Origin of the sequence: Pseudomonas sp. 37 R 15 (assembly GCF_900004865.1) — a bacterium.
GTDB lineage: Bacteria > Pseudomonadota > Gammaproteobacteria > Pseudomonadales > Pseudomonadaceae > Aquipseudomonas > Aquipseudomonas fluorescens_AM.
In genome coordinates, this window is the sequence record NZ_CVTV01000060.1 from 172,000 (window position 1) to 229,670 (window position 57,671).

Consider the following 57,671-nt stretch of genomic DNA (forward strand, 5'->3'; position numbering starts at 1 on the left):
TCGCCTGGTCATTGTTATAGGTAACAATGGTCAACCGCGCACTCATCCCCAGCCGCACCTGCTGCACCTGCTGCGGCGTGAGGCTGGGGATCGACAACGTTACCGGAAACTGCGCGCTGCCCTGGCTGTCATTGGCGATCGCCAGGCCGCTGACCACGCTCACCGAACCCGTCAGCCGCTCACCGTCGAAACCATCGCCCATCACCTCCACCGCCTGGCCCTGATGCAGTTGATTGATGTCCAGTTCGGAGACCTTGGCGACGATTTTCAAATGTTCGATATTGGCCAGGCCAAACAACACCTGACCTTGACTGACCTTGCTGCCGGCTTGTACCGGTGCGTTGTTGCTGACGCCGCTTTGGGACGCAGTGCTGTTGCCGGGTGCGGGCACGACGATGCCGGAGAAGGGCGCCTTGACCTCCTTGCCTTCGAGCAGCTTGCGCAGGGCGTCGTATTTGACCGTGGCATTGGTCAGCTCTATATCGGCGATCTGTCGGTATTCGCCCTTGCCTTGTTCCAGCGCCTGTTGCAGTTCACTGCGTGCCGCTGCCAGGTCCAGTTGCTGCTGCTGGGTCTGTTGCTGGAGGTCGTCGAGTTCGTTACGCGGGATGATGCCGCGCTTGAACAGGTTTTCGCTTTCGGTGAGCTTGCGCCGGGTATTGCCGGCGTTCATTTCTGCGGTGCGCAGGCTGCGCCGGGCGCGGCTGACGGCGGCGCTGCTGTCCCAGTCCTGCATTTCCTGCACGGTGCGCCGCGCCTTGAGCTGAGCCGAGAGGGCGTCGCGCAGTTGCACTTCGACGGTGGCCGGGTCCATGCGTAACAGTACCTGGCCGGCCTCGACGCGCTGGCCTTGCTCAACCAGGTTGGCCAGTACATTGCCGTCGAACGGTGCGGTGAGGGTGACGGTGGTGTCGGGCTCGATCTTGCCCACCAGGCCGATCTGATGCACCAACGGGTCGGGCTTCACCGCCAGCCATTGTTCGTCACCGGCGCTGGCCGGGCTCTCGGCCGGGGTGCGCAGGACCAGCCCGACGCCTGCCACCAGCAGGATCAACACAGCGCCCAGCAGGCGTTTGCGATTAGTAGTCATTGAGGGCGATTTCCCAACTTTCCAGGGTCATGCCCAGCGTCAAGTCAAGCTGGGTCTGAGCGTTCAAATAGGCGATCAGCGCATTGAGCCGCGCGTTCTCGGCGTTGCGCAGGTCAGTTTCGAAGCTCAGCACCTGGAAGTTGGTGGAGCGCCCGGCGCTGAGTTTTTCCCGTTCAATCTCGATCTTGCGCCGCGACAGGTCCACGGCGCGCTGGGCGATCTCGTACTGGCGCCAGCGGGTGCCGAGGTCGCGCACCACATCGTTGACGCTGCGCTCGAGTTCCTGGCGGGCGTCGGTGATACGGATTTCCTGGTCCTCGACATCCACCCGGGCCCTGACTTCGGCCTGGCGCGTGCTGATATCGCCGATGGGGATCTGCACCTGTACGCCGGCGTAGCTGTCCCAGCTGCGGTTATGGGTGCGGCCATTATCGCTGTCGTTTGCGTCGCGCACCTGGTTCGCGCCTGCCACCAGGTCCACTTGCCAGCGCCCCGAATCCTTGGCGATCACCAGATTGAGGTCGGCCCGCTGGCTGCCGAGCAGGGCGGCAAGGTATTCCGGTTGCTGGCTTTGCGCGAGGTTGAACGCCTGGCGCTTGTCGATTTCCATGGGCCGGGCCTCCAACGCTTCGGTGGCGCGAATCGGTGTGGACAGGTCCAGGGCCAAGAGGCGCAACAGGGCCAGGCGACTGGTATCGAGCTGGTTCTGCGCTTCCTCCACGCCCAATTGCTGGGTGGCGATGTCGGCTTCGGTCTGCACGATCTCGAATTCGGCCATTCGCCCGGCGCTGATCAACGCCTTGTTCACCTCCAGCAAGGTGTTGGAGCGCTTGAGCGCGTCCTGCACGATCACCTGCTGTTCCTGGGCCCGCAGCAACTCGCGGTACGTGGCGATAATCTGGCTGATGGTTTGTGCCACGGTGGCCTTGAGGTTGAGACGGTTGGCCTGTTCCGCCAGGCGTGACAGGCGCAGCGGCGCGGTGGTGGCGTCCCAGCCGGCGCCACGCATCAGTGGCTGGATGATGGCCAGGTCGAGGCCGTCGCTGCGGTAACGGCCGGCACGGTCGGCGTTGTTCAGCTGCTGGGTCCAGGCCATGCTCAGGCGCGTACCGTATTCGCCGAGCAGGCTGGTGGACGGCGCCAGGTTGGCGTTGCGCGCGCTGTCCTGGGAACCGCGTGTGCCACGGTAATAACTGTTGAGGGTGAGCTTGGGGTTGAACACATCTTCGGCGACCCGCAGGTCGAACTTCTGCGCGACTCGCTGCAGGTAGGCGCTGCGGATCGCCGGGTTGTTGCGCAGGCCCAGGTACACCGCGTCGCCCAGGGTCAAGGTGGTCACCTGGGCATTGAGCGATACGCCCCGGTCGTAGCCGCTGCGGGTAGTGCTGGGCGCCGAGGGCTTGATCACCACCTCGGCGGCCATGGCGGGCAGGCTGATCAGTGCCAGCAGCAGTAACCATCTACTCATCGCGCAAGGCCTCCACCGGCTGCAGGCGTGAGGCCGAGACCGCCGGGTAGATGCCAAAGAACAAGCCCACCAGCAATGTACTGCCAACGCCCAGGGGCAGGGCGGACACCGCCAGGGAAAACGCCCAGCCCGACAGCCAGGCGTAGAGCCAGGCGGCGGTCATGCCCAGTACTGCGCCGCACACTGCGCCGACGGCAGTCAAGGTGATGGCTTCGAGCAGGAACAGGTTGCGGATATCCCGTTGCCGAGCGCCCAGGGCCATGCGAATGCCGATCTCGCGACGGCGCTCGGACACGTTCATCAGCATCACATTCATCACCCCGACACCGCCGCCCACCAGGGAAATCGCGCCGAGGGCCAGCAGCAGGTAGGCGAAGGTGCGGCTTTGGCGGGTCATGCCATCGATCATTTGCTGGGGCACTGTGATGTCGACGTTGTGCTCGGTCAGTTGTGGTTGCAACGCGGCGGCGGCGTCCCGTGCCACACGTTCCATGTCTTGCCCTGGCTGAGCTCGGATGATGACGTTGTTGATCTGCGGGTTGGCAAAGATGCGCCGCATGCCCTCGGCGGGAATGAACAGCGATTCATTGGCTTGCACCGGCATCAGCATCGCGCGTGGCTGGTTGCGCAGGATGCCGATGATCAGGAACAGGTAGTCGTTGATGCGCACGCGGTCACCCGGTTTGAGTGGTTCACCGGGGGCGCCGAGGGCCTGGGCGACCTGGTCACCGATCACGGCATAGGTCTGGTTGGCATCGAAGGCCGATAGAAAACGCCCCTCACGCACCACCAGGCGCATGGCCGCCTGCACATCCGGTGTGGTGCCGACGAAGTTGGCATTGGCGGTGCGGCCATGGAACACGATGGGCCCGCTGAACAAGCTGAGCGCGCCGATGTGCGCAATGCCCGGTACGGCCTGGCGCACCGCGCCCAGGTCGAGCCGGGTGCGCATCGGCACGTTGCCGCTGCCTTTGGGCGGGAACTGGACGATCAGGGTGTCGGTGCCCATGTCCTTGAAAATCATGGCGGCATCCACTGCGGCGTTATGGCCGATATTGATCAACGCGACCACCGACGAACTGCCGATCACGATACCCAGCAGCGCCAGCACCGAGCGTTTGCCCAGGATGCGCAGGCTGATAAACGCTTCATGCAGCAGTTGGCTCAGACTCTGTTCGACCCGCAGGCTCATAGGCGCTCGGCCTCGTGCACCACGCCGTTGCACACCAGGATCTTGCGCTCCAGCCGCTCGGCGATGTGCGCATCATGGGTGACGATGATCAGCGTCACCTGTTGTTCGCGATTGAGCGCCAGAAGCAGGTCCATGATGTCCTGGGCGGTGCTGCTGTCGAGGTTGCCGGTGGGCTCGTCGGCGAGGATTACCGAGGGTTTGCCGACCAGCGCCCGCGCGATGGCGACGCGCTGGCGTTGACCACCGGAAAGGTCGGCCGGGCGGTGGTGGGCACGCTCGGCCAGGCCGACTTGCTCAAGCATGCGCAAGGCCTGTTCCACCGATTCATGGCGGGATACGCCGCGGTAACTGAGGGGCAGCGCGACGTTGTCCAGAGCGCTGAGGCGCGGCAGCAGGTTGAAGCTCTGGAACACGAAACCGATCTGCTGGTTGCGGATCGCCGCCAGTTCATCGGGGCTGCTGTTGAAAATATCGTGACCGGCGAAGCGATACTGGCCGCAGTTGGGCAGATCCAACAGGCCGAGGATATTGAGCAGGGTGCTTTTGCCGGAGCCGGACGCGCCGAGGATGCCGCAGCTGTCACCGCTGGCGATGGACAGGCACACGTCATTCAGAATCGACAGGTGTTGCCCGGCAAGCTGATAGCTTTTGCCGATGCCCTGCAAGGAAATCAGGTTGGGGTGCGCGGAGGGCTCTGTGATCATGACTACGCCTGCCGTCTCAATGGTGCGGTGCTACCCCGTAAAACGTTGTAACAAGTTGGGGAGCTGACAGTGCCCGTCAGAGACTCATTATTTTCTTGTTTTTAAAAAATTCTTTGAATAGTAACCGCGTTCATTGCGCTTCGCCAGCGGTGGATTTAGAGCGGTTTAAGGCGTCGCAGTGACCTTTTCAAACGCATTACTCGGTGCGCGAAAAGCCGTTGGCCACCTTCGACATCGCGGTATGCAGAGGCTTTCGATCACATGGCACCGTGTCATTACTTGCATTCGAACGAAGGCCCCGGTATAAAAAAATCAAAATATTTTTTAAAACAATATTTCCCCCGTGGAACCCTTATGGCCGCGAAGAAACTCAGCGCTCCAAACATTACCAAGACTCGACTGCTGGATGCGACAGAGGCTCTCTTTATTAAGTACGGATATGACGCTGTTTTATTACGGCAGATTACCGAGCGTGCCCAGGTGAACCTGGCCGCGGTGAACTATCACTTCGGGGACAAGGATTCCCTGATGAAAACCCTGCTGATGCAGCGCCTCGAGCCGCTCAATGAGCAACGCCTGGAATTGCTGGCGCGTTGTGAAGCCGAAGCCGACGGCCCGCTCGACTGCGACACGCTGCTGGGTGTGCTGTTCGCCCCCGCCATGGGGATGGAGCGCAGCGATCCCGCCAGCGGGGAAGGGCGTTCATTCATTCGCTTCCTGGGCCGGGTCTATAGCGACACCTCGCCCTTCATCCAGGAATACCTCAAGGTCCATTACCAGCCGGTGTTCCAACGTTTCTTCGAAGCGTTTGCCCTGGCGCTGCCGGATCTGCCGCGCAACGAATTGGGTGTGCGCCTGCAATTTGCCCTCAAGGCGATTTCCGGGGTGATGGCCGGCACCGAATTGCGCCTGCTGATGAACTCCATGAGCCTGGGCCGCCCGGCCACGGACGCCGAGGTGATGGCCAAGCTGATTACCCTGGTGTCGGCGGCGATTCGGGTACCGCAACAAAGCGCCGAGGCCGAGGTAGCATTGGCTAAAGTGCTGCAGACCCAGCGGGCGATTCGCGAGCAGGCGAATGCCCCCGCCGCCACGGTTGCGCGCTAGGCCAAATCCAGGGCAAAAAAAAGCCCGCTGGGGCGGCGGGCTTGATATGCAACGTTTGTAACGGATGAGGCTTCACACTACGTCTCGGCTTGTGAATAAAACGTGAAAAATATGTAAGAGAAAGTGTGAAAGTGCGTTGGCACCCTTTAAAAAATGGCAGCCGGCATGGCGATGCCATTGGTCGCTACTGTCAACTCTCACAGCTAGACGTTCGATATGGGCAAGTGTCTCCTGTTTCCAGGCGCGTGTGCTGGCTGCACGCTGATCAATCTGGAGGCTTCTCATGTCTGCCACCCCCCTTGTTCCACGCCCCTTGCCTGTATTGGTAGCGCCGGCCCAGCCGAAAGAGTCTCCCACTCAGCCGGGGGTCATGATCCTCGAAAACCTGGAGCCACCCTTCACCTCGCCCCGACAGGTCGTGCCGGTGCAAAACGCTGCTTACGGGCTGGGCATACGCCATATCGAAGATGGCTTGCACTATATTTTCAGTCGCTGGGATGATCCCGTACTGGGTGAGGTCTCGGTCGCGGATGTTTACTCGATAAGAATGAACGGCATCATATTGGCCGAAGATACTGTTGACGTCACGACCGTCAACAACGACCAGTTTTACCTGACCATTCCCCGGCAGTTCTTGCAGTTGGGCTTTATCCCAAACGTATATGGCGAGGTCCGCAAGCGCGGGTCATCCACGCCTCGGACGTCTGTCCCGCAAGTCGTGTTCATCAAGGACACACGTCCAGGCGCAGAAGACGAAATGCCCGGTGATGGTTGGCATTCCGAGCTGGTGTTGACGCTTTCGCACACCGCCATTGATAGCACGGTGGTGGACAATGTGACGGCCACCATCAAGGCCTGGAAGAACATGCGCGTCAACGACAGTGTGCGGCTGTTCTTCGGGGAGCATCTTTATCCCCTCGCGCCAGTGACCGAGAGCCAGGTGGGAAGTGACGTGCAGTTTCGGATCGACCCGCAGTTTTTGAACGCGCTCGACAATGGCCAGTACGTCGTGCAGTTCTACGTGCTGGACGAAGTGCAGAATATTTCCGGTTCGCTGGAACACAAGTCCAGGCCGCTGCTGGTGCAAGTCGACCTGGAGGATATTGAGCCGCTTGCGCCACCTGAAATTGTCGAGGCCGACGCCGCCAGCCTGACACTGGATGCCGATGCGCTGGGCCGAAGCCCGGCGACGGCCTCGGTATTCGTTGCCCGCAATGACCCGAACTTCCAGACCGGTGATGTCATTCGCTTGACGGTGCGAGGCACCACCCCCGGCGGCGAATTCATGACTGAATCGCTTCAACAGGACATGATCCGTGGGTACAACGACTTTCCCATTAGAAACGAACGGGTGCGGTCCCTCATTCAAAGCTCGTTGACCGTCTATTACGAGCGCGTAAGAGCTGGCGTGGCGCCGTTGCGGTCAAAGAAATTGACCGTCAACGTAATCGGCCGTCGCTACGAATTGCCCAAACCCATCGTCAGAGAGGCCTTTGGCCCCTTCATCGCGCCAGACCATGCGCGTATTACCGCGCAGATGCCGGATTACCAGCCACCCGGCGATCCGGGCGACGGCCTTAAAGTCCAAATTGAGGGGCAACGCATGGACGGTACGGTGGAACGCGTGTCGTCTACGCGGCTTGCCGGCACCCATGTACGCACTCGCGATTTCGCCAACGCCGAATACAGTAAGTTCGAGGGTCTGGGCAATACGAATGTGCACTATGAGGTTTCCGGCGCCAACGACGTACGCGAGTCGGAGCGCCTGTACGTGCAGATCGGGCGAGCCGCGCTTGATTTGCCTGCGCCGATCATCCACGAGGCAGTCAACGGCAATGTCGACCCCGCTACGGTGGGCAGTGTCGGCACTCTCGAGTTACGCACCGAGTTCAAACAGGGCGATATCATCATCGTCAAATACACGGGCTCCTCGAGTGGCGTAGTACAGTTCCAATACACCTTGGGCGCGCCACCGCCCAATCCGTTGTTGCTGGATATTCCCCTGCAGTTGTTTCTGGGTAACCTGGACGGCACGCTGACGGTCAGTTACCTGCGTGATCGTTTTGGCGCCGTTCAGTATTCCGAGGACCTGCTGGTGACGATTGGCACGGCCCTGGGTGAGCTGTTTGCGCCCCAGGTTCTGGAGGCGACCACCGACCCTGACGAGCTTGATCCCGCGCGGTGCTGGCCAAACGGTGCGACGGTGCGGGTGCGGTACGACCAGATCAAGCGCATGGACAAGGTTGTGATGCATTGTGAGGGCTTGCCCGAAGAAGGCACTCACTCGCAGTCCAAAGACAACCAGGCCGGCGACTTTATCGATTTCACCGTCCCAACCCAGGTGATCGGTTTCAACCTCCACCCTTTGGGACGCACCATCAAGGTGTTCTTTGAGGTGGTCCGCAACGGTTTTGCAACCGACTCGCCGGTCCTGGAGGTGCGCCTGTTGCCGCCGCGTCATCTGGCTGGGCCGGTAATCGACAGCATTGGTGACAGTGCGGTGCTGGAGGTTCCGTTGCTTCAGGACTTCGATGAAACACGCGTGCCTGCCTGGCCGTATGCCTTCCTGGGGCAGCGTATGTGGTTTAACTATGAAGGTGTGCGCAGCAACGGCGCGCCCTATCTCAACGAAGTCTATCGAGGGCGCGACGTTAATGCCGACGAGGTTCTCAACGGCATTGCCAGTGACACACCGGTCCTGGCCTTGCGCAATTTGCAGGAGGGGTCTGATCTGACGATCAGCTTCTGGGTGACCTTCAATCGCACCGGCAAATTTGAAGACGCTGTGCTGTTTGATGTCCGCCACCACAGGATTCAACGGCAACAGCACATCTTCCCGCACCCTGGCATCAAGGATTCCATACCAGCCACCGGGCCGGTTGTATCGATCGATCCGCTGACGGTTGAGAACAAATGCCAAGTCAACGTCAGTTATCCCGGTATGAATAAGGGCGGTACCGACAGTGTGATCCTGCGTTGGATCCATGCGGACGGAACGCAGTTCTACCTCGGCCCTCAAGACGGGCTGGACGGCGGTACGGTCACGTTCAATATCAATAATCTGATCCTGGGCAGCAGCGTCAACAGTATCGTGAGCCTGCAATATTCCGTCGTACTGGCAAGCGGTGGCGAGGGTTCTTCCGAAGTGCAGAGGGTCATGGTTGGCAGCCTTGCGCCGGACGATTTGCCGCGCGTACTGATCAATTACATCCCTCACGGCGCCAGCATCAATCCACCCGCATTGACCGGCGATGCGCTGGCCGGCTCGCCCAAATGGCGCCTGAGTGTGGAAAACCAGCACGTCTGGTCGACAATCACCACCGACAGCCCAGGGGTCGTGCCGTTGGTGTTGCTGCAAAACCATCCCATCAATGCGATAGAGCAAGCCAACGGGTTGGCGAACGTGCCGGTATCCCGTGATTGGCTGCAGAGCCTGCCGGACGGCGCTCGAATCACAGTCAGCACCAAGGTCAACTATCAGCCCGGCATCAAAGATGAGTTTGCGGCGGTGAGCTTTCCAGACACGGAGTACACCATCAGTCTCACCTCGCCATTGGTGATCGACCAAACGTACGTTTATCTCGATGCAACCACCTACATACTGCCGGACTATCCCACCATCCTGCCGAACTTCGATGCGGGCAATTCGGTTCGAATCAATGCCTCAGGAGGGACCCCGCCGTATCGGTACTCAAGCAGCAATAGTGCGGTGGCGGTCGTTGACTCGAGCGGCTTTGTTTCATTGCGAGGCAACGGTGAATGCGTGATAACGGTTTCTGACAGTGCTTCGCCGCCCCAGACGAGGAATTGCACGGTCAGTGGCTACGAGGTCTGGCACGTCTATGGCCTGGGAGGAGGGACATTGAGTGACATCCGCTCAAGCGCCGTGAGTCGAGGCCTGACCTCGGTCTATATCGACGAGCTGTATGCAATCAGGGCTGCCTGTGGCAACCGTTGGCCGATGGGGAATGCCGATTATTGGTCGATTTCACTCTCCCACAAAGACATCTACGGCTTCAGTTGGTATTACGGGATGAACCTGGCCACTGGCGCGCAGACTGTGCTGCAGGATAATGTGTTTACCAAACCACTCGGCATCGGCGTTATCCGCAGGTAAACCCAAGGCTGTGCCGTCAAGGGAAGGCCGTCATGCGTCTGCGCAGACGGTCCTTCCTCACCTAGATGTTCCAGCGTCTGGATGACTGGGCCAACCGCTGGCGCAGCGCATCCACGTTGGTTGCCAATTGCAATGTCAGCAGCCGATACCCGTCCAATGCGTTGTACACCGGCGCCTGCATTTCGGTTTCACCTGTCATGGGTGGCGCCTCTCGCTCCAATCGCTCCGTCACTCCCGATTTCAACGCCCGCGCCATCCCCACCAACTGCACGCGAATTTGCCGGTGCTCGGCCTTCAGCATCAGTTGCATTCGCGCTGTCGCCTGCTCATCCCGAGGGTCCGGCCGGGTATTGCCGAGAATCTCCAGGGTGCTCATACACAGGCGCAAATGCCGCTGAAGGGTGTCCAGTTCAGTCATGGAAATGCGCACTTCCTTGGACACCGACGGCATCAGCGAGCGCAGTTGCAGCATCGCCGCGTTCAAGCGGTTGAGCAGCTTGAAGTGCTCATCGTCGGTGACTGATTGGCCATTGATGATGCGGCTGTAGATCGCCGCACAATCGCGCAGGGCGCTGGCCAGGTTGTAGCGCCACGAGTACACCGCGTACAGCGGCAGGGCGAAGGAAAACGCCAGCGCCAGTGCGATGCCGATCAGGATATCGACGGTGCGCCACAGGCCGTCCGAGATCGGGTTGTCGCCGTGCCCGGCGACGATAAACACCGTGATCGCCGACAGCAGCGCGATATAGCCGCCCTTGCCGATGGCATGGTAGGAAAAGAACCCGCACACCGCTGACATCAGCAGGTAAGTCAGGAATGGCTGGCCGAAGTAGGCTTGTTGCACCACCAGCAGCAAACCGACGCTGGCGCCGATCAGCGTACCGTACGCGCGCTCCACGGCCTTCTTGCCGATATTGCCGTGGTGCTGCAGGCCGCCGATCACGATCAGCATGGTCACCGACGCCCACTCGCCATGCGGCAGGTTGAGGCCGCTGGTCAGCAGGATCGTCGCCAATAGGCCGATGGACACGCGCACGGCGTGGATCAGCTTGGCGTGGCGATAGCGCCGGTACGGGTCGAGCAGGGGGCGTAACAGGCGCCGGGCGAAAAGGGGCAGGTTCATCGGTATTGAAGGGGCCTCATTAGTCAGGGCAAACCGATCCAATGTGAGAGGGGGCTTGCCCTAATGTCAGTCAGTCAAGCGTACACCGCTGTCTGTAGGAGCGAGCTTGCTCGCGAGAAACTCACAGGCACCGCGTTCATTCAGAAAGCACGCGTTATCGTTGAGGTTTTTCGCGAGCAAGAGCTAGGCGCCCCCCTCGCTCCTACAATAAGCCTTAACTGACTGGCATCAGGGCAAGCCTCTCCCACCTATTTTGACCGAGGTGATCTTAGAAGATGTAGTCGGTGCTGATGAAGCTCGAGTCACGGTTGCGCAGGATCTCGCTGAGCAACGCCTTGTTGCTCTCCTGGAACTTGGTCGCCACCAGGGTGCGGATCGAGAACACGCGCAGCGCGTCATGTACCGACAACGTACCCTCGGCCGAGTTCTTGCGCCCGTTGAAGGGGAAGGTGTCCGGCCCGCGCTGGCACTGGGCGTTGATGTTGATCCGGCCGACCTGGTTGGCGAAGGTATCCACCAGTCGCCCGACCTCAACCGCGTTGGTGCCGAACAGGCTCAATTGCTGGCCGAAGTCCGAGTCCAGTACGTAGTCGATCACCGTCTCCAGGTCACGGTAGGGCACGATCGGCACCACGGGGCCGAATTGTTCTTCGTGGTACACGCGCATCTGCGGGTTCACCGGGTACAGCACTGCCGGATAGAAGAATGACCCACGGCTTGCACCGCCGTTGGCATTCACCACTCGGGCGCCGTACTGTGCGGCATCGGCCACCAGGTCATTGAGGTAATCCACCTTGCCCACTTCCGGCAGCGGGGTCAGCGCCACGCTGTCATCCCAGGGCATGCCGGGCTTGAGCGTCGCCAGCCTGGCGTTGAATTTTTCGATAAAGCTGTCGACCACGTCCTCATGCACAAACAGGATCTTCAGGGCAGTGCAGCGCTGGCCGTTGAACGACAGCGAGCCGGTGAGCGCTTCGCTGACCGCATTGTCGAGATCAACCTCGGGCAGCACGATGCCCGGGTTTTTCGCATCCAGGCCCAGTGCGGCGCGCAGACGGTGGGGTTTTGGATGCAGTTTTTTCAGGTCGCTGGCGGCCTTGTTGGTGCCGATGAACGCAAAGATGTCGATCTTGCCGCTGGCCATCAGCGCGCTCACGGTTTCGCGGCCGCTGCCATAGATCACGTTGATCACCCCGGCCGGGAAGCTGTCGCGGAACGCCTCCAGCAACGGGCGGATCAACAGCACGCCGAGCTTGGCCGGCTTGAATACCACGGTATTGCCCATGATCAGCGCCGGGATCAGCGTGGTGAACGTTTCGTTCAGCGGGTAGTTGTAAGGTCCCATGCACAGCGCCACGCCCAGGGGCACGCGGCGGATTTGCCCAAGGGTGTCCTGCTCCAGCTCGAAGCGACTGCTGCGGCGGTCGAGCTCCTTGAGGGCATTGATGGTGTCGGTGATGTAGTCGCAGGTGCGGTCGAACTCTTTCTGTGAGTCCTTGAGGTTCTTGCCGATCTCCCACATCAACAGCTTGACCACCGCGTCGCGCTGTTCGCGCATGCGCCGCAGGAAGGCTTCCACGTGTTGGATGCGCTCGGCCACGCGCAGGGTCGGCCACTCTCCCTGGCCCCGGTCATAGGCGCGCACGGCGGCGTCGAGGGCGCTGAGGGCGGTCTCGGCGTCCAGCAGCGGCGTGCTGCCGATGTGCACGCGTTCGTCGCCCAGTTGCACAGGGCTTTGCACGCGCGCCAGCGGGCCATTCCACACCCGCAACTGGCCATCGACCAGGTAATCACGCTGTTCAATCGGCGCCGCCAAGCGAAATTGTTCGGGAATCTCTGCGGTGGAGGCGGGAAACAGCTGGGTGAGCAGGTTGCTGGTGGTCATGTCGCTACCCCTGGAATAGTTGCAAATCATGACTAGAGAGTCACCCATACAAGGGCTCTGTGGCAAGGCTTGCGCGCTTTCTCCTGCGCATTCAGGGTGCTTCGGGATAAACTGCGCGGCTTTCTTGAAGGAGTTCACATGAGTCAGTACCAGCCGGGCATTCTTGCCGCACCAGTGCCGTTGCAGGCACGCCATCTGTTTTTTGCCCTCGAGTCCCAGGATGCCTTGCCTGCTGCGCTGGACGCGCTGGTGCAGTTGACGGATTCGGCGGCGGTGGTCGGTTTCGGTAAGCCTCTGGTAAGCGCGCTGGGCGCAGGCATCGAAGGGCTGCGCAGCTTCCCGGCCATCAGCGGCCCGGGTGCGCACAACCCGTCCACTCAGCAGGCTCTGTGGGTATGGTTGCATGGCGTGGACCGTGGTGAATTGCTGTTGCGCAGCCGCGCGTTCGAAAAAGCCCTGGCGCCGGCGTTGCGTCTGGTACAGATGACCGAAGGCTTTCGCTACAAGACCGGTTTCGACTTGACCGACTATGAAGACGGCACCGAGAACCCTCACGACGATGCGGCCGTGGAAGCGGCCTTCACAGACAGCGGCGCCAGCTTCGCCGCCATCCAGCAGTGGCAGCACGACCTCGACGGTTTCGCTGCGCTACCGGCCCAGGAGCGCGACCACATCATCGGCCGCCGCCATGGCGACAACGAAGAGCTCGACGACGCCCCCGACTCGGCCCATACCAAGCGCACCGCGCAGGAAAGCTTCACCCCGCAGGCGTTCGTGGTACGTCGTTCGATGCCATGGGCCGAGAACGGCCAGGCGGGGCTGATGTTTCTCGCCTTCGGCCATTCCTTCGACGCATTCGAAGCGCAACTGCGCCGTATGAGTGGACTGGAAGACGGGATTGTCGATGGTTTATATCGCATCAGCACACCGTTGACCGGTGGCTATTATTGGTGTCCGCCTTTGAAAGAAGGGTATCTGGACCTCAGCGCGATCACACCGGCAATGCCGCTCTGACGGTGCCTGCCCGCCCCACGGGCACCCTGGAACTGAGCTGAGACCGCTGGCCACTTAACAGCGACCTCAGCAAACTTCCAGGAGAACCCAATCATGATGATCTCACGCATTTCCGTGAATGTTTCACCGCCACAGCCGGCCCCCAACGATTACTCGAAAATGTCGGACTCGGGTCTGGCCAAGGCATTTGGCGACAACTTCCAGGCGTTCAAGCACCCGACGACCCCGAATGCAACCACGGATAAAATCCGTGAAGTGGCGGGACGTTCGCTGACCGGCGACGCGCACAAAGATAATGAAACCCAACTGGCCCGCGAAGTGCTCAAGCGTGACAACGTCTTGAAAGCGCTGGATTCAGTGGATGACAACGGCAAGCGCGACGGCGTGATCGGCCCCTGGAATCCGAAGATGGCGGCTGATCAGTTAGCCTGTAATTGCCGCACGAACCCGCCCAGTACCACGCTTCAAATCACCTATTGAGCCGGGCCTGGCCAGCCCTTGGCAACATGAAAACAATGACAGCCAGGCGAACGAACGCTGAAAAAAATCCGCACTGGCCGTAATCTAGGCTCCCTTGCTACCTGTGCGGATTGTTCATGTCTCCTGTTGCCGATGGGCTGCCCCTCGATAAACGCTTACCGGCCGTGATTGCCCTGTCCTTGGGGATCGGCATGGCGACGCTGGACACTGCTATCGTCAATACCGCCTTGCCGACGCTGGCAGAGGGCATCGGTACTGACTCGGCTTCGGTGATCTGGGTGGTCAACGCCTACCAGCTGGCGATAATCGCAACAGTGCTGCCGTTTGCATCGCTGAGCGATGTGCTGGGGCATCGCCGCGTGTACCTCGGCGGGTTGCTGCTGTTCATTGTCTCGTCGTTATTGTGCGGGCTCGCCGATTCGCTGTTGACCCTCACCGCCGCGCGGGTGGCGCAGGGCCTGGGGGCGGCCGCGCTGATGAGCGTCAACACCGCCTTGCTGCGGCATATCTACCCGGCGAAAATGCTCGGGCGTGGCCTGGGTTATAACTCGCTGGTGGTGGGGCTGGCGTTCACCCTGGGGCCCACCGCCGCATCGGCGATTCTCTCAGTGGCCAGTTGGCATTGGCTGTACCTTATCAATGTGCCACTCGGGCTGCTGGCCTTGAGCCTGGGCCTGCGCTCGTTACCGACGCTGCCGATCACCGGGCACGCTTTTGATCGGTTGGCGGCGCTGTTATGTGCCGGGTTGTTCGCCTTGCTGGTCCTGGGCTTGGGCGCCGCCGTGCATGGCGCACAGGGCGCACTGACCCTGGGACTGATCGCGCTGGCGCTGGTGTTCGGCGCTTTACTGCTGCGCCGCGAGGCCGGGCATCCGGCGCCAATGCTGGCGGTGGACTTGTTCAAGCGCCCGGTGTTTGCGTTGTCTTCGCTGACGGCGATCTGTGCCTTCAGTGCCCAGGGCCTGGCATTTGTCGCATTGCCGTTCCTGTTGCAGTCGGCGCTGGGCCACACCCAGGTGGAGACCGGCTTTCTGATGACGCCGTGGCCGGCCGTGGTGGCGATTATGGCCCTGGTGGCGGGACGCCTGGCTGACCGCATGTCACTGGGCCTGCTGTGCGGCATTGGCTTGTTGATGCTCAGTGTCGGCATGGCAGCGCTGGCGACCTTGAGCACTGATGCCTCGGCCTTCGATATCGGCTGGCGCATGGCCTTGTGTGGCGCCGGTTTCGGCTTTTTCCAGTCGCCCAATCTCAAGGCGCTGATGACCAGCGCACCTTTGGCGCGCAGCGGCGGGGCAAGTGGCATCGTGGCGATCTCGCGGCTGCTGGGCCAGACACTGGGCGCCTCGTTGGTCGCCTTGTGTTTTCATCTGTTCGTGGACAGTGGCCCAGCCTGCGCATTGTGGCTGGGTTGTGGGTTCGCGCTGATCGGCGCTGTCGCCAGTGGCCTGCGTTTATTGCCCTATAAACGAACGGCTTAGCGCTTGTGGCTGGCGCACATGCAGTGCTCAGCGGTTTTTAAGGCTCTCCAGCCAAGCCGGATCGAGACGGGTTTGTTCGGTATCGATCCCCAACGCTTGCATCCTGGCCTTGTGTGCCTGGACCTCACCCACCAGTTGCGCCTGGGCGCTGGAGTTGGCATCCAGGGCATGCATCTGCGTCAGCGCCAAGTGGTAGAAACGCAACACTTTGATAGCGTTCGGGTCATCGGCCTGTACCCGTTCGCTGACCTTGTGCATCACATTGGTCACGCTCATCAGGCTGCGCTTGAGCTGCCAGCCGTATACCGCCGGTGCCAGCCAAGCCTGGCCCCAGAAGGGGCCGCGCACCAGAGCGAGGGTGATCAACACCCCGGCAAACACCCCGCCGACATTGAAGCGCACGTTATCACCCCCCGGTTCACCGAACAGCATCACCGCCAGGCTCGACAACAACATGGCCAGGGCGAGGAATACCACGGCGACGATCAGCGTGCTGCGGCGGGTTTGTTTTCGATAAAGGACGGGGTCACAGGGTTTGAGTTCGAACATTCGGGTCAGGTCTCCAGCACGGGCGTGCATCTTCTCATGCTTGAAGCAATCAAGTTGAACGATGCCCAGCGGTGTTTCCTCTAAACCCTTGAAGTCACCATGAGGTAAGCCATCATGTCCGAACACAAGCAACCGCCGCCTGGCACGCCCAATCCTGATCGCACGCCCGGTGAAGAGGAGCGCGATAACGATGCACTGCGCCCCAACGACCCGGCCGAGCGCCAGGACAACGACGACGTGGAGCAGGTCGAACACGACCTGGAAAACCTCCACGACAAAGCCCGCCCGCTGTAAGCAAGGAGGTCTGTATGAGCAATCCCCCGAACGGCCCGCGCTCCGACGAACACGCCACTGGCAAAGATGAGCTGGGATTCGATCCCGATTCGCCGGAGGTGTCTGACCCGCAGGTCGATCCCATCGGCCCCGCCATTGCGCCGCTGGATAAGCAAAAGCAACCGGAAAAAAAGCCGCCCTACGATCCGTTGGGCGACTTGAAGAAGTAAACCAAGCCCCGCACTGTGCGGGGCTTTGTTTATTTTGGAGGGTTCCAGCTCACATCGGTGATGCCGTATTTTTCCGCCCAGGGCCGGGTGGTTTTTTTCACCTGTTCGTGCCCCACGCGGCCGATGCGGCTGACGTGCGCAATATCGGCATCGACGGCCGCCCAATGCCAGGCTTCGGTGCTGTTCATCACCTCGGCGCGCACTACAAAAGACTTGGGTTTACCGTGCAGCTGGTAGTTGATGGTGTAGATTTTTGCGGTACTCATGTTGCCTCCCTGTCTTGTTATAGATGGATAGGCAGCCACGCGTAAAGGTTCATTCAAAATGACAATTCGCACGGACGCGCGGCATAGTGACGCATTCAGTCCGCGCCCAGGGAACGCATCATGACGGTGCTCATCCATTCGGCTGCCGGATCATGCGCAATTGCGCAGGGTGCATGAGGGGGTGGTCAGGGCCGATTGCGAAAAGTCTTGAGTTAGAGCCTTCGCTGAACCGTTTTTTCTCCATTTTGGTGCAAATTCGTTCGAACTTTTTGCTGACGCCAATGTTCGAACCGATTCCTGAATACTTTGCCCACTCAAAAATGGAGATGTAAACGATGTCCAAACTATTCGGAAAATTCCTCAAGAACGCCTCGTGGCTGGCCCTGGTGGCGTCGCCAACCGTGGTGTTCGCTGCACCGTCGCCCGACCCGATTTCCACTTTCGGGATCCTCGGCAGCTATAACGACTTCAAACTCGAAGGCGGTAGCGAGAGCGACAAGGACCACATGCCCGAGGCGGGCCTGTTCTACAACTTCGGTAATAAGCTCACCGCCGAATCCGGCTTCATCTACCAGGCCGGTATCGAAGCCAAGTACGGCGAAAAGAGCGATAACAAGCTCAAGGAAGGCCAGGCCGACGTTGATCTTGGCTGGCGCGCCGCGCTGGATGCGCGCAACTTCGTCGACGTGATCGTCGGCGGTGGCTACACCTGGACGCGTTATGAGCCGGACACCAACGGCTACGACCTGAAGCTCACCAACAAGTCACCGTTCGCCAAGGCTGCCCTGGGCTACAACCATCAGTTCGATGACATGACCCTGCGCGTTGAAGCCGGCGCCCGTCATACCATCGATGGCCGCGCCAAACTCAAGGTGGACGGCGTCGGCAGCGACAGCGTGGACCTCAAGGACCGCACCAACCCTTATGCCGAAGTCAGCCTGCTGATGAACCAGAAGGGCAACCTGCCGGTAATGGCGGGATTGTATTACACCCGCACCGAATACAAGCTCGATGACGACTCCTATGTAGCCGACAACACCAAGCTCAAGCGTGATGAGTATGGTTTCAAGGTCGGTATCGCGTTCTGACGTTATTGCACTATAAAAAACGCCCCGAACATTCGGGGCGTTTTTTTTGGGGCTTTTGCAGCTCAGCCCAGTGCGGCAAGTTGCGCCACGGTCTCGGGAAAACGCGCTACCAGCCGTATCAGCCCATTCAGGCGCCTTCGCGGGCAAGCCCGCTCGCACATTTGGAATGCATACCCCTGTGGGAGTGGGCTTGCCCGCGAAGACGATAGTGGTTGCACTGCATCTCTATTGTTTCCCTCTGAGACGCAAAAACGGCGCCCAAAGGCGCCGTTCTTTTTACTGCATCAACCTAAGCGATCAAACCCCCAGCACCGCATGCTGCACCAGGGTGAGCAACGGTTGCGGGTACACGCCCAGGAAGAACGCGAGCAGGGCGATGGCCAGCAGCATCACGCCACCGGCTTTCTGTTCCCAATGCAGCTCGGCATCCACACGGCGCAGGTTCGGCTCGATCAGGTACAGGGTGACCATCACGCGCAGGTAATAGAACACGCCGATGGCGCTGCCCAGTACCAGGGACGCCACCAACCACCACTCGTGGGCCTCGACGCCGGTGGCGACGATGTAGAACTTGCCGATAAAGCCGGCAGTCAGCGGGATACCCGCCAGGGACAGCATCATCACGGTCAGCACGGCGGTCAGGTACGGACGGCGCCAGAACAGGCCGCGGTATTCGTACAGGGCGTCGGCATCACGGCCCTTGTACGGCGAGGACATCAGCGTGATCACACCGAATGCGCCGAGGCTGGTGATCACGTAGGTGACCAGGTACACGCCGATGGCTTCCACGGCCAGGCCTTTGCTCGCCACCAGGGCGATCAGCAGGTAGCCGAAGTGGGCGATGGACGAATAACCCAGCAGACGCTTGAGGTTGTTCTGGGTCAGCGCCAGCAGGTTGCCGAACAGGATCGACGCAATGGCGATCACGGTCAGCACGTTGCTCAGCACGCCGGTGTTGGCCGCTGGCGAGATCTGGAACAGACGCACCATCACCGCAAACACAGCCACTTTCGACGCGGTAGCCAGGAACGCAGCCACTGGCGCGGGGGCGCCTTCGTACACGTCCGGGGTCCACAGGTGGAAGGGTACCAGCGACAGCTTGAACGCCAGGCCGATCAGCATCATGGCCAGGCCCAGTTGGGCAATCGGCGCAGGCATGCTGGTCGTCGCCAACGCGTGGCCGATACCGGTGAAGCTCAGGCTACCGGCTTCCGCGTAGAGCAGGGCCATACCGAACAACAGGAACGCGGAACCGGCGGCCGACAGCACCATGTACTTGATGCCGGCTTCCAGGGAGCGCTTGTTGAAGAAGGCATACGCCACCAGGCCGTAGGTCGGGATCGACAGCAGTTCCAGGCCGATGAACAGGCCGGCCAGGTGCTGTGCGCTGACCAGCACGATGCCACCGGCCGCAGCCAGCAGGATCAGCAGGTACAGCTCTTCCTTGTTGCCCGGGTAGCCAGTGCCGCCTTCGCCCAGGTAAGCGTGGGCGAGGGTGACGCAGGCCAGGGTCGCCACCAGGATCAGTGCGATGTACAGCAGGGCGAAGTCATCGACCATCATCAACGGCGTAACCGCCAGTGGCGCGACCTTGAGGGCCGGGATGATCGACAACAGTGCCAGGTTCAAACCGGCACAGGACAGCAGGAACGTTTGCGAATGATTGCGGCGCCAGGCGATCGCCAGCATCACCACCACAATGGTGAGGCTGGTGATCAGCAGCGGCGCAAGCGCGATAAAGTGTTGGATCGTGAATTCCATAGCGCTCTTACCGGGCCGAAGCGAGTTGAGAGAAGGCGGTGCCGAACCACTGCTGCACGCCATGCATCGTGGCGGCAGACGTGTCCAGGAACGGCTGCGGGTAAACGCCGATGTAGATCAGCAGTACCGCAAGGCCGAGCACCATGATCAGTTCGCGCGCATCCATCCCTTGCAGGACAGTGTCGGACTTGGCCGGGCCGAAGTAGGCGCGGTGGATCATGATCAGCGAGTAGACCGAACCGAACACCAGGCCGGAGGTAGCAATCGCACTGATCCACGGCGTCTGCACGAAGGCACCCATCAGGATCAGGAACTCGCCGATGAAGTTACCGGTACCCGGCAAGCCCAGCGACGCGGCGGCGAAGAACAGGCTGATTGCCGGCAGGTAAGCGATGCGCGACCACACGCCACCCATTTCACGCATGTCACGGGTGTGCAGGCGCTCGTACAGCTGACCACTCAGGATAAACAGTGCAGCGGCCGAAACACCGTGGGCCAACATCTGGATCACGGCGCCTTGCAGCGCCAGTTGGCTGCCGGAGTAGATGCCGATCAGCACGAAGCCCATGTGGGAAACGGACGAGAAGGCGATCAGACGCTTGATGTCGGTTTGCGCGAAGGCCAGGAACGCACCGTAGAAGATCCCGATCAGACCCAGGGTCATGGCGATCGGCGCGAACTCGGCCGACGCATTCGGGAACAGCGGCAGGGCGAAACGCAGCAGGCCGTAGGCAGCGGTCTTCAACAGGATACCGGCGAGGTCCACGGAACCGGCGGTCGGCGCCTGTGCGTGAGCGTCCGGCAACCAGGAGTGGAACGGCACCACCGGCAGCTTCACCGCGAACGCGATGAAGAAGCCCAGCATCAGCACGTACTCGGTGGTCAGCGACATCTTGGTTTTCAACAGGTCGGCGTAGTTGAACGTGATCACGCCCGTGCTGTTGAAGTTGACCAGTACCAGACCCAGGATCGCCACCAACATGATCAGGCCGGAAGCCTGGGTGAAGATGAAGAACTTGGTCGCCGCGTAGATCCGGGTTTTCTTGCCGTCCGAAGAACTGTGACCCCAGAGCGCGATGAGGAAGTACATCGGCACCAGCATCATTTCCCAGAAGAAGAAGAACATGAACAGGTCCAGCGCCAGGAACACGCCGACAACGCCGCCCAGGATCCACATCAGGTTCAGGTGGAAGAAGCCCACGTGACGCTGGATCTCTTTCCACGAGCAGAGTACCGAGAGGATACCCAACAGGCCGGTCAGCAGGATCATCAACAGCGACAGGCCGTCGAGGGCCAGGTGCACGTTGATGCCGAAGCGCTGGATCCACACGTGCTTGAATTCAAGCGCGAAGGTTGGATCGACACCCGGTGCCGGAGCGAATGAATAGTCGCCATGGGCCCACAGCCAGAGGCCGAGTGCGAGTTCCAGGGACATGGTCAGCAACGCAATCCAGCGGGGCAGGGTGGCGCCGAAGCGTTCACCCATCCAGCAGAGCAGGCCGCCGATAAAGGGGATCAGGATTAGCCAGGGCAGAATCATGACAGGCTCGTTTCCTTTCGCAAGTTCGCAAAGATCGCAATGTTCATAGTCAAACCGCTACCACAACGATGGCGCCGATCACCAGCACGGCACCTGCCGCCATGGAAGCTGCATACCAACGCAATTGGCCCGTCTCGCTGCGACTCAGGGCGGTGTGACCGGCCTTGGCGGCACGCGGGATCAAACCGATGGTCTGGTCGAGCGGGTCTTTACGCAGTACATGGCTGATGGCGAGGTAAGGCTTGACGAACAGTTTGTCGTAGAGCCAATCGAAGCCCCAGGCAGCAAACCACCAGGCCGACAGGAAACGACCAATGCCACTGTTGGCAACGGCCGTCACGAAGCGACGCTTGCCGAGGAACAGCAGGGCCGCCAGCAGGATACCCGCGATGGCGATGGCGCCCGAGGCGATTTCCAGGCTGTGCTTGTCTGCGCCGCCGGCATGGCCGACGCTTTGCGGCAGTACACCGGCCAGTGGCGGAGTGATCAGCGCGCCGATGAAGGTCGACAGGATGATCAGCACCGACAATGGCAACCAATGCGAGATGCCGTGGCCTGCGTGTGCTTCGGTCTTGGCTTCACCGTGGAAGGTGATGAAGATCAGGCGGAAGGTGTACAGCGAGGTCATGAACGCGCCCACCAGGCCTGCGTACAGCAGGTTTTGGTTGCCGCTGGCAAAGGCTTCCCAGAGGATTTCGTCTTTCGAGTAGAAACCGGCGGTTACCAATGGCAGGGCTGCGAGCGCGGCACCACCGACGATGAAGCTGGCGTAGGCCAGTGGCAGTTTCTTCCACAGGCCGCCCATCTTGAAGATGTTCTGCTCGTGGTGGCAGGCAACGATCACCGCACCGGAAGCAAGGAACAGCAGGGCCTTGAAGAAGGCGTGGGTCATCAGGTGGAAGATCGCCGCGTCCCAGGCGCCGACGCCCAGGGCCAGGAACATGTAGCCGATCTGGCTCATGGTCGAGTAGGCGAGGATACGCTTGATATCGGTCTGCACCAGCGCGGCAAAACCGGCCAGTACCAGGGTCACGCCGCCCACTACGCCCACCAGGTGCAGGATATCCGGCGCCAGGGTGAACAGGCCGTGGGTACGCGCGATCAGGTAGACGCCTGCAGTTACCATGGTTGCCGCGTGAATCAGTGCGGAAACCGGGGTAGGACCGGCCATCGCATCCGCCAGCCAGGTTTGCAGCGGCAGTTGCGCGGATTTACCCACGGCACCGCCCAGCAGCATCAGGGTCGCCAGGGTGATCCAGAAGTCGCCGACCTGGAATTTTTGCGGTGCCAGCACCAGCAGTTCCTGGATATTCAGCGTGCCTACCTGTTGGAACAGGATGAACAGGCCAATGGCCATGAACACGTCGCCGATACGGGTGACGATAAACGCCTTGAGCGCGGCGTTACCGTTGTTGCGGTTGCTGTAGTAGAAACCGATCAACAGGTACGAGCACAGGCCCACGCCTTCCCAGCCGAAGTACAGGAACAACAGGTTATCGCCGAGCACCAGGAACAGCATGCTGGCGATAAACAGGTTGGTGTACGAGAAGAAGCGCGAGTAGCCCGCTTCACCGCGCATGTACCAGGACGCGAACAGGTGGATCAGGAAGCCCACACCCACCACCACGCCGAGCATGGTGATCGACAGGCCGTCGACATAGAGGGCGAAGTTGGGCTTGAAGCCCTCCACCGACATCCACTGCCACAGCACCAGCGTGTAATGACCGCCTTCCGGGGGCGCGACGTTGAATTGCCAGATGACGTAGGCGGCCACGATCGCCGACAGGCCAATCGAGCCCACGCCGATCAGGGCCGAGAGGTTCTCCGACCAGCGTCCGCGAGAGAACGACAGCAGCAGGAAACCGATCAGGGGAAATACGAAAGTCAGAAAGATCATGTTCATCCGCGCATCTCACTGGCAGCGTCGATATCAAGCGTGTGGAAGCGACGATACAGTTGCAGCAGGATCGCCAGGCCAATGCTGGCCTCGGCGGCTGCCAGGCTGATCACCAGGATGAACATGACTTGTCCATCCGGCTGGCCCCAACGTGCACCCGCCACGATAAACGCCAGTGCCGCAGCGTTCATCATGATTTCCAGGCTCATCAACACGAACAGAATGTTACGGCGAACCATCAGGCCGACCAGGCCAAGGCAGAACAGGATGCCGGCGACCGCCAGACCATGCTCCAAAGGGATAGCAGGCATCGTCATTGCTCCTTGGCTTCGTTGCGGCCCAAGTGGAAGGCGGTGATGGCTGCGGCGAGCAGCAGCATCGACGCCAGTTCGACCACCAGCAGGTACGGGCCGAACAGGCTGACGCCGACGGCTTTCGCGTCCACGGTGGTGTGGCCGATGGCCTGGCCGCTCTGGTGAGCGAACAGCACATACAGCAGTTCACCCAGCAGCAAAGCTGCGAGAATCACCGGGCCGAGCCAGATGCCGGGCTTGAGCCAGACGCGTTCCTGGGCGACCGAGGCCGGCCCCAGGTTGAGCATCATCACCACAAACACGAACAGCACCATGATGGCGCCGGCGTAGGCGATCACTTCCAGTACACCGGCGAACGGTGCGCCGAGGGCAAAGAAGGTCATTGCCACGGCGATCAGCGAAATGATCAGGTAGAGCAGGGCGTGCACGGGGTTGGTGTTGGTGATCACGCGAAGCGTGGACACCACTGCAATACCCGATGCGAAATAGAAAGCGAATTCCATCTTTCTTCCTTAAGGCAGCAAGCTCTTCACGTTGATCGGCTCGGCTTCGTTTTGTGCGGCGCCTTTGGGCTTACCGGCAACGGCCATACCTGCAACACGATAGAAGTTGTAATCAGGGTTTTTACCGGGACCAGAGATCAGCAGATCTTCTTTCTCGTACACCAGGTCCTGACGTTTGAACTCGGCCATCTCGAAATCCGGCGTGAGCTGGATCGCGGTGGTCGGGCAAGCTTCCTCGCAGAGGCCGCAGAAAATGCAGCGCGAGAAGTTGATGCGGAAGAAGTCCGGGTACCAGCGACCGTCTTCGGTTTCAGCTTTCTGCAGGGAGATGCAACCCACCGGGCACGCCACGGCGCACAGGTTGCAGGCTACGCAACGCTCTTCGCCATCGGGGTCGCGGGTCAGTACGATGCGGCCGCGATAGCGCGGCGGCAGGTACACCGCCTCTTCCGGGTATTGCAGGGTGTCGCGTTTGCGAAAGCCGTGACCGAACACCATCACCAGGCTTCGCAACTGGGTACCGGTACCCTTAACGATGTCGCCAATATATTTGAACATGGGTCAAATCCTCACTGAACCGCGGCAGCCGGCGTGTTCAACAACACGACGGCAGCCGTCACCAGCAAATTGATCAGGGTCAGCGGCAGGCAGAATCTCCAGCTGAAATCCATCACCTGGTCATAGCGCGGGCGCGGAATCGAGGCGCGCAGCAGGATGAACAGCATGATGAAGAACGCGGTCTTCAGGAAGAACCAGAAGAAGGCCAACTGCGGCAGGATGCCTAACGGGCCATGCCAGCCGCCGAAGAACAGCGTGACCAGCAGGGCCGAGATCAAGATGATGCCGATGTACTCACCGACGAAGAACATGCCCCACTTCATGCCGGCATATTCAATGTGGTAACCGTCGGCCAGTTCCTGTTCCGCTTCCGGCTGGTCGAAGGGGTGACGGTGCGTCACGGCCACGCCCGCGATGAAGAAGGTACAGAAGCCAAAGAACTGCGGAATGATGAACCACAGGTTCTGTGCCTGGTACTCGACGATATCGCGCATGTTGAACGAGCCAACCTGCACCACGATGCCCATCAGCGCCAAGCCCATGAACACTTCATAGGACACGGTTTGCGCCGAGGCCCGCAAGCTGCCCAGCAGGGCAAACTTGTTGTTGCTCGACCAACCGGCGAACAACACCGCATACACCGACAGGCCGGCCATGGCAAAGAAGAACAGCAAGCCGATGTTCAAGTCCGCCACGCCCCAGGTCGGGGTGATCGGGATGATCGCGAAAGCGATCAGCAAGGCGCTCATGGCCACGACCGGCGCCAGGGTGAAGATCACCTTGTCGGCAAACGGCGGAGTCCAGTCTTCCTTGAAGAACATTTTCAGCATGTCGGCCGCGATCTGGAACATGCCGAACGGACCGACGCGGTTCGGACCGTAGCGGTCCTGCCACCAGCCCAGCAGGCGACGTTCGACGAAGCTGAGCAGGGCGCCCGCCACGACCACGGCCAACAGGATCACGATGGCCTTGACCACCGAGATGATCACGTCGATCACTTCAGGAGTGAACCAAGTCATTGCGCTGCCTCCTGCAGACCGTCAACGGTGTGGCCAAAGATCGCGGGAGGAATACCGGCGAGGCCTTTTGGCAGTGCAACCAGGCCGGCGCCCAGCTCATCGTTGATGCGCAGCGGCAGACGCAAGGTCTGGCCGGCTACGCTCAGGCTGAGCAGGGCACCGTCGTTGACGCCCAGGCGGTCGGCTTCGGACTTGGCCAGCGACACATAGGCGGCCGGAATGCGTTCTTGAACCGGCGCGGCCTTGGAAGAGGTCTCTTCGCTGCCGAACAGGTGGAAGAACGGCACGACCTGCCAGGTGCCCGGCGCCGGGTTGAACGGACGCGGTACCGCAGCAAACCAGTTCAGCGAGTCACCGGTGCTTTCGATCAGGCGGGTGCCCGGGTCGCCAGCGCGGATGTGACCCCCGACTTCGTCCTGGAACTTGTTCCAGGCCTGCGGCGAGTTCCAGCCCGGCGACCAGGCGAACGGCACCTGCTGACGCGGTTCGGCCGAACCCGAATAACCTTCCATGGAGAAGGCGAACGCGGTGTCGATGTCTTGCGGGGTACGCGGCTCATGCACGCTGATGTCGGCGCGCATGGCGGTACGACCGGAATAACGCAACGGTTCACGCGCCAGTTTCAGACCCTTGATGCGGAACGCGGCGGACGGTGCAGCATCGACGATGCGTGCCAGTTGCGGCGCGCTCGCGGCGGTAGCAGCGGTGACGTGGTCGAGCTGGGTCCAGTCGATCGGCTGGTTCAGCAGGGTGGCGCGCAGGGCGTGCAACCAGCGCCAGCCTTCATGCACCAGGATGCTGGCGTCCATGTACTTCGGATCGAACACCTGGAAGAAACGCTGGGCGCGGCCTTCCTGGCTGACCAGGGTGCCGTCGCCTTCGGCGAAGCTGGCAGCCGGCAATACCAGGTGCGCACGCTCGCTGGTGGCGGTCTTCTGGTGGTCGGCGACGATCAGCACCTTGGCGGCGTTGAGCGCAGCGTCTACCTTGGCTGCAGCGGTGCGGGTGTACAGGTCGTTTTCCAGCACGACGATGGCGTCGGCATTGCCGTCGATCACCGCTTGCAGCGCGGCATCCACGGACTCGCCGCCGAGCATGGCCAGGCCGAGGCTGTTGGCTTCCGGCACGACCAGGCTGATGGAGCCGTTCTTGTCGCGCAGCTTCAGGGCCTTGGCGATGTTGGCGGCGGCTTCGATCAGCGCCTTGGAACCCAGGGAGGTCCCGGCAATGATCAATGGACGCTTGGCCGCCAGCAGGGCGTCGGCGATGCGTTGGGCCAGTTCCACGGCTTCAGTGTCCAGGCCTTCGACGGCCGGTGCGCTGGCGTCCAGGGCGTGGGCCACGGCGAAGCCGAGGCGGGCCAGGTCGTCCGGTGCGGCGTGGACGCATTCTTCGGCGATGTCGTCGAGCTTGGTTTCAGCCAGGGACGCGATAAACAGCGGGTTCAGCGCGTGCTGGCCGATGTTTTTCACCGCAGCGTCAAGCCACGGCTGTACGCGCATGGCGTCGGCCATTTCTTCGGCCTTGCCTTTGACCGATTGGCGCAGCGACAACGCGATACGTGCGGCGGTCTGGGTCAGGTCTTCACCGAGCACGAAGATCGCATCGTGATCTTCGATGTCGCGCATGTTCGGCACTGGCAGCGGGCTGTCGTTGAGCACTTGCAGGACCAGGCGGATACGCTCCAGCTCGCCGGCTTCGATGCCGCTGTAAAAGTGCTCGGCGCCGACCAGTTCGCGCAACGCGAAGTTGCTTTCGAGGCTGGCCCGGGGCGAACCGATACCGACGATATTACGGCCGCGCAACAGGTCGGCGGCTTTATCCAGCGCCGCGTCCAGGCTCAGTTTGGCGCCATCGGCCAGCAGCGGCTGGCGTGGGCGGTCTTCGCGGTTGACGTAGCCATAGCCGAAACGGCCGCGGTCGCACAGGAAGTACTGGTTGACCGAACCGTTGAAGCGGTTTTCGATACGGCGCAGTTCACCGTAGCGCTCGCCCGGGGAGATGTTGCAACCGCTGGAGCAGCCATGGCAGATGCTCGGGGCGAATTGCATGTCCCACTTGCGGTTGTAGCGCTCGGAGTGAGTCTTGTCGGTGAACACACCGGTCGGGCAGACCTCGGTGAGGTTGCCGGAGAATTCGCTCTCGAGCACGCCGTCTTCAACGCGACCGAAGTACACGTTGTCGTGGGCGCCAAATACGCCGAGGTCGGTGCCGCCGGCATAGTCTTTATAGAAGCGCACGCAGCGGTAGCAGGCGATGCAGCGGTTCATCTCGTGGGAAATGAACGGGCCGAGGTCCTGGTTCTGGTGGGTACGCTTGGTGAAGCGATAACGGCGCTCGTTGTGACCGGTCATCACCGTCATGTCTTGCAGGTGGCAGTGACCGCCTTCCTCACAGACCGGGCAGTCGTGGGGGTGGTTGGTCATCAGCCATTCGACCACGCTGGCGCGGAACGCTTTGGATTCTTCATCGTCGATGGAGATCCAGGTGTTGTCGGTGGCTGGGGTCATGCACGACATGACGATACGACCACGGGTGTCGTTCTCGTCGGTGTATTGCTTGACCGCACACTGGCGACAGGCACCGACGCTACCAAGCGCGGGGTGCCAGCAGAAATACGGGATGTCGAGGCCGAGTGACAGACATGCCTGTAACAGGTTGTCCGCCCCATCGACTTCGAGCGCTTTGCCGTCTACGTGGATAGTGGCCATGGTTCAAAGTTCTTCGTTGGCCCGTTGTCAGCGGGCGTGGCTAATGGAATCTTGTTATTCATGTGCATCTACACAGCCATCAAGGCGTCCGCACATGAGAAAAACGAAGGGCACGGACCCTTCGCTTCTTTAAGCGCTACGCACCGACCATGGTCGGTGATACCACCTGAGTGAGTTCGCCCGCGCGGGTTGGCGCGATGCCGGCCTCGAATTCAGGGCGGAAGTATTTGATTGCGCTGCCCAATGGCTCCACGGCGCCCGGTGCGTGAGCACAGAAGGTCTTGCCTGGGCCGAGGAAACCCACCAGGCCGAGCAGGGTTTCGATATCACCCTCGCGGCCTTCGCCGTTTTCCAGGGCCATCAGCAACTTGACGCTCCACGGCAGGCCGTCGCGGCAAGGGGTGCAGAAACCGCAGGATTCACGGGCAAAGAATTGCTCCATGTTGCGCAGCAACGAGACCATGTTCACCGTGTTGTCGACCGCCATCGCCAGGCCGGTGCCCATCCGGGTGCCCACCTTGCCGATGCCGCCGGCATACATTTGTGCATCGAGGTGCTCGGGCAGCAGGAAGCCGGTGCCCGCACCGCCTGGCTGCCAGGCTTTCAAGGTGTAGCCGTCGCGCATGCCGCCGGCGTAGTCCTCGAACAGCTCGCGCGCGGTGACGCCGAATGGCAGTTCCCACAGGCCCGGGTTCTTGACCTTGCCGGAGAAGCCCATGAGCTTGGTGCCCATGTCTTCACTGCCTTCACGGGCCAACGATTTGTACCAGTCCACGCCGTCGGCGATGATCGCCGGCACGTTGCACAGGGTCTCGACGTTGTTCACACAGGTCGGCTTGCCCCACACGCCGACGGCGGCAGGGAAGGGCGGCTTGGAGCGCGGGTTGGCGCGGCGGCCTTCGAGGGAGTTGATCAGTGCGGTTTCTTCACCGCAGATGTAACGCCCGGCGCCGGTGTGCACAAACAGCTCGAAGTCGAAGCCCGAACCCAGGATGTTCTTGCCCAGCAGGCCCGCCGCCTTGGCTTCGGCCACGGCACGGTTGAGGTGCTCGGCGGCGGTGGTGTATTCGCCACGCAGGAAGATATAACCCCGGTAGGTTTTCAGCGCGCGTGCGCTGATCAGCATGCCTTCGATCAGCAGATGGGGCAGTTGCTCCATCAGCATGCGGTCTTTCCAGGTGTTGGGCTCCATTTCATCCGCGTTGCATAGCAGGTAGCGGATGTTGATGGATTCGTCTTTGGGCATCAGGCCCCACTTCACGCCCGTGGGGAAGCCTGCACCGCCGCGGCCTTTGAGGCCGGCGTCCTTGACGGTCTGGACGATATCGTCCTGGGCCATGTCGGCGAACGCCTTGTGCGCGGCGGCGTAGCCGTTCTTGGCCTGGTATTCGTCGAGCCATACCGGCTCACCGTCGTCACGCAGGCGCCAGGTCAGCGGGTGGGTCTCGGCCGAACGCTTGATCAGGTTGGCCGGGCCGAAGGAAGTCAGGGTCATGGGTAGCCCTCGAGCAATTGGGTCACGCCAGCAGGCTGTACGTCACCGAATGTGTCGTCGTCGATCATCAACGCCGGCGCCTTGTCGCAGTTGCCCAGGCAGCACACCGGCAGCAGCGTGAAGCGGCCGTCGGCGGTGGTCTGGCCCAGGCCGATACCCAGCTTGGCCTGGATCTCGCTGACCACGGACTCGTGGCCACCGATGTAGCAGACCATGCTGTCGCACACGCGGATGATGTGGCGGCCCACTGGCTGGCGGAAGATCTGGCTGTAGAACGTGGCCACGCCTTCAACGTCGCTGGCGGGGATGCCGAGGATCTCGCCGATGGCGTAGAGGGCGCCGTCCGGCACCCAGCCACGTTCCTTCTGGACGATCTTCAAGGCCTCGATTGACGCCGCGCGCGGGTCTTCGTAGTGATGCAGCTCGTGCTCGATGGCCGAGCGCTCGGTTTCACTCAAGGTGAAACGGTCTGTCTGGATAAGCGTGCTGTTCATGCTTAGCGGTCCACGTCGGCCATAACGAAATCGATACTACCCAGGTACGCAATCAAGTCCGCGACCATCTCGCCTTTGATCACCGAAGGGATCTGCTGCAAGTGCGGGAAGCTTGGGGTGCGAATCCGGGTGCGGTAGCTCATGGTGCCGCCATCGCTCGTCAGGTAATAACTGTTGATGCCCTTGGTCGCTTCAATCATCTGGAAGGACTCGTTGGCCGGCATCACCGGGCCCCACGAGACTTGCAGGAAGTGCGTGATCAGGGTTTCGATGTGCTGCAGCGTGCGCTCTTTGGGCGGCGGCGTGGTCAGCGGGTGATCCGCCTTGTACGGGCCGGCCGGCATGTTGCGCATGCACTGCTCGATGATCTTCAGGCTCTGGCGCATTTCTTCGACGCGCACGATGCAACGGTCGTAGGCGTCGCCATTGGCCGCCAGCGGGACTTCGAATTCGAAGTTCTGGTAGCCGGAGTAGGGGCGCGCTTTACGCAGGTCGAAGTCGCAACCGGTGGAACGCAGGCCGGCACCGGTGACGCCCCATTCCAGGGCCTCTTTGGTGTTGTATTGCGCGACGCCGATGGTACGGCCCTTGAGGATGCTGTTATCCAGGGCGGCCTTCTGGTACTCGTCCAGACGCTTGGGCATCCAGTCGATGAATTCCTTGACCAGGCGCTCCCAGCCGTTCGGCAGGTCGTGGGCCACGCCGCCGATGCGGTACCAGGCCGGGTGTAGGCGGAAACCGGTGACGGCTTCGATGACCTTGTAGGCGCGCTGACGGTCGGTGAAGGTGAAGAACACCGGGGTCATGGCGCCGACGTCCTGGATGTAGGTACCCAGGAACAGCAGGTGGCTGGTGATGCGGAAGAACTCGGCCATCATGATGCGGATGGTGTCGACGCGATCCGGCACCTTGATACCGGCCAGCTTCTCGACCGAGAGCACGTACGGCAGGTTGTTCATCACGCCGCCGAGGTAGTCGATACGGTCGGTGTAGGGGATGAAGCTGTGCCAGGATTGACGCTCGGCCATCTTCTCGGCGCCACGGTGGTGGTAGCCGATGTCCGGCACGCAGTCGACGATTTCTTCGCCGTCCAGTTGCAGGATGATACGGAAGGCACCGTGAGCCGAAGGGTGGTTCGGGCCCAGGTTGAGGAACATGTAGTCCTCGTTGGTGCCGGAGCGCTTCATGCCCCAGTCTTCCGGGCGGAAGCGTGCGGCCTCTTCTTCAAGCTGCTGCTTGGCGAGGGTCAGGCTGAACGGGTCGAATTCGGTGGCGCGGGCAGGGTAGTCCTTGCGCAGCGGGTGACCTTCCCAGGTCGGCGGCATCATGATGCGCGTCAGGTGCGGGTGGCCTGGGAAATCGATACCGAACATGTCCCAGACTTCGCGCTCGTACCAGCTGGCGTTCGGCCAGATACCGGTCACGGTCGGGACGCTCAGGTCGCTCTCGCTCAGCGCGACCTTGATCATCACGTCGCTGTTACGTTCCAGCGACATCAAGTGATAGAACACGGTGAAATCGGCGCCGCTCGGCAAACCCTGGCGCTTGGTGCGCAGACGCTCGTCCACGCCATGCAGGTCATAGAGCATGACGTACGGCTTGGGCAGATTGCGCAGGAAGCTCAGGACTTCGACGAGCCTGGCACGCGCCACCCACAGCACCGGCATACCGGTGCGTGTGGCCTGGGCGGTGAAGGCATCAGGGCCAAAACGGTTATTGAGTTCGACAACCACATCCTGGTCGTCTGCCTTGTAAGGCGGGATATACAGAGCACTGCCTGTAGTCATGGTTTTTTATCGCTTTCGGTCAACGTAAAGAATGAAGCCAGGTTTTCGTTCTATGAAAAGAAGCGGGCTGGATCAGACTTCGTCGGGGCTGCGCAGGTTGGTGACTGCGATTCGCTGTTCGCGGCGCTGTTCCTTTTGGGACGGCATCTCGGCGCGGTACACGCCTTGATCACCGACGACCCAGGACAACGGGCGACGCTCCTTGCCAATCGATTCCTGCAACAGCATCAAGCCTTGCAGGAATGCTTCGGGGCGGGGCGGGCAGCCAGGCACGTAGACGTCCACGGGCAGGAACTTGTCCACCCCTTGAACGACGGAGTAGATGTCGTACATGCCACCGGAGTTGGCGCACGAACCCATGGAGATCACCCATTTCGGTTCGAGCATTTGCTCATAGAGACGCTGGATGATCGGCGCCATCTTGATAAAGCAGGTACCGGCGATAACCATGAAATCCGCTTGGCGCGGTGATGCCCGGATAACTTCGGCGCCAAAGCGCGCGATGTCGTGGGGCGCCGTGAAGGCGGTGGTCATTTCCACGTAGCAGCACGAAAGGCCGAAGTTGTACGGCCACAGGGAGTTCTTACGCCCCCAGTTGACCGCGCCACTCAGCACGTCTTCCAGCTTGCCCATGTAGATGTTCTTGTGGACTTGGTCTTCTAACGGATCGGAAACGGTTTCCCGCTCGCCGATGGGGTACTGCTCGTTAGGAGCATCCGGGTCGATCCTGGTGAGATTGTATTGCATCGCCAAAGCCTCATTGTTTCAGCTTCGCTTGCCGCTTGCGACGAGCTTCCGGAGCCCAGTCAAGGGCGCCCACTCGGAACAGGTAGACAAGACCTGCCAACAGAATTGCTATGAAAACGAGAGCTTCGACGAATCCGGTCCAGCCGCTTTCGCGGACGGACACAGACCAGGCAAAGAGAAAGAGGGCTTCGATATCGAAGATCACGAAGAGCATCGCGACCAGATAGAATTTGGCTGAGAGCCGCAAGCGGGCGCCACCTGTAGGTAGCATGCCGGACTCGAACGGTTCGTTTTTGCTGCGGCCCCAGGCTTTTGACCCGAGGAGGCTGGAGACGCCGAGCATGAAGGCGCAAAGCCCCACAACACCGAGGAGGAAAATGGCAAAGCCCCAGTTGTGGGCCATGAGTCCTGTCGCATCGGTCATGCTGGAAATCCTTAACAGAGAGCAAAGGTCTCTGAGCTCGAAAAAGTAACGATGCAGTGACGATATGTCGCACTGCAATCAATCGCGATGATTTTATGGCTAAACACCGGGCAAGTAAAATTCCTGTGGCGAAATTATTCGGTGGAATAAGCACATAGTGCACCTTAATGGGGCTGTAGCCCTTGCAGCGCGGGCATTAGCGGGCTTTTTATCAAATGTGTTTTGTTTAAGCGGTAACGAAGTTTTCTCATTCCAAATGATAATGAATATTGTTTGCGTGGGGTTTAAGCGAATGTTTCTCGTGTCGCGCGGGAAGTTGCCGTTACTTGGTTGAGTGTCGCTTAGTTGATGGAGCGGATTTTTTAACTGATTTGATCCGGACAGATACCGCTCTGGATCAATGTTTTGCGCACAATCGTCAAATTGCATGCAATCCCCTGTGAGCGGGGGCTTGCCCCCGATTGCCGAGTGTCAGTCAGCACATCTGTTGCTTGATCCACCGCCATCGGGGGGCAAGCCCCCTCCCACATTGGTTCGGGGTGCGTCAGTACATGGTGTGCAGGCAAAAAAACGCCCCGAACCAGTCGGGGCGTGATGGGTGTGCGGCACTGCGGTTAGGTCTTCCCTGGGGCCGCAGTGGCCGTGTACTCGGTCACTCAGTGGAACTGCTCTTCCTCGGTCGAACCGGTCAGCGCGGTCACGGACGAGGTGCCGCCCTGGATCACGGTGGTCATGTCGTCGAAGTAGCCTGTGCCCACTTCCTGCTGGTGCGCCACGAAGGTGTAACCCTTCGATGCGTCAGCAAACTCTTGCTCTTGCAGCTTCACGTAGGCGGTCATGTCGTTGCGGGCGTAGTCGTGCGCCAGGTTGAACATGCTGTGCCACATGTTGTGAATGCCGGCCAGGGTGATGAACTGGTGCTTGTAGCCCATGGCGGACAGTTCGCGCTGGAACTTGGCGATGGTCGCGTCGTCCAGGTTCTTCTTCCAGTTGAAGGAAGGCGAGCAGTTGTAGGACAGCAGTTGGTCCGGGTATTCCTTCTTGATCGCTTCGGCGAAACGGCGGGCCTCGTCCAGGTCCGGCTTGGCGGTTTCGCACCAGATCAGGTCGGCGTACGGCGCGTAGGCCAGGCCACGGGCGATCGCCTGGTCGAGACCGGCGCGCACTTTGTAGAAGCCTTCCTGGGTGCGTTCGCCGGTGACGAATGGCTGGTCGTACGGGTCGCAGTCCGATGTCAGCAGGTCAGCGGCGTTGGCATCGGTGCGCGCCAGGATGATGGTTGGCGTGCCGGCAACGTCGGCCGCCAGGCGGGCAGCGGTGAGTTTCTGTACGGCTTCCTGGGTCGGAACCAGTACTTTGCCGCCCATGTGGCCGCATTTTTTCACCGAAGCCAGCTGGTCTTCGAAGTGCACGCCGGCAGCGCCCGCCTCGATCATGCTCTTCATCAGCTCGTAGGCGTTGAGCACGCCGCCGAAACCGGCTTCGGCGTCGGCCACGATAGGGGCGAAGTAGTCGATGTAGCCTTCATCGCCCGGACCTTTGCCGGCTTTCCACTGGATCTGGTCGGCACGACGGAACGAGTTGTTGATGCGCTTGACCACGGTCGGCACGGAGTCCACCGGGTACAGCGATTGGTCGGGGTACATGGATTCAGCGGAGTTGTTGTCCGCTGCCACTTGCCAGCCGGACAGGTAAATCGCCTGGATACCGGCTTTTACCTGTTGCACTGCCTGGCCGCCAGTGAGGGCGCCCATGCAGTTGACGAAATCTTTGTCGGGGCGGAAGGACGGCTTGGCACCTTGGGTGACCAGGTTCCACAGCTTCTCGGCGCCGAGTTTTGCAAAGGTGTGCTCAGGTTGGACCGAGCCACGCAGGCGGACGACGTCAGCAGCGGAATAAGCGCGGGTCACGCCTTTCCAGCGTGGGTTTTCAGCCCAGTCTTTTTCAAGGGCTGCAATTTGCTGTTCGCGTGTCAGTGCCATGGGGAAAAACCTCGTCGCATAGGTCTAGGTGGAAAATTCCATTTGCCAGCCGCGTAATGAGTACGTGGTGATGGCTGCTCGCTGACCAGAAGCTCAGGCGGTCAAGCCGGGTTCGGCGGGGAGGGCGACGGGATGAACGATGGCTCAAGGCGGAGTTGAGCAGGTAAGGGCAAACTGCGAACGGTCTTCGGGCATCGTGGGCCTTGGTACGATCCATCAGTGTGTAGCCGGGTTACCTGGTTGGCTTCCGTCCCTCGGGACAACTTCGTTCCAGTCGCAACCTCGTCAAACACACCTTGTGGGCGGTACAGACACGAATCGGCTCAGGTGGGTAGCTTGGAGCGACGATCCGAAGGCCCTTGCCAGGGCCCCTGATTAGCGGGAGCGAGGCCATCATGCCCATGCTTTTTTGGATCGTCAATTGGTTTGTAGTGCTTTTTTTAAAGCACTACATCTTTGGTCTAATACGACTCGCCAGTCAGTTTTTGGTGCTTCAGTTCAGCGTGTCGACCTTGACCCTCACCGTCAGGTCATCGCGGCCCTGAGTAGAGTAGCTGCGGGTTGTAGCGGATTTATCAGCCTGGGTCTCACGGTTGATGCCAGCCAGGGAGATCCATTCGCCCAGGCGGCCACTGACGCTTGTGTCGGTGCTTTGCACGTTCACTACATCGGGCCGTTCCTGGCTCATGCGGTCACGGTTGGTGCTGATGGCCAGGTGAACGGTCTCGCCGGTGACGCTGGCGGTCACATAGAAACCCTGGGTGACGTTGCGATACTGGGTCTGGTTCTGCAGGCGCCCGTAACTGTCCTGCTGCGTGGTGGTCAGCGGTACGCTCTGGCCGACCTGGATCAGCGCGGGCACGCCTTCGCTGGCCTGGATCTGCTGAATGCCACCCTCGCGGCTGGTGGTGCCGTAGCTGATGATACGGGTCTGGCTGTCGCCGCTGTTCTGCTGGTTGTTTTCGTTGGTGTCGACGGTGATCAGCAGGCGCTTGGCTGGTGTGTCGAGTTGAGATAGCAGGGTGCGCAGGCCCTCTATCTTCGCAGGGTCGGCGTTAACGATAAGCTGGTTGCCGTAGGCACTGACGGTGCCATCCTTGCCGATGAAGTTCTGCGCCACGGGCAGCAGGTCGGTGCTGGTGCGGTTGCTCAGGTTGACCACTTCGGTGTCGGCCACGGCCGAGACGCTGGCAGCCAGGAGGAGGGCGGTGAGCAGGGTGCGTAGGGACATGTCCGTTATCTCTGCGAGTCAAAGGCTGGATAGTGCCAGTTTGTCGGCCCGGCGGGTCGCAAGTTGAATACTAGACAGCAAAATGCCCTGGCAAGGCAGGGCATTTTGGGGGGGTGCTGAAATAGTCATCGGGGGCAAGCCCCCTCCCACATTTTGACCGAGTCAATTCCTTGGAGTGCGGTCAAGTGCGGGAGGGGGCTTGCCCCCGATAGCGGCGATGCGGTCTCGGATCAGTCCCCGCGTACCATATCCACATGCGGAATCCCGACTTCCAGGAATTCGTCACTGACGATCCTGAAGCCCAGGCGCTCGTAGAACGGCGCCGCATACACCTGGGCACTGAGGAATTGCCGGGTCTGGCCGCGCTTCTCGGCCACGCCGATCACCGCCTCCATCAGCTTGTCGCCGACCTTCAGCCCGCGCCAGTCCTTGAGTACCGACACGCGACCGATTTCGCCGCTTGGCAGCAGCCGAGCGGTGCCGATCGGGAAATCACCTTCGAACGCCAGAAAGTGCATCGCACCGGCATCGTCCGCGTCCCATTCCAGCTCGGGTGGAACCGATTGTTCAGCGATGAATACCGCTTCACGAATGCGCCGAATCTCGTCGATATCCTTTCGCCAGTCCGCGACACTTACGTGAATCCTATTCATCGGCAAACCCCAGGCTGCCTTGCTTGACCAATTCGCACAGCAGGTCGCGGCCGTCTTCGTCCGCTAGCCAATCGCCGAGGTTCTCGCTGTGCAGGGCGTCTGCCGAACACACCAGTTTCAACAGTTCGCGCAGTTTGCCCGGCAGGTAACGGCTCTGGCCGCTGGCGAACAGCAATACGTCGTCGTCCACTTCCGACCAGGCCAGGCGTGCACTCGGGTTGCGCACCAGGATTGCGCCGTCTTGCAGGCTACTGATGAAGTCGTCCTCGCCCAGCTCTTCGCCTGCCACCAGCTCCGGGTAGCGCGGTTCGGTCATGAACTGGCCGAACCAGGTCAGCAGCATGCGCTCATCGCTCATGTGCTCGGCCAGCAGGCTCTTGAGGCGATCCAGCGCATCGCTTTGAATCTGATGCGGGTCGCTGACCGGCTGGGCGTCGGCATCGGTGTAGCGCTCTTCGTCGGTCAGGTACTGGCTGAGGAAGTCGGTGAAGTGGGTCAGCACCTCGGCGGCGCTCGGTGCGCGGAAGCCTACCGAGTAGGTCATGCAGTCGTCTTCGGCAATGCCGAAGTGCGCCAGGCGCGGCGGCAGGTACAGCATGTCGCCCGGCTCAAGCACCCATTCGGCGCTTTCTTCGAATTCGGCGAGGATGCGCAAGTCGGCGTGCTGCAGCAGCGCACTTTCAGAATTGCACATCTGGCCGATTTTCCAGTTGCGCTTGCCCTGGGCTTGCAGCAGGAACACATCGTAGTTGTCGAAGTGCGGACCGACGCTGCCACCCGGCGCGGCGAAGCTGATCATCACATCATCGATGCGCCAGCTTGGCAGGAAGCGGAAGTGCTCGAGCAGCTCGGCGACTTCCGGCACGAACTGATCCACCGCCTGTACCAGCAGGGTCCATTCACGCTCGGGCAGGGTGCTGAAGGCGTCTTCGGCGAACGGGCCGCGCCGCAGTTCCCACGGACGCTCGCCGTGTTCGATCACCAGGCGCGACTCGACTTCTTCTTCCAGGGCCAGGCCTGCCAGTTCGTCGGCGTCGATCGGGCTTTCGAAGTCGGGGATGGCCTGGCGGATCAGCAGCGGTTTCTTCTGCCAGTAGTCGCGCAGGAATTCCCGTGCCGTGATGCCGCCCAGAAGTTGAAGAGGGATATCAGGATTCATGTGTAACCTATTGAAAAAAAGCACTTTTAAGCCAGGAATAAAAACGCCCGGCGCGGCCGGGCGTCTCAAAGGGTCGTGCGATGATCAGATGCGCTTGGCTTGCTCTACAGCGTTACCGATGTAGTTGGCCGGGGTGAGCAGTTTCAACTCGGCCTTGGCGGCGGCTGGCATGTCCAGGCCGTCGATGAAAGTTTGCAGCGCATCGGAGGTGATGCCCTTGCCGCGCGTCAACTCTTTGAGCTTCTCGTAAGGGTTTTCGATGTTGTAGCGGCGCATCACGGTCTGGATCGGCTCAGCCAGGACTTCCCAGCAGGCATCCAGGTCGGCGGCGATTTTCTGCTCGTTGAGTTCCAGCTTGCTGATGCCCTTGAGGCTGGCTTCGTACGCGATCACGCTATGGGCAAAACCCACGCCGAGGTTGCGCAGCACGGTGGAGTCGGTCAGGTCGCGCTGCCAGCGCGAGATCGGCAACTTGCTGGCCAGGTGCTGGAACAGGGCGTTGGCGATGCCGAGGTTGCCTTCGGAGTTTTCGAAGTCGATCGGGTTGACCTTGTGCGGCATGGTCGAGGAGCCGATTTCACCGGCAATGGTGCGCTGCTTGAAGTAGCCCAGGGAGATGTAGCCCCAGATATCGCGATCGAAGTCGATCAGGATCGTGTTGAAGCGTGCGATCGCGTCGAACAGCTCGGCAATGTAGTCGTGCGGTTCGATCTGCGTGGTGTACGGGTTGAAGCCCAGGCCCAGCTCGTCTTCGATGAAGGCGCGGGCGTTGGCTTCCCAGTCGATCTCGGGGTAGGCCGACAGGTGGGCGTTGTAGTTGCCCACGGCGCCGTTGATCTTGCCCAGCAGCGGCACGGCGGCGACTTGAGCGATCTGGCGCTCCAGGCGGTACACCACGTTGGCCAGTTCTTTGCCCAGGGTGGTCGGCGATGCCGGCTGGCCGTGGGTGCGCGAGAGCATCGGTACCGCGGCGAAGCGGATGGCCAGTTCGCGGATCGCTTCGGCGGTCTGGCGCATCAGTGGCAGCATCACGTCATCACGGCCTTCGCGCAGCATCAGGGCGTGGGACAGGTTGTTGATGTCCTCGCTGGTGCAGGCAAAGTGGATGAATTCGCTGACCTGGGCCAGTTCCGGCAGCTTGGCCGCTTGCTCTTTGAGCAGGTATTCGATGGCCTTGACGTCGTGGTTGGTGGTGCGCTCGATCTCTTTCACACGCTCGGCGTGCTCCAGGGAGAAGTTTTCCGCCAGGGTGTTCAAGACAGCGTTGGCCTCGGCGGAAAACGCCGGCACTTCGCTGATGGCGGGGTGAGCGGCCAGGCGCTGGAGCCAGCGCACTTCAACCAGGACACGAGCACGGATCAAACCGTATTCGCTGAAAATAGGGCGCAGGGCCTGGGTTTTGCCGGCGTAGCGGCCGTCAACAGGGGAAACCGCAGTGAGCGAAGAAAGCTGCATGGGGTGTTCTCGGACAGTCGGGCAACGAAATGGGGCGCGTATCATACATGAAAAAATCCGCCGGTCCGTCGCCAACTGACCGGCGTATTACGCGTAACAACTTGAAAAAGGTCTGCTGGTGCGACTTATTCGTTGCGCATCAACGGGTAAAGCTCTTTGAGCAATTTGCGTCGGCTGATCACCAACTGCCAACGATGACCGCCCAACTGGCGCCACAATCGTGCCGAACGAATCCCCGCCAGGAGCAGGGCGCGGATTTTCGAGGCGTTGTTCGGTTGCTGCAGGTTGCGCATGTCGCCGTGCACCTGGATGCGCTGGCGCAAGGTGCTCAAGGTGTCCTGGTACAGCGCGCCACAGGCGGCGATCACGTTTTCGTGGGCCGGGCCAAAATGTTCTACCTGGGATTGGATCTGCGGCAGACGCTTGCCGATGGTTTCGAGCAGGTCGTCGCGCTTGGCCAGCTGACGCTCCAGGCCCAGCATCGACAGGGCATAGCGCAAGGGTTCGCGCTGCAAGGTGCTGGGGTCGCGTTCCAGGGCGCCGATCAAGGCCCGGTAGCCTTCACGCAAGGCCAGGTCGTCGCCGCCGTAGACTTCCAGGGTGTCCTTGGGGTCGCGGATCAACAGGCTGCCGAGCATGCAGGCCAAGCCCGCTTCGGTGACCTGGCCGGTCTTGGCGATCTTGTCCACCAGCACGGCGGCCAGAAATACCCCGCCCAGCGCAGTCAATTGCTCCTGGGTCGGGCTCATGCCGGGTTGCTCCAGGCTTGCGCAACTTCGATCACGCCACCGCCCAGGCAGATTTCGCCGTCATAGAACACCACGGATTGGCCTGGGGTGACCGCGCGTTGCGGGTCATCGAAGGTGGCCCGGTAACCCGTGGCGGTTTTTTCCAGGGTGCACGGCTGGTCGCTCTGGCGATAGCGCACTTTGGCGGTCAGGCGGCGAGGGGCGCTCAAGTCGATCGGGTTGACCCAATAGATCTCCGAGGCAAGCAGCGCGCCAGAGAACAGCAGCGGGTGTTCGTTGCCCTGGCCGACGATCAGCACGTTGTTTTCCAGGTCCTTGACCAGCACGTACCACGGCTCTTCACCGGCGTCTTTCAAGCCGCCAATGCCCAGGCCCTGGCGCTGGCCGATGGTGTGGTACATCAGGCCGTGGTGGCGGCCGATCACTTCGCCATCAGTGGTCTTGATCTCACCCGGTTGGGCCGGCAGGTACTGCTTGAGGAAGTCGCTGAAGCGGCGCTCGCCGATAAAGCAGATGCCGGTAGAGTCCTTCTTCTTGGCGGTGGCCAGGCCGTGTTTCTCGGCGATCCTGCGCACTTCGGGCTTTTCCAGCTCACCGACCGGGAACAGGGTCTTGGCGATCTGTTCACCGCCGACGGCGTGCAGGAAGTAGCTCTGGTCCTTGTTCGGGTCCAGGCCCTTGAGCAGTTCGGTACGGCCATCGCTATCGCGGCGGCGTACGTAGTGGCCAGTGGCAATCAGGTCGCCGCCAAGCATCATGGCGTAGTCGAGGAACGCCTTGAACTTGATCTCGCGGTTGCACAGGATGTCCGGGTTCGGCGTGCGGCCGGCCTTGTATTCGGCCAGGAAGTGCTCGAACACATTGTCCCAGTACTCGGCGGCGAAGTTGGCGGTGTGCAGCTTGATACCGATCTTGTCGCACACGGCCTGGGCGTCCGCCAGGTCGTCCATGGCGGTGCAATATTCCGTTCCATCGTCTTCTTCCCAGTTCTTCATGAACAGGCCTTCCACCTCATAACCCTGCTCCATGAGCAGAACGGCGGAAACGGAAGAATCCACGCCGCCGGACATGCCGACGATGACGCGCTTCTTTTGTGTGTCAGAAGGGGCTGGATCACGCATAGGGTTTCAACGGGTGTCTTGAAAAAGGACGCGATTCTAGCAGGCCTGGGCCCGCAAGGCTAAAGAGAAGGGCGGATCAATTCCAGGCTGTGACGCTGGCCGGCCAGATAATCATCGATACAGCGGATGATCAGCTCGCTGCGCCAGTCGTCGCGCAGGCCCATCAGTTCGTCTCGGGTCAGCCAGCGGGCGCGGAGGATGCCTTCGTCGAGTTGATAGTCCGGGTGGTGTTTCAACGCCTTGGCTATAAAGCAGACCCGTTGATAGGTCACGCCATTGCTCGGTGCGGTGTAGAGGTAGATGCCGACGATGCCGGTGGCTTCGACGTCCCAACCTGTTTCTTCGAGGGTTTCGCGCACGGCGGCTTCGGTCAGGGTTTCGTTCGGGTCCAGATGCCCGGCGGGCTGATTGAGCACGGCACGGCCACCCTTGAGTTCTTCGACCATCAGGAAGCGGCCGTTGTCTTCGACGAGGGTGGCGACGGTGATGTGGGGGAGCCAGGTCATGGGATGCCTCGGTTCAGGGCGCAGTGCGGTCTTGCAGCGCGAATACAGTCAATGTGGGAGGGGGCTTTCCCCCGATGAGGGCGTGTCAGTGCATACATCCGGGGCTCACCCACTGCTATCGGGGGCAAGCCCCCTCCCGCATTTGATCCGGTTTCTTCAGTTGAACAGTGGAAATAGAAACCCCGGCACTCGGCCGGGGCTTCCCTGCATCGTTACAACCTTACTTCAACTTGGCAATCGCCGCATTGAGGGTGTTGCTTGGACGCATGGCCTGGCTGGTCAGCTCAGGGTTCGGCGCGTAGTAGCCGCCGATGTCCACTGGCTTGCCCTGTACGGCGTTGAGCTCGGCAACGATGGTTGCTTCGTTCGCGGCCAGGGTCTGGGCCAGTTCGCCGAACTGCGCTTGCAGGGCAGTGTCTTCGGTCTGGGCGGCCAGGGCCTGGGCCCAATACAGCGCCAGGTAGAAGTGGCTGCCGCGGTTGTCGATGTTGCCGACTTTGCGCGATGGCGACTTGTTGTTGTCGAGGAACTGGCCGGTGGCCTGGTCCAGGGTCTTGGACAGTACCAGGGCCTTGGGGTTGTTGTAGGTCACGCCCAGATGCTCAAGGGACGCGGCCAGCGCCAGGAACTCGCCCAGGGAATCCCAGCGCAGGAAGTTTTCTTCCAGCAGCTGCTGCACGTGCTTGGGCGCCGAACCGCCGGCGCCGGTTTCGAACAGGCCGCCGCCGTTCATCAGCGGCACGATCGAGAGCATTTTGGCGCTGGTGCCCAGTTCCATGATCGGGAACAGGTCGGTCAGGTAGTCGCGCAGTACGTTGCCGGTCACCGAGATGGTGTCCAGGCCCTTGCGGGTGCGCTCCAGGGTGAACTTCATCGCGTCGACCGGGGCCATGATGCGGATGTCCAGGCCTTCGGTGTTGTGGTCTTTCAGGTAAGCCTGAACTTTCTCGACCACTACGCCATCGTGGGCACGCTTGGGGTCCAGCCAGAAGATGGCCGGGGTGTTGCTGGCGCGGGCACGGTTGACGGCGAGCTTGACCCAGTCCTGGATCGGCGCGTCTTTGGTTTGGCACATGCGGAAGATGTCACCGGCTTCGACGTTCTGTTCCATCAGCAGCTTGCCCTGGCTGTCGGTGACGCGGACCACGCCGTCAGCCTTGATCTGGAAGGTCTTGTCGTGAGAACCGTACTCTTCGGCTTTCTTCGCCATCAGGCCGACGTTCGGCACGCTGCCCATGGTGGTTGGGTCGAAGGCGCCATTGGCCTTGCAGTCTTCGATGACCGCCTGGTAGATGGTGGCGTAGCAGCGATCCGGGATCACCGCCTTGGTGTCGTGCAACTGGCCGTCGGTGCCCCACATCTTGCCGGAGTCACGGATCATGGCCGGCATCGAGGCGTCGACGATGACGTCGCTCGGCACGTGCAGGTTGGTGATGCCTTTGTCGGAGTTGACCATCGCCAGCGATGGGCGAGCGGCGTAGACCGCCTGGATATCCGCTTCGATCTGCGCCTGCTGGTCGGCCGGCAGCGCCTTGATGCGCGCATACAAGTCGCCGATGCCGTTGTTCAGGTTGAAGCCGATCTGCTCGAGCACGGTGGCGTGCTTGGCCAGGGCGTCTTTATAGAACTCGGCAACGATCTGGCCGAACATGATCGGGTCGGAGACCTTCATCATGGTGGCTTTCAGGTGAACCGACAGCAGCACGCCTTGTTTCTTGGCGTCTTCGATTTCAGCGGCGATGAAGCTGCGCAGGGCTTTTTTGCTCAGTACGGCGGTGTCGATGATTTCGCCAGCCTGTACCGAGGTCTTTTCTTTCAGAACGGTCGCGGTGCCGTCTTGAGCGATCAGCTCGATCTTCACGGCATCAGCCGCTTCGATCTGTACGGCTTTTTCGCTGCCGTAGAAGTCGCCGTTGCTCATGTGAGCGATGTGCGACTTGGAGTCTGCAGCCCAGGCGCCCATTTTGTGCGGGTGCTTGCGTGCGTAGTTCTTGACCGACAGCGGTGCGCGGCGGTCGGAGTTGCCTTCGCGCAGTACCGGGTTCACGGCGCTGCCCTTGACCTTGTCGTAACGTGCACGGGTTTCTTTTTCCGCGTCGGTGGTTACGGTTTCCGGGTAGTCCGGCAGGGCGTAGCCCTGGGCCTGCAGTTCCTTGATCGCGGCTTGCAGCTGCGGGGTCGAGGCGCTGATGTTAGGCAGCTTGATGATGTTGGCTTCAGGCGTAACGGCCAGGTCGCCCAGTTCGGCGAGGTGGTCCGGGATGGCCTTGGCGCCCAGTTGCTCGGGGAAGCTTGCGAGGATGCGCCCGGCGAGGGAAATATCGCGGGTTTCCACGGCAATATCAGCGGAAGCGGTGAAGGCCTCTACGATAGGCAGCAGTGAATAGGTGGCGAGGGCTGGGGCTTCGTCGGTGAAGGTGTAGATGATCTTCGAGCGGGTGGGCATATTCGGATTAACTCTCTTCTTTGCTGAAAGCGTGCGCAGAAACTCGAGATGCGCCGGGTGGAGCGCGTTCGTTCAAAGTCATCCATGAGCGAAATGTCGAGTTTTCTTCGCGGTGATGTTGGGTTGCATCAGTCGAGCGTCAAGCGTTTGGACTATTGTAATAGTCCTGCTTTCTGGCTGAAGGCTACTGTCTAGAGCGGTCAACCGTCGTGACTCTTGGGTCAGCGGCGGCATTATACATAGGTCGCTATGCTTACGCTGAGCCTTCATACAAAAGGTGTGTCGTCCATTGGTCTAAAGGTCGCAGGCGGGCCGGGTGCGACCAACGTCGCATGTTGTGCTCAAGATTGGCGGTTTTCCCTTTGGTTTCAGGCTTGTAGGCGACAAATTATGCTGTTTTCGACGCAAATGACCATGGCGTGAGGTTTCGGTCGCCATTTATCTGGAGTAGGCTCGAACGCAGCCAGATGTTCAATCCATAGATGGAGTTCAGCATGGGATACAAGAAGATTCAGGTTCCGGCAGTCGGCGACAAAATCACCGTCAATGCAGACCATTCTCTCAATGTTCCTGACCAACCGATCATCCCGTATATCGAAGGTGACGGTATCGGCGTCGACATCAGTCCGGTGATGATTAAGGTGGTCGACGCTGCTGTTGAAAAGGCCTACGGCGGCAAGCGCAAGATCTCGTGGATGGAGGTGTATGCCGGCGAGAAGGCGACTCAAGTCTACGACCAGGACACCTGGCTGCCCCAGGAGACCCTGGACGCGGTCAAGGATTACGTGGTGTCCATCAAGGGCCCGCTGACCACCCCGGTCGGCGGCGGCATCCGTTCCCTGAACGTGGCCCTGCGCCAGCAACTCGACCTGTATGTGTGCCTGCGCCCGGTGCGCTGGTTCGAAGGCGTACCCAGCCCGGTCAAGAAGCCCGGGGACGTGGACATGACCATCTTTCGCGAAAACTCCGAGGACATTTACGCCGGCATCGAGTGGAAGGCCGGTTCGCCCGAGGCGATCAAGGTGATCAAGTTCCTCAAGGAGGAAATGGGGGTTACCAAGATCCGTTTCGACCAGGATTGCGGGATTGGCGTCAAGCCGGTGTCGAAGGAGGGCACCAAGCGCCTGGCGCGCAAGGCCCTGCAATATGTGGTGGATAATGACCGCGACTCGCTGACCATCGTGCACAAAGGCAACATCATGAAGTTCACCGAGGGTGCCTTCAAGGAGTGGGCCTATGAAGTGGCAGCCGAGGAATTCGGCGCGACCCTGCTTGATGGCGGGCCGTGGATGCAGTTCAAGAACCCCAGGACTGGCAAGAATGTGGTGGTCAAGGACGCCATTGCCGACGCGATGCTCCAGCAGATCCTGCTGCGCCCGGCTGAATATGACGTGATTGCGACGCTCAACCTCAACGGCGACTATCTGTCTGACGCCTTGGCTGCAGAAGTAGGCGGCATCGGTATCGCGCCGGGTGCCAACCTGTCGGACACCGTGGCCATGTTCGAAGCCACCCACGGCACGGCACCGAAGTACGCGGGCAAGGATCAAGTCAACCCGGGTTCATTGATTCTGTCGGCAGAAATGATGCTGCGACACATGGGCTGGGTCGAAGCGGCAGATCTGATCATCAAGGGCACCAATGGCGCCATCTCGGCCAAGACCGTGACGTATGACTTCGAGCGGCTGATGGAGGGGGCGACATTGGTGTCGTCGTCGGGCTTTGGTGACGCGTTGATTTCACATATGTAAAACCGCTGCATGAAAAACCGGCCATCCGATAAGTGGGGTGGCCGGTCTTTTCGCCCTGCGCAGAATCAGGCTGTTTCTTTCCTTTCGTTGTGAGCGGCCAGTGCCAAAGGCGTGTCGGTCGCAAGGTTCGTAGGCACAGAAACGCCTTCGGCTTGTTTTCCTTTTGGTCCTTCGACAATTTTTTCGAACTGCACAAGCTGGCCCGCTTTCAGCGTTTTATACCCTTCCATTTCTATTTGTGAGTAATGCACGAAAATGTCCTCTTCGTAGCCCTCCACTCGAAGAAACCCAAACCCCTTGGCGTTGTTGAACCAATTGACCTTACCGCTAGCCATTCCCTTATCCCTCTGCACCAGACTCCATCACTGGAGTATCATCCCGTCTATCCGTCCTAACCCGAATAAATAAGGTTGACTGCGCGGACCTTTTTTACCCACTGTGGGCTCTATTGGTTGTAACACCGATTTGCCGATAGTCAAGGCGACCAAAGGGTCGGAGTTGAAAATCTGACAGGTCGCCCCCACCACTGTATTTGAACCACTGACGAACCTTTCTTTCCATGCATGCAAATAGCCAGATTCGACTAACATTCAATCAGGATCGCCCGGATCAGGAACATGACGACGACGGTTCTGCAGGCATTGCTGTTCAGGAGGCCAAGCCTGCTTTACAGGCGCCGCCGATGTACAAGGTGGTTTTGTTCAATGATGACTACACACCGATGGATTTCGTGGTCGAAGTGCTCGAGGTGTTTTTTAACCTGAACCGCGAGTTGGCGACCAAGGTAATGCTGGCCGTTCACACAGAAGGACGGGCAGTATGTGGAGTGTTTACCCGCGACATCGCCGAGACAAAGGCCATGCAGGTCAACCAGTACGCCAGGGAAAGCCAGCATCCGCTACTCTGTGAAATCGAGAAGGACGGTTAACGCCGACCACTTGGGTATGAGGTGAAGCTATGTTAAACCGCGAGCTCGAAGTCACCCTCAATCTTGCCTTCAAGGAGGCTCGTTCGAAGCGTCATGAATTCATGACCGTCGAACACCTGCTGCTGGCACTTTTGGATAACGAAGCTGCCGCCACCGTTCTACGTGCGTGCGGCGCCAACTTCGACAAACTCAAGCATGACCTGCAGGAGTTTATCGACTCCACCACGCCACTGATCCCCGTGCATGACGAGGACCGTGAGACCCAGCCAACCCTGGGCTTCCAGCGGGTATTGCAGCGTGCTGTGTTCCACGTACAGAGCTCCGGTAAGCGTGAGGTCACGGGCGCCAATGTGCTGGTGGCGATTTTCAGCGAACAGGAAAGCCAGGCCGTTTTTCTGCTCAAGCAGCAGAGCGTTGCCCGTATCGATGTCGTCAACTACATCGCCCACGGTATCTCCAAGGTGCCTGGGCACGGCGATCATTCCGAGGGTGAGCAGGATATGCAGGACGACGAGGGCGGTGAGTCTTCTTCTTCAAGCAACCCGCTGGATGCCTATGCCAGCAACCTCAACGAGCTGGCGCGCCAGGGGCGGATCGATCCGCTGGTGGGGCGTGAGCTTGAGGTTGAGCGTGTAGCGCAGATCCTCGCGCGTCGTCGCAAGAACAACCCGCTGCTGGTCGGTGAAGCGGGCGTGGGTAAAACCGCGATTGCCGAGGGCCTGGCCAAGCGTATCGTCGACAACCAGGTGCCGGATCTGCTGGCCAACAGTGTCGTCTACTCCCTGGACCTGGGCGCGTTGCTCGCCGGGACCAAGTACCGTGGCGATTTCGAGAAGCGCTTCAAGGCGCTGCTCGGCGAACTGAAAAAACGCCCGCAGGCAATCCTGTTCATCGACGAGATCCACACCATTATTGGTGCGGGGGCTGCGTCTGGCGGGGTGATGGATGCGTCCAACCTGCTCAAGCCGCTGCTGTCATCGGGTGATATCCGCTGCATTGGCTCGACCACGTTCCAGGAATTTCGCGGGATTTTCGAAAAAGACCGTGCCCTGGCGCGCCGCTTCCAGAAAGTCGATGTGTCCGAGCCTTCGGTTGAGGACACCATCGGTATTCTGCGTGGGCTCAAGGGGCGTTTCGAAGCGCACCATGGCATCGAGTACACTGATGAGGCGTTGCGTTCAGCTGCTGAGCTGGCGGCGCGCTACATCAACGACCGGCATATGCCGGACAAGGCGATCGATGTGATCGACGAGGCGGGTGCCTACCAGCGCCTGCAGCCGGTCGAGAAGCGCGTGAAACGCATCGACGTGCCCCAGGTCGAGGACATCGTGGCGAAAATCGCGCGGATTCCGCCAAAACACGTCAACAGTTCCGACAAGGAGCTGCTGCGTAACCTGGAGCGTGACCTTAAATTGACCGTCTTCGGCCAGGATGCGGCGATCGACGCGCTGTCCACCGCGATCAAGCTGTCGCGTGCGGGCCTCAAGTCGCCGGACAAGCCAGTGGGTTCGTTCCTGTTCGCCGGGCCGACCGGTGTCGGCAAGACCGAGGCGGCGCGCCAGCTGGCCAAGGCCATGGGAATCGAACTGGTACGCTTCGACATGTCCGAATATATGGAGCGTCACACTGTGTCGCGCCTGATCGGTGCCCCTCCGGGCTATGTCGGCTTCGACCAGGGCGGCCTGTTGACCGAGGCCATTACCAAGCAGCCGCATTGCGTGTTGCTGCTCGATGAAATCGAAAAGGCTCACCCGGAAGTCTTCAACCTGCTGCTGCAGGTCATGGACCACGGCACCTTGACCGACAACAACGGGCGCAAGGCGGATTTTCGCAACGTAATCGTGATCATGACCACCAACGCCGGTGCCGAGACCGCTGCGAGGGCCTCGATTGGCTTTACGCATCAGGATCATTCCTCGGATGCGATGGAAGTGATCAAGAAAAGCTTCACGCCGGAGTTCCGCAACCGCCTGGACACCATTATCCAGTTTGGTCGCCTCAGCCATGAGGTCATCAAGAGCGTGGTGGACAAGTTCCTCACCGAGCTTCAGGCGCAGTTGGAAGACAAGCGCGTGCAGTTGGAGGTGTCGGAAGCGGCGCGCAGCTGGATTGCGGAAGGCGGCTACGACGCGGCAATGGGCGCACGCCCGATGGCGCGTCTGATCCAGGACAAGATCAAGCGGCCGCTGGCCGAAGAGATCCTGTTTGGCGAGCTTTCCGACCATGGTGGCGTGGTGCATATCGATCTGAAGGACGGCGAGCTGACCTTCGAGTTCGAAACCACGGCGGAAATGGCCTGATCGTTCTACCGCAGTACAAAAGGCGCCGAAAGGCGCCTTTTTGCTGCCTGAAATACACTCTTCAAGATAATGCAGATCAAATGTGGGAGGGGGCTTGCCCCCGATAGCAGTGTGTCAGGCAACTAATCTGCTACTGAACCACCGCTATCGGGGGCAAGCCCCCTCCCACATTGGTTTTGGGTGTCAGGTAAATAACACACCCACACAAAAACGCCCGGCATAACCGGGCGTCTTGTATTGACTTGCTTAGCGAGCGCGGTAAGTGATGCGCCCTTTGCTCAAGTCATAGGGCGTCAGCTCGACGCGCACTTTGTCACCGGTAAGAATACGAATGTAGTTCTTGCGCATCTTGCCGGAGATATGCGCGGTTACGACGTGCCCATTTTCCAACTCCACACGAAACATGGTGTTGGGCAGGGTGTCGACGACAGTGCCTTCCATTTCGAAGCTGTCTTCTTTCGACATGCAGTAAAGCCCTCGGTATCCAGTGAATGGCCCGGTGCAACTGCGCCAGGCAAAAGCGGCGTGCATTGTGCCCGAAAAAGGGTGTTCAAGCCAAGGGGTTCTAGTTAAGCGTTACCCATCTTTGATTAATCAGTAGCTCAATGGGCCGATATTGGGTCTTGTAATTCATCTTTTTGCAGTTTTTGATCCAGTAGCCGAGGTACACCGCCTCCAGTTCCAGGCGCAGCGCTTCACCTATTTGCCAGAGAATCGCAAAGCGCCCCAGGCTGCGGCGTTCTTCGCCGGGTTCATAGAAGGTGTACACCGCTGACAGCCCGTTGGGCAGCAGGTCGGTCACCGCCACCGCCAGCAACCGTCCGTCGAGGCGAAATTCGTAGAAGCGTGAAAAAGGCAGGTCACGTACCAGGAACGTGGAAAATTGGTCGCGGCTGGGCGGGAACATATCGCCGTCGGCATGACGTTGTTCGATGTAGCGTTGATAGAGATCGAAATATTCTTCGCTGTACTGCGGCTTTACCGCGTTTACCGTCAGGTCCGCATTGCGCTTGAGAATGCGTTTCTGGTTGCGATCCGGTAAAAATTGCGCCACCGGGATGCGCGCCGGGACACAGGCATTGCAGTGTTGGCAATGAGGTCGGTACAGATGATCGCCGCTGCGCCGAAAGCCCATCTCGGACAGGTCGGCGTACACGTGCACATCCATCGGCTGGCTGGGGTCGAGGAACAGCGTGGTGGCCTGCTCGTCGGGCAGATAGCTGCAAGAGTGGGCTTGAGTGGCATAAAACTTCAAGCGTGCCAGCTCGGTCATGATCAACCCTCGGGATAAGCTTTGAAATAAGTGTAAGCCAGGTAGGCGGATGTCGCCTAAGAAACCCACGGCCCAGCGTTGGGCTGGTCCAGATAATCGCGCAGGTACCCGGCGAACTCATTGCGCGGTATGCCGCGTGCGCCCAGGCTGTGCAGGTGATCATTGGGCATCTGGCAGTCAATCAGCACAAAACCCCAGGCCTGCAATTGCCGGGTCAGCGTGGCGAAGCCGAATTTCGAGGCGTTATCGGCGCGGCTGAACATGGATTCGCCAAAAAACAATTGGTCCATCGCCAGGCCGTACAGGCCGCCGACCAATTCGCCCTGGTCCCAGACCTCCACGGAGTGCGCGTAACCACGCTGATGCAGCTCCAGGTAGGCGCTCTGGATGCTTTCGGTGATCCATGTGCCGTCTGCATATGCCCGAGGCGCTGCGCAGGCCTGGATGACCGCGGCGAAATCCTGGTCGAACGTCACGCTATAGCGCTGTTGGCGCAATAATTTGCCAAGGCTGCGCGAGACGTGCAGCTCGTCGGGGAATATCACCGTGCGTGGGTCGGGTGACCACCAGAGAATCGGCTGGCCTTCGGAGAACCATGGGAAGCAGCCGTGGCGATAGGCCTGGATCAATCGTTCGGCCGACAGGTCGCCGCCGGCGGCAAGCAGGCCGTTGGGTTCGCGCATGGCCTTGGCCAGTGGCGGGAATGTCAGGGTGTCGCGTTGTAACCAGGTCAGCATGGTATCCAGGCTTACGGAAGGGGAGGGGAGTGGCAGGTTGGGCGCCTGCCCCGGGACCTGATTATTGTCGACACAGCGCCTCGGGGCCAGCGCAAATGGCTGCTCGGGCTGGTTTAGCGTGAAAGGGTGTTTCTGCAACTCTGCGCATAAGGTGCGGTCGTAATCGGGTCTGGCCAATGCAGGCCATTTGCCAAGCTTGCCTGGATTGGTAAATACAGCGCATAAGCCTTTGTCAGCAAAGACAATGCATGCTCAAATTGAACAGGCTGCAACGCGTGCAGGGCTCTGGCTGCCGGGTGATGGGCAAGTGCGTGGCATCACGCACGCAAACCCGTACAATGCGGCGATTATGGCGTTATCGCCATTTCATCCATGGGTTATGCAGTGTTAAAAAGTAGATTCAGCAACATTTGTCATTTTTCAGCTGCTCGGATAGAGCAGTCGTGTGCAGTCATTCAACAGATGGACGCGCTAACAGGCGCAGGAAAAGACCCGTTTTGAAGAAATCCGCCGCAACACCCAAAGCAGCAGTCGTGCCGGCCTGGCGTCAGCACCTGCATTACCGACTCAAGGAAGGTGCGCTGATCGCGATCGGCGCGCTGTGCCTGTTCCTGATGATGGCCTTGCTCACCTATGGCAAGGACGATCCCGGCTGGAGCCATAACAGCAAAATCGACGACGTGCAGAATTTCGGTGGCCCGGTGGGTTCCTACAGCGCCGATATCCTGTTCATGATTCTCGGTTATTTCGCGTACATCTTTCCGCTGTTACTGGCGATCAAGACCTGGCAGATTTTCCGCCAGCGTCACGAGCCGTGGCAGTGGAGCGGCTGGTTGTTCTCCTGGCGCCTGATCGGGCTGGTCTTCCTGGTGTTGTCCGGCGCCGCTCTGGCGCATATCCATTTCCATGCGCCCACCGGTCTGCCGGCAGGTGCGGGCGGGGCGCTGGGCGAAAGCCTGGGCGACCTGGCGCGCCGCACCCTGAATATCCAGGGCAGCACCCTGATGTTCATCGCGCTGTTTCTGTTCGGTCTTACGGTGTTCACCGACCTGTCGTGGTTCAAGGTGATGGACGTGACCGGCAAGATCACCCTTGACCTGTTCGAGTTGTTCCAGGGCGCCGCCAACCGCTGGTGGGCCGCCCGCGTGGAGCGTAAGCAGATGGTTGCGCAACTGCGCGAAGTGGACACCCGCGTCAATGAAGTGGTGGCGCCAAGCACGCCGGATCGCCGCGAGCAGGCCAAGGTCAAGGAACGCCTGATCGAGCGCGAACAGGCCCTGAGCAAACACATGTCGGATCGCGAGAAGCAGGTGCCGCCGGTGATCGCCCCTGCGCCGCCCAAGGCGCCCGAGCCCAGCCACCGCGTGCAGAAAGAGAAACAGGCACCGCTGTTCATCGACAGCGCCGTCGAAGGCACCTTGCCGCCGATCTCGATTCTCGACCCGGCGGAAAAGAAACAGCTCAACTACTCGCCCGAATCCCTGGCGGCCGTCGGCCACTTGCTGGAAATCAAGCTCAAGGAGTTCGGCGTCGAAGTGTCGGTGGACTCGATTCACCCTGGCCCTGTGATTACCCGGTACGAAATTCAGCCGGCCGCGGGCGTCAAGGTCAGCCGTATTTCCAACCTGGCCAAGGACCTGGCCCGTTCCCTGGCCGTGACCAGCGTGCGCGTGGTGGAAGTGATTCCCGGCAAGACCACCGTCGGTATCGAGATTCCCAACGAAGACCGCCAGATCGTGCGCTTCTCCGAAGTGCTGTCGACTCCGGAATACGACAACTTCAAATCGCCGGTCACCCTGGCCCTCGGCCATGATATCGGCGGCAAGCCGGTCATCACCGACCTGGCGAAAATGCCGCACCTGCTGGTGGCCGGTACCACCGGTTCCGGTAAGTCGGTGGGTGTGAACGCGATGATCCTGTCGATCCTGTTCAAGTCGGGCCCGGACGACGCCAAGCTGATCATGATCGACCCGAAAATGCTTGAGCTGTCGATCTACGAAGGCATTCCGCACCTGCTGTGCCCGGTAGTGACCGACATGAAGGACGCCGCCAACGCCCTGCGCTGGAGCGTCGCCGAGATGGAGCGTCGCTACAAGCTGATGGCGAAGATGGGCGTGCGTAACCTGTCCGGCTTCAACGCCAAGGTCAAGGAAGCCCAGGACGCCGGTACGCCGCTGACCGACCCGCTGTACAAGCGCGAGAACATTCACGACGAAGCGCCGCTGCTGACCAAGCTGCCGACCATCGTGGTGGTGGTCGACGAATTCGCCGACATGATGATGATCGTCGGCAAGAAGGTCGAAGAACTGATCGCACGTATCGCCCAGAAGGCCCGTGCGGCCGGGATCCACCTGATCCTCGCCACCCAGCGGCCGTCGGTGGATGTGATCACCGGCCTGATCAAGGCCAACATTCCTACGCGTATGGCGTTCCAGGTGTCGAGCAAGATCGACTCGCGGACCATCATCGACCAGGGCGGCGCCGAGCAACTGCTGGGCCACGGTGACATGCTCTATATGCCACCCGGCACCAGCCTGCCGATCCGTGTCCACGGTGCGTTCGTTTCCGACGATGAAGTGCATCGCGTGGTGGAAGCCTGGAAACTGCGTGGCGCACCGGAATACAACGACGACATTCTCGCGGGCGTGGAAGAGGCCGGCAGCGGCTTCGACGGCGGCAGTGGGGGTGGCGACGATGACGCTGAAACCGATGCGCTCTACGACGAAGCCGTGGCGTTTGTGCTGGAAAGCCGCCGAGCCTCGATCTCCGCCGTGCAACGCAAGCTGAAGATCGGCTATAACCGCGCCGCCCGCATGATCGAAGCCATGGAACACGCTGGCGTCGTCACCGCAATGAACACCAACGGCTCGCGCGAAATCATCGCCCCCGGGCAGATGCGCGACTGATTCCGCGCCGCGTGGCAGCACGCGGCGCGCCCTGACTACTCAATGAGGACTCCCATGCGCATTATCCGCATGCTGTTGTTGCCGGCACTGGCCCTGACCGCCGTTTCGGCCCACGCTGACCCGGCTTCCGTGGCCAGTCTGAAGAACCTGCTGGACAAATCCCAGACCCTGACCGCGCGCTTTTCCCAGCTGACCCTGGACGCCGGTGGCACCCAGTTGCAGGAAACCGCAGGCGAAATGGCCGTGCAGCGTCCCGGCCTGTTCTACTGGCACACCGAAGGCAAGGCCGAGCAGACCATCGTGTCCGACGGCCAGAAAGTCACGCTGTGGGACCCGGACCTGGAACAGGCGACCATCAAGAAGCTCGACCCGCGCCTGAACCAGACGCCGGCGCTGCTGCTGTCGGGGGACGTGTCGAAGATCAACGACAGCTTCTACATCACGTCCAAGCAAACCAGCAACGTCATTGAGTTCACCCTCAAGCCCAAATCCAAGGACACCTTGTTCGACACCCTGTCGCTGTCGTTCGGCAACGGCGTGATCAACAACATGCGCCTGGTCGACAGCGTTGGCCAGCGCACCGATATCCTGTTCTCCGGGGTCAAGGCCAACCAGCCGGTGCCGGCGTCCAAGTTCAAGTTCGACATCCCCAAGGGTGCCGACGTGATCCAGGAATAAACTCCCCAGAGGTTTCAAACGCTGCCCATGGATCTGTTTCGAAGTGACCCGATTGCCCAGCCCCTGGCCGCGCGCCTGCGCTCGACCAACCTGGATGAGTACGTCGGTCAGGAACACCTGCTCGCTCGCGGCAAGCCCTTGCGTGAAGCCCTGGAGCAGGGTGCGCTGCACTCGATGATTTTCTGGGGGCCGCCGGGGGTGGGTAAAACCACCCTGGCGCGGCTGCTGGCCAAGGTCTCGGATGCGCACTTCGAAACCGTCTCCGCCGTGCTGGCCGGGGTCAAGGAGATCCGCCAGGCGGTGGAAGTCGCCAAGCAGCAGGCCGGGCAATACGGCAAGCGCACCATCCTGTTTGTCGACGAAGTGCATCGCTTCAACAAATCGCAGCAGGATGCGTTCCTGCCCTATGTGGAAGACGGCACGTTGATCTTTATCGGTGCCACCACCGAGAACCCTTCTTTTGAATTGAACAACGCCTTGCTTTCGCGGGCGCGCGTCTATGTGCTGAAAAGCCTGGACGAAGCGGCGATGCGAAAGCTGTTGCAGCGTGCGTTAAGCGAAGACAAGGGCCTGGGCAAGCGCCAGCTGAGTCTCAGCGATGAAGGCTTCAAGATACTGATGAGCGCCGCCGACGGTGACGGGCGCCGCTTTCTCAACCTGCTGGAAAACGCCTCGGACCTCGCCGAAGACGGCAATGAAATTGGCGTCGACCTCCTGCAAAGCCTGCTCGGCGATACGCGTCGGCGCTTCGACAAGGGCGGCGAAGCCTTCTACGACCAGATATCGGCGCTGCACAAATCCGTACGCGGTTCCAACCCGGACGGCGCGCTGTACTGGTTCGCGCGCATGATCGACGGCGGCTGCGACCCGCTTTACCTTGCCCGCCGCGTGGTGCGCATGGCCAGCGAAGACATCGGCAACGCCGACCCTCGTGCGCTGAGCCTGTGCCTGGCGGCGTGGGAAGTTCAGGAGCGCCTGGGCAGCCCGGAAGGCGAATTGGCAGTGGCCCAGGCCATTACCTATTTGGCCTGCGCACCTAAAAGCAACGCGGTGTACATGGGCTTCAAGTCCGCGCTGCGCGCCGCTGCCGAACACGGCTCCCTGGAAGTGCCGCTGCACCTGCGCAACGCGCCGACCAAGCTGATGAAACAACTGGGTTACGGCGATGAATACCGTTATGCCCACGATGAACCGGACGCCTATGCTGCCGGTGAAGATTACTTCCCCGACGACCTTGAGCCACAACCGTTCTACCAGCCGGTGCCCCGTGGCCTGGAGCTGAAGATCGGTGAAAAGCTCAATCACCTCGCCCAACTCGATCGACTCAGCCCAAAACAGCGGAGAAAGTAGTGCTCAAGACGATTCTTGCCGTGTCCGCAGCCGGCATCGCTGGTACATTATTGCGTTTCGCCACTAGCACCTGGGTCAGCGCCAACTGGCCGAAGCATTTTTATGCGGCGACCCTGGCGGTCAACCTGGTGGGCTGTTTGATCATCGGGCTGTTGTACGGCTGGTTCCTGTTGCGCCCGGAAGTGCCGATTGAAATTCGCGCCGGCTTGATTGTCGGCTTTGTAGGCGGTCTGACGACCTTTTCATCCTTTTCACTGGATACACTGCGCCTGCTGGAAAGCGGGCAGGCCCTGGTCGCCTTCGGGTACCTGGGTATCAGCGTGTTCGGCGGGCTGCTCGCCACCTGGGCCGGCCTGTCCCTGACCAAACTTTGATAAACGAGAGACCGACATGCTCGATTCCAAACTGTTACGTAGCAACCTTCAGGACGTAGCGGACCGCCTGGCATCCCGTGGCTTTGCCTTGGATGTTGCGCGCATCGAAGCGCTGGAAGAACAGCGCAAGACCGTCCAGACCCGCACCGAAGCACTGCAGGCTGAGCGGAATGCGCGTTCCAAATCCATCGGTCAGGCCAAGCAGCGCGGCGAAGACATCGCGCCGTTGATGGCGGACGTCGAGCGTATGGGCACCGAGCTGTCCGACGGCAAAGTCGAGCTGGAGAAAATCCAGTCCGAACTGGATTCGATCCTGCTGGGTATCCCCAATATTCCCCATGAATCGGTACCGATTGGCGAAGACGAAGACGGCAACGTCGAAGTGCGCCGCTGGGGCACGCCGAAAGCCTTCGATTTCCAAATCAAGGACCACGTGGCCCTGGGCGAGTTGACCGGCGGCCTGGATTTCGAAACCGCCGCGAAAATGTCCGGCGCGCGTTTCGCGTTGTTGCGTGGCCCGATCGCACGCATGCACCGCGCCCTGGCGCAGTTCATGATCAACCTGCACACCGCCGAGCATGGTTACGAAGAAGCCTACACGCCTTACCTGGTGCAGGCGCCGGCGTTGGTGGGTACCAGCCAGCTGCCGAAATTCGAGGAAGACCTGTTCAAGATCAGCCGCGACGGCGAAGCCGACCTGTACCTGATCCCCACCGCCGAAGTGTCGCTGACCAATATCGTTGCCGGCGAAATCC

The 57,671-nt window shown here is 60.6% G+C and carries 50 protein-coding genes (2 of these 50 only partly in view); 16 read left to right on the plus strand and 34 right to left on the minus strand.

Translation table 11 applies throughout. The annotated features are described in order from the left end of the window. The 4 genes in view from BFQ04_RS25135 to BFQ04_RS25150 are tightly spaced (each overlapping or abutting the next) and all read right to left on the minus strand, a layout consistent with a single transcriptional unit that may run on beyond the window. A protein-coding gene (locus BFQ04_RS25135) for an efflux RND transporter periplasmic adaptor subunit (RefSeq protein ID WP_065953116.1) crosses the window boundary here: on the minus strand, positions 1-1,090 show its 5' portion. The gene continues 161 nt to the left of window position 1, outside the view; only the first 1,090 of its 1,251 coding nucleotides appear in the window; the start codon lies at positions 1,088-1,090; its stop codon lies off the left edge, out of view. Next, positions 1,080-2,558: a TolC family protein gene (locus tag BFQ04_RS25140; protein ID WP_065953117.1), complete on the minus strand. Its 1,479-nt coding sequence runs from the start codon at positions 2,556-2,558 to the stop codon at positions 1,080-1,082. Before BFQ04_RS25140 ends, BFQ04_RS25135 begins: the two co-directional genes overlap by 11 nt. After that, positions 2,551-3,750 (minus strand): ABC transporter permease, encoded by a 1,200-nt coding sequence (locus BFQ04_RS25145; RefSeq protein ID WP_065953118.1) that lies wholly within the window; start codon positions 3,748-3,750, stop codon positions 2,551-2,553. Before BFQ04_RS25145 ends, BFQ04_RS25140 begins: the two co-directional genes overlap by 8 nt. Next, positions 3,747-4,454, minus strand: coding sequence for an ABC transporter ATP-binding protein (locus BFQ04_RS25150; protein WP_065953119.1), 708 nt, complete (start codon positions 4,452-4,454; stop codon positions 3,747-3,749). Before BFQ04_RS25150 ends, BFQ04_RS25145 begins: the two co-directional genes overlap by 4 nt. Before the next feature lie 354 nt (positions 4,455-4,808). On the opposite strand from BFQ04_RS25150, the gene BFQ04_RS25155 reads away from it, so the two are divergent. Next, positions 4,809-5,561, plus strand: coding sequence for a TetR/AcrR family transcriptional regulator (locus BFQ04_RS25155; RefSeq protein ID WP_065953120.1), 753 nt, complete (start codon positions 4,809-4,811; stop codon positions 5,559-5,561). Between the two features lie 283 nt (positions 5,562-5,844). After that, positions 5,845-9,678, plus strand: coding sequence for a hypothetical protein (locus BFQ04_RS25160; RefSeq protein WP_256544620.1), 3,834 nt, complete (start codon positions 5,845-5,847; stop codon positions 9,676-9,678). A 61-nt stretch (positions 9,679-9,739) separates the two neighbouring features. Here the strand turns inward: BFQ04_RS25160 and BFQ04_RS25165 are convergent, their stop codons facing one another. Next, positions 9,740-10,801 carry an FUSC family protein gene (locus tag BFQ04_RS25165; protein WP_065953122.1) on the minus strand — a complete coding sequence of 354 codons (1,062 nt, stop codon included), beginning with the start codon at positions 10,799-10,801 and terminating at the stop codon, positions 9,740-9,742. Between the two features lie 268 nt (positions 10,802-11,069). Then, positions 11,070-12,686, minus strand: a complete 1,617-nt coding sequence (locus BFQ04_RS25170; protein ID WP_065953123.1) for an NADP-dependent glyceraldehyde-3-phosphate dehydrogenase — start codon at positions 12,684-12,686, stop codon at positions 11,070-11,072. Between the two features lie 138 nt (positions 12,687-12,824). On the opposite strand from BFQ04_RS25170, the gene BFQ04_RS25175 reads away from it, so the two are divergent. From BFQ04_RS25175 to BFQ04_RS25185, 3 genes are all read left to right on the plus strand, one after another. Beyond that, entirely contained in the window at positions 12,825-13,700 is an 876-nt protein-coding gene (locus BFQ04_RS25175; RefSeq protein ID WP_065953124.1) for a Dyp-type peroxidase, read from the plus strand. A gap of 93 nt (positions 13,701-13,793) precedes the next feature. Continuing rightward, the gene (locus BFQ04_RS25180) at positions 13,794-14,180 is read left to right on the plus strand and encodes a hypothetical protein (RefSeq protein WP_065953125.1); all 387 of its coding nucleotides are present in this window, start codon (positions 13,794-13,796) and stop codon (positions 14,178-14,180) included. Positions 14,181-14,296: 116 nt separating this feature from the next. After that, the gene (locus tag BFQ04_RS25185; protein ID WP_065953126.1) at positions 14,297-15,661 is read left to right on the plus strand and encodes an MFS transporter; all 1,365 of its coding nucleotides are present in this window, start codon (positions 14,297-14,299) and stop codon (positions 15,659-15,661) included. A 27-nt stretch (positions 15,662-15,688) separates the two neighbouring features. Here the strand turns inward: BFQ04_RS25185 and BFQ04_RS25190 are convergent, their stop codons facing one another. After that, positions 15,689-16,210: a DUF3087 family protein gene (locus tag BFQ04_RS25190; RefSeq protein ID WP_065953127.1), complete on the minus strand. Its 522-nt coding sequence runs from the start codon at positions 16,208-16,210 to the stop codon at positions 15,689-15,691. A 114-nt stretch (positions 16,211-16,324) separates the two neighbouring features. Here BFQ04_RS25190 and BFQ04_RS25195 point away from each other — a divergent pair, with 114 nt between their 5' ends. Together BFQ04_RS25195 and BFQ04_RS25200 are read left to right on the plus strand one after the other, a co-directional pair. Further along, entirely contained in the window at positions 16,325-16,504 is a 180-nt protein-coding gene (locus BFQ04_RS25195) for a hypothetical protein (protein WP_065953128.1), read from the plus strand. 14 nt (positions 16,505-16,518) lie between these two features. After that, positions 16,519-16,713: a DUF6021 family protein gene (locus BFQ04_RS25200; protein WP_065953129.1), complete on the plus strand. Its 195-nt coding sequence runs from the start codon at positions 16,519-16,521 to the stop codon at positions 16,711-16,713. Positions 16,714-16,742: 29 nt separating this feature from the next. On the opposite strand, the gene BFQ04_RS25205 is transcribed toward BFQ04_RS25200, so the two are convergent. After that, complete coding sequence (locus BFQ04_RS25205; protein WP_065884944.1) at positions 16,743-16,979, minus strand: DUF6555 family protein; 237 nt, start codon at positions 16,977-16,979, stop codon at positions 16,743-16,745. Between the two features lie 335 nt (positions 16,980-17,314). On the opposite strand from BFQ04_RS25205, the gene BFQ04_RS25210 reads away from it, so the two are divergent. Further along, the gene (locus BFQ04_RS25210) at positions 17,315-18,067 is read left to right on the plus strand and encodes an outer membrane beta-barrel protein (RefSeq protein WP_065953130.1); all 753 of its coding nucleotides are present in this window, start codon (positions 17,315-17,317) and stop codon (positions 18,065-18,067) included. A gap of 297 nt (positions 18,068-18,364) precedes the next feature. On the opposite strand, the gene nuoN is transcribed toward BFQ04_RS25210, so the two are convergent. The 22 genes from nuoN to BFQ04_RS25320 all read right to left on the minus strand — a co-directional run bounded on the left by nuoN (position 18,365) and on the right by BFQ04_RS25320 (position 44,619). Then, a complete protein-coding gene (gene nuoN / locus BFQ04_RS25215) occupies positions 18,365-19,828 on the minus strand; it encodes an NADH-quinone oxidoreductase subunit NuoN (RefSeq protein ID WP_065953131.1) in 1,464 nt (487 codons plus the stop codon). Between the two features lie 7 nt (positions 19,829-19,835). Beyond that, complete coding sequence (gene nuoM / locus BFQ04_RS25220) at positions 19,836-21,368, minus strand: NADH-quinone oxidoreductase subunit M (protein WP_065884948.1); 1,533 nt, start codon at positions 21,366-21,368, stop codon at positions 19,836-19,838. 49 nt (positions 21,369-21,417) lie between these two features. Beyond that, entirely contained in the window at positions 21,418-23,271 is a 1,854-nt protein-coding gene (gene nuoL, locus BFQ04_RS25225; protein ID WP_065953132.1) for an NADH-quinone oxidoreductase subunit L, read from the minus strand. After that, positions 23,268-23,576 (minus strand): NADH-quinone oxidoreductase subunit NuoK, encoded by a 309-nt coding sequence (nuoK, locus tag BFQ04_RS25230; protein ID WP_003174727.1) that lies wholly within the window; start codon positions 23,574-23,576, stop codon positions 23,268-23,270. Before nuoK ends, nuoL begins: the two co-directional genes overlap by 4 nt. Before the next feature lie 2 nt (positions 23,577-23,578). Next, on the minus strand, positions 23,579-24,082 hold the full coding sequence (nuoJ, locus tag BFQ04_RS25235; RefSeq protein WP_065894936.1) for an NADH-quinone oxidoreductase subunit J: 504 nt from the start codon (positions 24,080-24,082) through the stop codon (positions 23,579-23,581). A 9-nt stretch (positions 24,083-24,091) separates the two neighbouring features. Then, complete coding sequence (gene nuoI / locus BFQ04_RS25240) at positions 24,092-24,640, minus strand: NADH-quinone oxidoreductase subunit NuoI (RefSeq protein WP_003174725.1); 549 nt, start codon at positions 24,638-24,640, stop codon at positions 24,092-24,094. A gap of 11 nt (positions 24,641-24,651) precedes the next feature. Then, entirely contained in the window at positions 24,652-25,659 is a 1,008-nt protein-coding gene (gene nuoH, locus BFQ04_RS25245) for an NADH-quinone oxidoreductase subunit NuoH (protein WP_065953133.1), read from the minus strand. Beyond that, the gene (nuoG, locus tag BFQ04_RS25250) at positions 25,656-28,370 is read right to left on the minus strand and encodes an NADH-quinone oxidoreductase subunit NuoG (protein ID WP_065953134.1); all 2,715 of its coding nucleotides are present in this window, start codon (positions 28,368-28,370) and stop codon (positions 25,656-25,658) included. The genes nuoH and nuoG overlap by 4 nt, the downstream gene beginning before the upstream one ends. A 136-nt stretch (positions 28,371-28,506) precedes the next feature. After that, positions 28,507-29,865, minus strand: a complete 1,359-nt coding sequence (gene nuoF, locus BFQ04_RS25255; protein WP_065953135.1) for an NADH-quinone oxidoreductase subunit NuoF — start codon at positions 29,863-29,865, stop codon at positions 28,507-28,509. Continuing rightward, positions 29,862-30,359, minus strand: coding sequence for an NADH-quinone oxidoreductase subunit NuoE (nuoE, locus tag BFQ04_RS25260; RefSeq protein WP_003232080.1), 498 nt, complete (start codon positions 30,357-30,359; stop codon positions 29,862-29,864). The genes nuoF and nuoE overlap by 4 nt, the downstream gene beginning before the upstream one ends. Before the next feature lie 2 nt (positions 30,360-30,361). Next, positions 30,362-32,146 (minus strand): NADH-quinone oxidoreductase subunit C/D, encoded by a 1,785-nt coding sequence (gene nuoC / locus BFQ04_RS25265; RefSeq protein WP_057721785.1) that lies wholly within the window; start codon positions 32,144-32,146, stop codon positions 30,362-30,364. A gap of 72 nt (positions 32,147-32,218) precedes the next feature. After that, entirely contained in the window at positions 32,219-32,893 is a 675-nt protein-coding gene (locus BFQ04_RS25270; RefSeq protein ID WP_003174719.1) for a NuoB/complex I 20 kDa subunit family protein, read from the minus strand. A gap of 10 nt (positions 32,894-32,903) precedes the next feature. Further along, positions 32,904-33,317 carry an NADH-quinone oxidoreductase subunit A gene (locus BFQ04_RS25275; protein ID WP_003192109.1) on the minus strand — a complete coding sequence of 138 codons (414 nt, stop codon included), beginning with the start codon at positions 33,315-33,317 and terminating at the stop codon, positions 32,904-32,906. 656 nt (positions 33,318-33,973) lie between these two features. After that, complete coding sequence (gene aceA / locus BFQ04_RS25280) at positions 33,974-35,299, minus strand: isocitrate lyase (protein ID WP_010458877.1); 1,326 nt, start codon at positions 35,297-35,299, stop codon at positions 33,974-33,976. 493 nt (positions 35,300-35,792) lie between these two features. Beyond that, positions 35,793-36,530 (minus strand): secretin N-terminal domain-containing protein, encoded by a 738-nt coding sequence (locus BFQ04_RS25285; protein ID WP_065953136.1) that lies wholly within the window; start codon positions 36,528-36,530, stop codon positions 35,793-35,795. 230 nt (positions 36,531-36,760) lie between these two features. Next, positions 36,761-37,183: a GNAT family N-acetyltransferase gene (locus BFQ04_RS25290; RefSeq protein ID WP_065953137.1), complete on the minus strand. Its 423-nt coding sequence runs from the start codon at positions 37,181-37,183 to the stop codon at positions 36,761-36,763. Then, on the minus strand, positions 37,176-38,342 hold the full coding sequence (locus tag BFQ04_RS25295; protein ID WP_065953138.1) for a ribosomal protein uL16 3-hydroxylase: 1,167 nt from the start codon (positions 38,340-38,342) through the stop codon (positions 37,176-37,178). The genes BFQ04_RS25290 and BFQ04_RS25295 overlap by 8 nt, the downstream gene beginning before the upstream one ends. A gap of 84 nt (positions 38,343-38,426) precedes the next feature. Beyond that, positions 38,427-39,797 (minus strand): adenylosuccinate lyase, encoded by a 1,371-nt coding sequence (gene purB / locus BFQ04_RS25300; RefSeq protein WP_065884957.1) that lies wholly within the window; start codon positions 39,795-39,797, stop codon positions 38,427-38,429. Positions 39,798-39,922: 125 nt separating this feature from the next. Next, complete coding sequence (gene hflD / locus BFQ04_RS25305) at positions 39,923-40,546, minus strand: high frequency lysogenization protein HflD (protein ID WP_065953139.1); 624 nt, start codon at positions 40,544-40,546, stop codon at positions 39,923-39,925. After that, on the minus strand, positions 40,543-41,667 hold the full coding sequence (gene mnmA, locus BFQ04_RS25310; protein WP_065953140.1) for a tRNA 2-thiouridine(34) synthase MnmA: 1,125 nt from the start codon (positions 41,665-41,667) through the stop codon (positions 40,543-40,545). Before mnmA ends, hflD begins: the two co-directional genes overlap by 4 nt. A 59-nt stretch (positions 41,668-41,726) precedes the next feature. Then, positions 41,727-42,173, minus strand: a complete 447-nt coding sequence (locus tag BFQ04_RS25315; protein WP_065894941.1) for an NUDIX hydrolase — start codon at positions 42,171-42,173, stop codon at positions 41,727-41,729. A gap of 220 nt (positions 42,174-42,393) precedes the next feature. Further along, a complete protein-coding gene (locus BFQ04_RS25320; protein ID WP_065953141.1) occupies positions 42,394-44,619 on the minus strand; it encodes an NADP-dependent isocitrate dehydrogenase in 2,226 nt (741 codons plus the stop codon). 494 nt (positions 44,620-45,113) lie between these two features. Here BFQ04_RS25320 and icd point away from each other — a divergent pair, with 494 nt between their 5' ends. Further along, a complete protein-coding gene (icd, locus tag BFQ04_RS25325) occupies positions 45,114-46,370 on the plus strand; it encodes an NADP-dependent isocitrate dehydrogenase (protein WP_065885048.1) in 1,257 nt (418 codons plus the stop codon). 65 nt (positions 46,371-46,435) lie between these two features. Here the strand turns inward: icd and BFQ04_RS25330 are convergent, their stop codons facing one another. Then, positions 46,436-46,705 carry a cold shock domain-containing protein gene (locus BFQ04_RS25330; RefSeq protein WP_065953212.1) on the minus strand — a complete coding sequence of 90 codons (270 nt, stop codon included), beginning with the start codon at positions 46,703-46,705 and terminating at the stop codon, positions 46,436-46,438. A gap of 224 nt (positions 46,706-46,929) precedes the next feature. Here BFQ04_RS25330 and clpS point away from each other — a divergent pair, with 224 nt between their 5' ends. Both clpS and clpA read left to right on the plus strand, forming a co-directional pair. Then, positions 46,930-47,298: an ATP-dependent Clp protease adapter ClpS gene (clpS, locus tag BFQ04_RS25335; protein WP_005789091.1), complete on the plus strand. Its 369-nt coding sequence runs from the start codon at positions 46,930-46,932 to the stop codon at positions 47,296-47,298. A 29-nt stretch (positions 47,299-47,327) separates the two neighbouring features. Further along, positions 47,328-49,598 carry an ATP-dependent Clp protease ATP-binding subunit ClpA gene (clpA, locus tag BFQ04_RS25340; RefSeq protein WP_065953142.1) on the plus strand — a complete coding sequence of 757 codons (2,271 nt, stop codon included), beginning with the start codon at positions 47,328-47,330 and terminating at the stop codon, positions 49,596-49,598. 246 nt (positions 49,599-49,844) lie between these two features. On the opposite strand, the gene infA is transcribed toward clpA, so the two are convergent. The 3 genes from infA to aat all read right to left on the minus strand — a co-directional run bounded on the left by infA (position 49,845) and on the right by aat (position 51,608). Further along, the gene (gene infA / locus BFQ04_RS25345) at positions 49,845-50,063 is read right to left on the minus strand and encodes a translation initiation factor IF-1 (RefSeq protein ID WP_002553999.1); all 219 of its coding nucleotides are present in this window, start codon (positions 50,061-50,063) and stop codon (positions 49,845-49,847) included. 100 nt (positions 50,064-50,163) lie between these two features. Beyond that, on the minus strand, positions 50,164-50,871 hold the full coding sequence (locus BFQ04_RS25350; RefSeq protein WP_065953143.1) for an arginyltransferase: 708 nt from the start codon (positions 50,869-50,871) through the stop codon (positions 50,164-50,166). 56 nt (positions 50,872-50,927) lie between these two features. Next, positions 50,928-51,608 (minus strand): leucyl/phenylalanyl-tRNA--protein transferase, encoded by a 681-nt coding sequence (gene aat / locus BFQ04_RS25355; RefSeq protein WP_065953144.1) that lies wholly within the window; start codon positions 51,606-51,608, stop codon positions 50,928-50,930. 497 nt (positions 51,609-52,105) lie between these two features. On the opposite strand from aat, the gene BFQ04_RS25360 reads away from it, so the two are divergent. The 5 genes in view from BFQ04_RS25360 to serS are tightly spaced (at most 54 nt apart) and all read left to right on the plus strand, a layout consistent with a single transcriptional unit that may run on beyond the window. Then, positions 52,106-54,514 carry a DNA translocase FtsK gene (locus BFQ04_RS25360; protein WP_065884967.1) on the plus strand — a complete coding sequence of 803 codons (2,409 nt, stop codon included), beginning with the start codon at positions 52,106-52,108 and terminating at the stop codon, positions 54,512-54,514. 54 nt (positions 54,515-54,568) lie between these two features. Beyond that, a complete protein-coding gene (gene lolA / locus BFQ04_RS25365) occupies positions 54,569-55,192 on the plus strand; it encodes an outer membrane lipoprotein chaperone LolA (RefSeq protein ID WP_065953145.1) in 624 nt (207 codons plus the stop codon). A gap of 27 nt (positions 55,193-55,219) precedes the next feature. Beyond that, on the plus strand, positions 55,220-56,542 hold the full coding sequence (locus BFQ04_RS25370; RefSeq protein WP_049712683.1) for a replication-associated recombination protein A: 1,323 nt from the start codon (positions 55,220-55,222) through the stop codon (positions 56,540-56,542). Beyond that, on the plus strand, positions 56,542-56,916 hold the full coding sequence (gene crcB, locus BFQ04_RS25375; RefSeq protein WP_065872076.1) for a fluoride efflux transporter CrcB: 375 nt from the start codon (positions 56,542-56,544) through the stop codon (positions 56,914-56,916). Before BFQ04_RS25370 ends, crcB begins: the two co-directional genes overlap by 1 nt. A 16-nt stretch (positions 56,917-56,932) precedes the next feature. Further along, positions 56,933-57,671, plus strand: partial view of a serine--tRNA ligase gene (serS, locus tag BFQ04_RS25380; RefSeq protein ID WP_065953146.1) — the 5' portion only. It continues 542 nt past the right edge of the window; only the first 739 of its 1,281 coding nucleotides appear in the window; the start codon lies at positions 56,933-56,935; its stop codon lies beyond the right edge, outside the window.

Coding starts and splice junctions, on each gene's coding strand:
- BFQ04_RS25140 (WP_065953117.1), bottom strand. CDS start 2,558: ATGAGTAGATGGTTACTGCTGCTGGCACTGATCAGCCTGCCCGCCATG.
- BFQ04_RS25145 (WP_065953118.1), bottom strand. CDS start 3,750: ATGAGCCTGCGGGTCGAACAGAGTCTGAGCCAACTGCTGCATGAAGCG.
- BFQ04_RS25150 (WP_065953119.1), bottom strand. CDS start 4,454: ATGATCACAGAGCCCTCCGCGCACCCCAACCTGATTTCCTTGCAGGGC.
- BFQ04_RS25155 (WP_065953120.1), top strand. CDS start 4,809: ATGGCCGCGAAGAAACTCAGCGCTCCAAACATTACCAAGACTCGACTG.
- BFQ04_RS25160 (WP_256544620.1), top strand. CDS start 5,845: ATGTCTGCCACCCCCCTTGTTCCACGCCCCTTGCCTGTATTGGTAGCG.
- BFQ04_RS25165 (WP_065953122.1), bottom strand. CDS start 10,801: ATGAACCTGCCCCTTTTCGCCCGGCGCCTGTTACGCCCCCTGCTCGAC.
- BFQ04_RS25170 (WP_065953123.1), bottom strand. CDS start 12,686: ATGACCACCAGCAACCTGCTCACCCAGCTGTTTCCCGCCTCCACCGCA.
- BFQ04_RS25175 (WP_065953124.1), top strand. CDS start 12,825: ATGAGTCAGTACCAGCCGGGCATTCTTGCCGCACCAGTGCCGTTGCAG.
- BFQ04_RS25180 (WP_065953125.1), top strand. CDS start 13,794: ATGATGATCTCACGCATTTCCGTGAATGTTTCACCGCCACAGCCGGCC.
- BFQ04_RS25185 (WP_065953126.1), top strand. CDS start 14,297: ATGTCTCCTGTTGCCGATGGGCTGCCCCTCGATAAACGCTTACCGGCC.
- BFQ04_RS25190 (WP_065953127.1), bottom strand. CDS start 16,210: ATGTTCGAACTCAAACCCTGTGACCCCGTCCTTTATCGAAAACAAACC.
- BFQ04_RS25195 (WP_065953128.1), top strand. CDS start 16,325: ATGTCCGAACACAAGCAACCGCCGCCTGGCACGCCCAATCCTGATCGC.
- BFQ04_RS25200 (WP_065953129.1), top strand. CDS start 16,519: ATGAGCAATCCCCCGAACGGCCCGCGCTCCGACGAACACGCCACTGGC.
- BFQ04_RS25205 (WP_065884944.1), bottom strand. CDS start 16,979: ATGAGTACCGCAAAAATCTACACCATCAACTACCAGCTGCACGGTAAA.
- BFQ04_RS25210 (WP_065953130.1), top strand. CDS start 17,315: ATGTCCAAACTATTCGGAAAATTCCTCAAGAACGCCTCGTGGCTGGCC.
- nuoN (WP_065953131.1), bottom strand. CDS start 19,828: ATGGAATTCACGATCCAACACTTTATCGCGCTTGCGCCGCTGCTGATC.
- nuoM (WP_065884948.1), bottom strand. CDS start 21,368: ATGATTCTGCCCTGGCTAATCCTGATCCCCTTTATCGGCGGCCTGCTC.
- nuoL (WP_065953132.1), bottom strand. CDS start 23,271: ATGAACATGATCTTTCTGACTTTCGTATTTCCCCTGATCGGTTTCCTG.
- nuoK (WP_003174727.1), bottom strand. CDS start 23,576: ATGCCTGCTATCCCTTTGGAGCATGGTCTGGCGGTCGCCGGCATCCTG.
- nuoJ (WP_065894936.1), bottom strand. CDS start 24,082: ATGGAATTCGCTTTCTATTTCGCATCGGGTATTGCAGTGGTGTCCACG.
- nuoI (WP_003174725.1), bottom strand. CDS start 24,640: ATGTTCAAATATATTGGCGACATCGTTAAGGGTACCGGTACCCAGTTG.
- nuoH (WP_065953133.1), bottom strand. CDS start 25,659: ATGACTTGGTTCACTCCTGAAGTGATCGACGTGATCATCTCGGTGGTC.
- nuoG (WP_065953134.1), bottom strand. CDS start 28,370: ATGGCCACTATCCACGTAGACGGCAAAGCGCTCGAAGTCGATGGGGCG.
- nuoF (WP_065953135.1), bottom strand. CDS start 29,865: ATGACCCTGACTTCCTTCGGCCCGGCCAACCTGATCAAGCGTTCGGCC.
- nuoE (WP_003232080.1), bottom strand. CDS start 30,359: ATGAACAGCACGCTTATCCAGACAGACCGTTTCACCTTGAGTGAAACC.
- nuoC (WP_057721785.1), bottom strand. CDS start 32,146: ATGACTACAGGCAGTGCTCTGTATATCCCGCCTTACAAGGCAGACGAC.
- BFQ04_RS25270 (WP_003174719.1), bottom strand. CDS start 32,893: ATGCAATACAATCTCACCAGGATCGACCCGGATGCTCCTAACGAGCAG.
- BFQ04_RS25275 (WP_003192109.1), bottom strand. CDS start 33,317: ATGACCGATGCGACAGGACTCATGGCCCACAACTGGGGCTTTGCCATT.
- aceA (WP_010458877.1), bottom strand. CDS start 35,299: ATGGCACTGACACGCGAACAGCAAATTGCAGCCCTTGAAAAAGACTGG.
- BFQ04_RS25285 (WP_065953136.1), bottom strand. CDS start 36,530: ATGTCCCTACGCACCCTGCTCACCGCCCTCCTCCTGGCTGCCAGCGTC.
- BFQ04_RS25290 (WP_065953137.1), bottom strand. CDS start 37,183: ATGAATAGGATTCACGTAAGTGTCGCGGACTGGCGAAAGGATATCGAC.
- BFQ04_RS25295 (WP_065953138.1), bottom strand. CDS start 38,342: ATGAATCCTGATATCCCTCTTCAACTTCTGGGCGGCATCACGGCACGG.
- purB (WP_065884957.1), bottom strand. CDS start 39,797: ATGCAGCTTTCTTCGCTCACTGCGGTTTCCCCTGTTGACGGCCGCTAC.
- hflD (WP_065953139.1), bottom strand. CDS start 40,546: ATGAGCCCGACCCAGGAGCAATTGACTGCGCTGGGCGGGGTATTTCTG.
- mnmA (WP_065953140.1), bottom strand. CDS start 41,667: ATGCGTGATCCAGCCCCTTCTGACACACAAAAGAAGCGCGTCATCGTC.
- BFQ04_RS25315 (WP_065894941.1), bottom strand. CDS start 42,173: ATGACCTGGCTCCCCCACATCACCGTCGCCACCCTCGTCGAAGACAAC.
- BFQ04_RS25320 (WP_065953141.1), bottom strand. CDS start 44,619: ATGCCCACCCGCTCGAAGATCATCTACACCTTCACCGACGAAGCCCCA.
- icd (WP_065885048.1), top strand. CDS start 45,114: ATGGGATACAAGAAGATTCAGGTTCCGGCAGTCGGCGACAAAATCACC.
- BFQ04_RS25330 (WP_065953212.1), bottom strand. CDS start 46,705: ATGGCTAGCGGTAAGGTCAATTGGTTCAACAACGCCAAGGGGTTTGGG.
- clpS (WP_005789091.1), top strand. CDS start 46,930: ATGCATGCAAATAGCCAGATTCGACTAACATTCAATCAGGATCGCCCG.
- clpA (WP_065953142.1), top strand. CDS start 47,328: ATGTTAAACCGCGAGCTCGAAGTCACCCTCAATCTTGCCTTCAAGGAG.
- infA (WP_002553999.1), bottom strand. CDS start 50,063: ATGTCGAAAGAAGACAGCTTCGAAATGGAAGGCACTGTCGTCGACACC.
- BFQ04_RS25350 (WP_065953143.1), bottom strand. CDS start 50,871: ATGACCGAGCTGGCACGCTTGAAGTTTTATGCCACTCAAGCCCACTCT.
- aat (WP_065953144.1), bottom strand. CDS start 51,608: ATGCTGACCTGGTTACAACGCGACACCCTGACATTCCCGCCACTGGCC.
- lolA (WP_065953145.1), top strand. CDS start 54,569: ATGCGCATTATCCGCATGCTGTTGTTGCCGGCACTGGCCCTGACCGCC.
- BFQ04_RS25370 (WP_049712683.1), top strand. CDS start 55,220: ATGGATCTGTTTCGAAGTGACCCGATTGCCCAGCCCCTGGCCGCGCGC.